25 protein-coding genes (2 of these 25 only partly in view) are annotated in these 57,671 nt (G+C 65.6%); 14 read left to right on the top strand and 11 right to left on the bottom strand.

Going from position 1 to position 57,671, the window contains the following annotated elements; genetic code table 11:
• The 3 genes from purL to AABA51_RS08280 form a co-directional block, all read right to left on the bottom strand.
• Positions 1–268, bottom strand: the 5' portion of a protein-coding gene (gene purL, locus AABA51_RS08290; protein WP_338276342.1) for a phosphoribosylformylglycinamidine synthase subunit PurL. Its footprint begins 1,892 nt before the window's first position; the window shows 268 of its 2,160 coding nt (coding positions 1–268); it begins with the start codon at positions 266–268; its stop codon lies beyond the left edge, outside the window.
• Positions 269–347: 79 nt separating this feature from the next.
• Entirely contained in the window at positions 348–824 is a 477-nt protein-coding gene (locus tag AABA51_RS08285; RefSeq protein WP_338276340.1) for a GNAT family N-acetyltransferase, read from the bottom strand.
• Positions 825–1,054: 230 nt separating this feature from the next.
• On the bottom strand, positions 1,055–1,969 hold the full coding sequence (locus AABA51_RS08280) for a LysR family transcriptional regulator (protein ID WP_338276338.1): 915 nt from the start codon (positions 1,967–1,969) through the stop codon (positions 1,055–1,057).
• A 189-nt stretch (positions 1,970–2,158) separates the two neighbouring features.
• On the opposite strand from AABA51_RS08280, the gene AABA51_RS08275 reads away from it, so the two are divergent.
• The 3 genes from AABA51_RS08275 (at position 2,159) to AABA51_RS08265 (ending at position 6,905) form a co-directional block, all read left to right on the top strand.
• Positions 2,159–5,557, top strand: coding sequence for an indolepyruvate ferredoxin oxidoreductase family protein (locus AABA51_RS08275; protein ID WP_338276337.1), 3,399 nt, complete (start codon positions 2,159–2,161; stop codon positions 5,555–5,557).
• A gap of 194 nt (positions 5,558–5,751) precedes the next feature.
• Positions 5,752–6,363: a holin-associated N-acetylmuramidase gene (locus AABA51_RS08270; protein WP_338276335.1), complete on the top strand. Its 612-nt coding sequence runs from the start codon at positions 5,752–5,754 to the stop codon at positions 6,361–6,363.
• Positions 6,354–6,905 carry a holin family protein gene (locus AABA51_RS08265; RefSeq protein WP_338276334.1) on the top strand — a complete coding sequence of 184 codons (552 nt, stop codon included), beginning with the start codon at positions 6,354–6,356 and terminating at the stop codon, positions 6,903–6,905. The genes AABA51_RS08270 and AABA51_RS08265 overlap by 10 nt, the downstream gene beginning before the upstream one ends.
• Here AABA51_RS08265 and AABA51_RS08260 read toward each other — a convergent pair.
• The 3 genes from AABA51_RS08260 to AABA51_RS08250 all read right to left on the bottom strand — a co-directional run bounded on the left by AABA51_RS08260 (position 6,857) and on the right by AABA51_RS08250 (position 10,151).
• Positions 6,857–8,242: a M20/M25/M40 family metallo-hydrolase gene (locus tag AABA51_RS08260; protein ID WP_338276332.1), complete on the bottom strand. Its 1,386-nt coding sequence runs from the start codon at positions 8,240–8,242 to the stop codon at positions 6,857–6,859. The two genes, AABA51_RS08265 and AABA51_RS08260, sit on opposite strands and share 49 nt — an antisense overlap.
• Positions 8,243–8,338: 96 nt before the next feature.
• Complete coding sequence (locus tag AABA51_RS08255) at positions 8,339–9,397, bottom strand: AbrB family transcriptional regulator (RefSeq protein WP_338276330.1); 1,059 nt, start codon at positions 9,395–9,397, stop codon at positions 8,339–8,341.
• A gap of 13 nt (positions 9,398–9,410) precedes the next feature.
• Positions 9,411–10,151 carry an SDR family NAD(P)-dependent oxidoreductase gene (locus tag AABA51_RS08250; protein ID WP_338276328.1) on the bottom strand — a complete coding sequence of 247 codons (741 nt, stop codon included), beginning with the start codon at positions 10,149–10,151 and terminating at the stop codon, positions 9,411–9,413.
• A gap of 170 nt (positions 10,152–10,321) precedes the next feature.
• Here AABA51_RS08250 and AABA51_RS08245 point away from each other — a divergent pair, with 170 nt between their 5' ends.
• The 5 genes from AABA51_RS08245 to AABA51_RS08225 all read left to right on the top strand — a co-directional run bounded on the left by AABA51_RS08245 (position 10,322) and on the right by AABA51_RS08225 (position 15,196).
• Positions 10,322–11,098 (top strand): GntR family transcriptional regulator, encoded by a 777-nt coding sequence (locus AABA51_RS08245; RefSeq protein WP_338276326.1) that lies wholly within the window; start codon positions 10,322–10,324, stop codon positions 11,096–11,098.
• Complete coding sequence (locus AABA51_RS08240) at positions 11,095–12,075, top strand: Bug family tripartite tricarboxylate transporter substrate binding protein (RefSeq protein ID WP_338276324.1); 981 nt, start codon at positions 11,095–11,097, stop codon at positions 12,073–12,075. The genes AABA51_RS08245 and AABA51_RS08240 overlap by 4 nt, the downstream gene beginning before the upstream one ends.
• Before the next feature lie 71 nt (positions 12,076–12,146).
• Positions 12,147–12,620 carry a tripartite tricarboxylate transporter TctB family protein gene (locus AABA51_RS08235; RefSeq protein ID WP_338276492.1) on the top strand — a complete coding sequence of 158 codons (474 nt, stop codon included), beginning with the start codon at positions 12,147–12,149 and terminating at the stop codon, positions 12,618–12,620.
• 28 nt (positions 12,621–12,648) lie between these two features.
• Positions 12,649–14,172: a tripartite tricarboxylate transporter permease gene (locus tag AABA51_RS08230; RefSeq protein ID WP_338276322.1), complete on the top strand. Its 1,524-nt coding sequence runs from the start codon at positions 12,649–12,651 to the stop codon at positions 14,170–14,172.
• A gap of 4 nt (positions 14,173–14,176) precedes the next feature.
• Entirely contained in the window at positions 14,177–15,196 is a 1,020-nt protein-coding gene (locus tag AABA51_RS08225) for an Ldh family oxidoreductase (RefSeq protein ID WP_338276320.1), read from the top strand.
• A gap of 36 nt (positions 15,197–15,232) precedes the next feature.
• Here the strand turns inward: AABA51_RS08225 and AABA51_RS08220 are convergent, their stop codons facing one another.
• The 4 genes from AABA51_RS08220 to AABA51_RS08205 are packed head-to-tail and all read right to left on the bottom strand — an operon-like array spanning position 15,233 to position 19,012.
• Positions 15,233–16,495, bottom strand: a complete 1,263-nt coding sequence (locus AABA51_RS08220; protein ID WP_338276318.1) for an aminotransferase class V-fold PLP-dependent enzyme — start codon at positions 16,493–16,495, stop codon at positions 15,233–15,235.
• A gap of 20 nt (positions 16,496–16,515) precedes the next feature.
• Entirely contained in the window at positions 16,516–16,971 is a 456-nt protein-coding gene (locus AABA51_RS08215) for a PaaI family thioesterase (protein WP_338276317.1), read from the bottom strand.
• A 1-nt stretch (position 16,972) separates the two neighbouring features.
• The gene (locus tag AABA51_RS08210) at positions 16,973–17,758 is read right to left on the bottom strand and encodes an enoyl-CoA hydratase (protein ID WP_338276315.1); all 786 of its coding nucleotides are present in this window, start codon (positions 17,756–17,758) and stop codon (positions 16,973–16,975) included.
• Between the two features lie 24 nt (positions 17,759–17,782).
• Positions 17,783–19,012 carry a CaiB/BaiF CoA transferase family protein gene (locus tag AABA51_RS08205; RefSeq protein WP_338276313.1) on the bottom strand — a complete coding sequence of 410 codons (1,230 nt, stop codon included), beginning with the start codon at positions 19,010–19,012 and terminating at the stop codon, positions 17,783–17,785.
• Between the two features lie 111 nt (positions 19,013–19,123).
• Here AABA51_RS08205 and AABA51_RS08200 point away from each other — a divergent pair, with 111 nt between their 5' ends.
• Both AABA51_RS08200 and AABA51_RS08195 read left to right on the top strand, forming a co-directional pair.
• Positions 19,124–19,822, top strand: coding sequence for a GntR family transcriptional regulator (locus tag AABA51_RS08200; protein WP_338276311.1), 699 nt, complete (start codon positions 19,124–19,126; stop codon positions 19,820–19,822).
• 35 nt (positions 19,823–19,857) lie between these two features.
• Positions 19,858–21,381, top strand: a complete 1,524-nt coding sequence (locus AABA51_RS08195) for a malonate--CoA ligase (protein WP_338276309.1) — start codon at positions 19,858–19,860, stop codon at positions 21,379–21,381.
• 516 nt (positions 21,382–21,897) lie between these two features.
• On the opposite strand, the gene AABA51_RS08190 is transcribed toward AABA51_RS08195, so the two are convergent.
• Positions 21,898–22,320 (bottom strand): hypothetical protein, encoded by a 423-nt coding sequence (locus AABA51_RS08190; RefSeq protein ID WP_338276307.1) that lies wholly within the window; start codon positions 22,318–22,320, stop codon positions 21,898–21,900.
• A 264-nt stretch (positions 22,321–22,584) separates the two neighbouring features.
• On the opposite strand from AABA51_RS08190, the gene AABA51_RS08185 reads away from it, so the two are divergent.
• The 4 genes in view from AABA51_RS08185 to AABA51_RS08170 are tightly spaced (each overlapping or abutting the next) and all read left to right on the top strand, a layout consistent with a single transcriptional unit that may run on beyond the window.
• Positions 22,585–26,865 (top strand): beta strand repeat-containing protein, encoded by a 4,281-nt coding sequence (locus AABA51_RS08185; protein WP_338276305.1) that lies wholly within the window; start codon positions 22,585–22,587, stop codon positions 26,863–26,865.
• Positions 26,847–36,872 carry an immunoglobulin-like domain-containing protein gene (locus AABA51_RS08180; protein WP_338276303.1) on the top strand — a complete coding sequence of 3,342 codons (10,026 nt, stop codon included), beginning with the start codon at positions 26,847–26,849 and terminating at the stop codon, positions 36,870–36,872. The genes AABA51_RS08185 and AABA51_RS08180 overlap by 19 nt, the downstream gene beginning before the upstream one ends.
• On the top strand, positions 36,869–48,409 hold the full coding sequence (locus AABA51_RS08175; protein ID WP_338276301.1) for an immunoglobulin-like domain-containing protein: 11,541 nt from the start codon (positions 36,869–36,871) through the stop codon (positions 48,407–48,409). Before AABA51_RS08180 ends, AABA51_RS08175 begins: the two co-directional genes overlap by 4 nt.
• Positions 48,391–57,671: the 5' portion of an immunoglobulin-like domain-containing protein gene (locus tag AABA51_RS08170; RefSeq protein ID WP_338276299.1), read on the top strand. Its footprint extends 1,186 nt past the window's final position; only the first 9,281 of its 10,467 coding nucleotides appear in the window; the start codon lies at positions 48,391–48,393; its stop codon lies off the right edge, out of view. The genes AABA51_RS08175 and AABA51_RS08170 overlap by 19 nt, the downstream gene beginning before the upstream one ends.

Below are 57,671 nucleotides of genomic sequence, written 5' to 3'. Positions count from 1 at the left end.
TCTTGAAGACGACCGCTTGTCCGTCGCCGATATCGACGACGCCCGCGTTCTCGCCCGGGCCGCAGATCACCTGCGGGCCCTTGGTCGGCAGGGTGCGCAACCATTTCTTGGAGGATTTGTAGGAACAATGCTCGTTCCACATGGCCGAGAAGATGCCGAGTTCCGTGAAGGTCGGCTCGCGCCCGATGATTTCCAGAATGCGGTCGTATTCGTCCGGCTTGAGCCCGTGGGCGGCGATCAGATCGGGCGTGATGGCTGGCTCGGTCATGGCAATATTCCCCCGTTTGGCCGCTCTTTACGGCAGGTGGGGGGCAGGGGGAAGGGGCCGCGCCGCCCGGAGCCCCGCGTCAGAGCGCGCGGCGGAAGGTGAGGGAGGTCGGGCGGTCGTAGCCGGGATGGGCGGTGCGGGCGATCAAGTCAAAGCCCATGGCGGTGAAAGCGGCGTGGTTTTCCACCAGTTCCACCCGGCTTTGCAAGACGAGAGCGGGCAGGGCGAGGGTGCGTGCCTGGCGGGCCGCGGCCTCGACCAGGGCTGTGGCATGGCCGCGGCGACGCTGCGCTGCAGCGACGGCGAGCTTGCCGATATAGTAGTGGTCGGGATGGGCCGCGCCGAAGAGGCAGGCGATGGGGGCGTCGTCGTCGCGGATGAGGAACAGATCCTCTTGCGCCATCTTGCCCAGCAAATCCTCGGGCGTGAGCCGCGTCATGGAGGAAGGCGGATCGATCCGGGCCGCCATATAGGCGAATTCCGTGGATAATAAGCTGTGAATCGCCGCGATATCGGCGAAATCGGCTGGATTCGTTTCGACATTGGAAACAGTCATGCCGGGTTTCCCTGTGGTTTTGCCAAAAAAAAGGCCGAGACGAATCTCGGCCGAAGTCCAACAGGGAGGTAATGGAACAGCGATCACTCGCCTGCGTTCCATGGCTGCCGAAATATGCGGCAGTTTGGAGTCGTTCAAGGCAAAACCTGCCGCAATGCCGCAAAGCGGCTATGCCTGTGGCGCATAACACACAGACAGGGGCAGGTCGTTTGCGGCCTTTTTCGGAGGGGTCAGGTCAGCGGGATGGCATCGCTTTCCTTTTGGCGGCGGCGGTAGGCGATGACTTCCTCGGCGACGAAATCGCGGAAGACCTCCACCCGCTTGGATTGGCGCAATTCCTCGGGATAGGCGAGGAAAACGGGCACTTCGGCGGATTGCACATCGGGCAGGACGCGCACGAGATCGGGAAAATCCTGCGTCAGGTAATCGGGCAGGACGCCGATGCCCAGATCGTGGATCACGGCCTGAAGCACGCCGAAGTAATTGTTCACGGTGAGCCGCGAGCCGATCGTATGGGCCATGAGTTCGCGCACGAGGATCGCGCCCGCGCTGACCTGGGCGGAGGTGGCGTTCTGGCTGATCAGGCGGTGGGTGGCGAAATCCTCCAGCGTTTGGGGGGTGCCGTGCGTTTCGAGATAGCGCGGTGTCGCGTAGAGCCGCATGTTGATCGTCATCAAGCGGCGGCGGATCAGGTCGGCCTGGCTGGGTTCCTTCATGCGGATGGCGACATCGGCCTCGCGCATGGGCAGGTCGAGGAGGCGTTCCTCGAGCATCAGGTCGATCTTGAGATCGGGGTATTTTTCATAGAGCGCGGGCAGGCGCGGCGCGAGCCAGAGCGAGCCGAAGCCGATGGTCGTGGTCACGCGCAATTCGCCGAAGACTTCTTCCTCGCTGTCGCGGATGCGGGCGGCGGCGGCTTCGAGCCGCTTGGACATGTGGCGGGTGGCGTCGAACAGCAATTCGCCCTGTTCGGTCAGGATCAGCCCGCGCGCATGGCGATGGAAGAGGGTGGTGTTCAACCCTTCTTCGAGCGCGCGAATCTGGCGGCTGACAGCGGATTGCGACAGGTGCAGCGTATCGCCCGCATGGGTCAGGCTGCCCGCATCGGCCACCGCGTGAAAGATCCGCAGCTTGTCCCAATCCATCTAAAGTCTCCTGCTTCGGTCCAGAGGATATGCAATCCCCAAAGCGCTTGCAAAGAGGGAAAGCAATATTTTCCAAAGGTTTCATGAAAGCGGCGGGTTCGGCGCCGGAAAAAGCGTCGACAGGTCAACATTAATGACCTATACTTCGTCGCAGATACAACGACCACGGCCAGCACGGGAGGGCACGCCATGGGGGTGCAGCAGGTATCGCTGGAGGACCGTTTCGACCTGACGAAATCGCCGGTTTTGCTCAACGGCACGCAGGCGCTGGTGCGGCTGATGCTGATGCAAAAGGCGCGCGATTGGGCGGCGGGGTTGAACACGGCCGGTCTGGTCACGGGCTATCGCGGATCGCCGCTGGGGGCGGTCGACATGCAGATGGCGCGGGCGAAAAAGCATCTCGATGCGGCCGATATCGTGTTCCAGCCGGGGTTGAACGAGGATCTGGCGGCAACGGCGCTCTGGGGCAGCCAGCAGGCGGAATTGCGCGGCGAGGGGCGGTTCGAGGGCGTATTCGGCCTGTGGTATGGCAAGGGGCCGGGTGTGGACCGCTCGGGCGACGTGATGCGCCATGTGAACATGGCGGGCACATCGCGCCATGGCGGCGTGCTGATGGCGATGGGCGATGACCACACGGGCGAAAGCTCGACCGTCTGTCACCAATCGGATTGGGCGCTGGTTGATGCCCATATGCCGGTGATCAGCCCGGCGGGTGTGCAGGAAATCCTTGATTACGGGCTTTATGGCTATGCGCTGAGCCGCTTTGCCGGGGTCTGGGTGGGTCTGAAGACGATGAAGGACACGGTCGAGGCGACGGCGGTTGTCGATGGCCGGGCCGACCGGATGCAATTCGTCTTGCCCGAATTCGCGATGCCCGAGGGCGGGCTGAACATCCGGCTTGGCGATCACTGGATCGTGCAGGAGGAACGGCTGGTCGAGCACAAGCGCTATGCCGCCGAAGCCTTTGCCCATGCCAACGGGATCGACCGCCGCGTCCATGGCAAGGCGGGGGCAAAGATCGGCTTTGTTGCCGCCGGCAAGAACTGGCTCGACCTGATGTCGGCCATGGCGACCCTGGGGATCGACGGGGCCGAGGCCGAACGGCTGGGGGTGACGACCTACAAGGTGGGCCAGGTCTGGCCGCTGGACATGACGGGCTTTGCCGCCTGGGCCGAGGGGCTCGACCTGATCGTGGTGGTCGAGGAAAAGCGCAAGCTGATCGAGGTGCAGGTCAAGGAAGCGATCTTCGATGACCGGCGGGGGCGGCGCGTCTATGGCCATCGCAAGGGGGGCGAGACGCTGTTCCCCGCGCATTTCGCGTTGGACCCGGCCGATATCGCGCTGAAGCTGGGTCGTATCCTGATCGAGGAGGGGCGCGAGACCGACCGTATCCGGGCGGGCGTGGCAAGGGTGGAGGAGGCCGCGCGCGCGGGCAATGCGCCCGATCTGGCCGTGCGCACGCCGTGGTTCTGTTCGGGCTGTCCGCACAACACCAGCACCAAGGTGCCCGAGGGCGCGCGGGCAGGCGCAGGCATCGGCTGCCATTTCATGGTGAAATGGATGGACCGCAACACCGAGGCCTTTACCCATATGGGCGGCGAGGGCGCGAACTGGATCGGGGAAGCGCCGTTTTCGACGCGCAAGCACGTGTTCCAGAATATCGGCGAGGGGACCTATAACCATTCGGGGATATTGGCGATCCGGGCCGCCGTCGCAGCCAAGGCCAACATCACCTACAAGATCCTGTTCAACGATGCCGTGGCCATGACGGGCGGGCAGCACAACGAGGGGGATCTGGACCCGGCGCGGATCGCGCGCGAGGTTCAGGCGATGGGGGTCAACCATATCGCGCTGATCTACGACCCCAAGGAAGAGATCGATTGGTCCACCTATCCCGCCGGGCTCGAACAGCATCCGCGCGACGATCTGATGGCGGTGCAGGAGCGCTTTCAGGAGATCGAGGGGGTTTCGGCGATCATCTATGTCCAGACCTGCGCCGCCGAAAAGCGGCGTCGCCGCAAGCGCGGCAAGTTCCCCGACCCGGACCGGCGCGTCTTCATCAACACCGATGTCTGCGAGGGCTGCGGGGATTGCGGGGTGCAGTCCAATTGCGTGTCCATCGTGCCGGTGGAGACGGAGCTGGGCCGCAAGCGGGCCATCGACCAATCCTCGTGCAACAAGGATTTCAGCTGTCTCAAGGGGTTCTGCCCCAGTTTCGTGACGCTGGAGGGGGCGAAGATCCGCAAGCAGGCGACGGCCGAGGTCGATCTGTCGGGCCTGCCCGCGCCGGTCCTGCCAAGGATCGAGGGCACGCATAACGTACTGGTGACGGGTGTGGGCGGCACGGGTGTGGTGACGATTGGCGCGGTGATGGCGCAGGCGGCCCAGATCGACGGCAAGGGCGTGGGCATGATCGAGATGGCGGGGCTTGCCCAGAAGGGTGGCGCGGTCTGGATCCATCTGCGTCTGGCGGAGCGGCCTGAGGAAATCTCGGCGATCCGGGTCGGATTGGGGGAGGCCCATGCCGTCATCGGGGGCGATCTGGTGGTCACCGGCGGGGCCAAGACGCTGGGGCTGATGCGGACGGGCCAGACGGGGGCCGCGGTCAACAGCCACGAGATCATCACCGGCGAGTTCACCCGCGACACCGAATTCCGCATTCCGGGCAAGGATTTGCAGGTCGCCATCCAGGCGCGGGTGCAGGACAGGCTGGCGCTGTTCGACGCGACCGAATTGTCCCGCATCCTGTTGGGGGATTCGATCTATTCCAACATGATGGTCTTTGGCGCGGCCTGGCAGATGGGGGTGATCCCCTTGAGCCATGCGGCGATTTCGCAGGCCATCGTGCTGAATGGTGCGGCGGTCGAGCGCAACGCGCAGGCTTTCGAGATGGGCCGTTGGGCGGCGCTGAACCCGGAGGCGGCAGACCGCATGCTGCGGGCGGAGGTCGTGGAAAAGCCCAGGTCGCTCGAGGAAAAGATCGCCTTCCGCGAGAGCCATCTTGTCGCCTACCAGGGCAAGCGGCTGGCGCGGCGCTACCGGCGGATGGTCGATGGCATCGCCGATCCAAAGCTGAAGGAGGCGGTGGCCAAGGGCTATCACAAGGCGCTGGCCTACAAGGATGAATTCGAGGTGGCGCGCCTGCATCTGGCGACCGAGGCCAAGGCGCGCGAGAGTTTCGAGGGGGATTTCAAGATGAAATTCCACCTCGCCCCGCCGCTGTTGCCGGGCAGGGATGGCGCGGGGCGGCCGAAGAAGCGGGAGTTCGGCGGCTGGATGATGCGGGTCTACCCGCTGCTCGCGCGGATGAAGGTGTTGCGCGGGACGGTGTTGAACCCGTTCGGCCATACGGCGGAACGGCGGATGGAACGAGCGCTGATCGCGCAATATGAGGCCGACATGGCAAAATGGCTGCCCAAGGCGGGCGCGGTCGATCCCGATGCGCTGGTGGCGCTGGCGGAACTGCCGCTATCGGTGCGGGGCTTTGGCCCGGTGAAGGAGGCCAATGCCGCCAAGGCGGCGCTGCGGCGCGACGAGATCCTGGCGCGGTTGCGGGCGGGGCCGGGATTGGCGGCGGCGGCGGAATAGGGGGGATTTGGGGGAATTGAGGGGGCCCTGGCCCCGTCGCCAGAGGCGACGATTCCAAAGTAAGGGGGCTCTGCCCCCGTCGCCTTTGGCGACCCCCCCGGGATATTTTTGAAACAGAGAAGGCTCTTAACGGGTTGTTAGGGCTCAGGCCCTAGTGTTGCCGCATCGAAACCGGAGCAGGGAGGGGCGAACCCATGCTGTCGGTTCGATCCATCGCGGAAGAGATCGTGGCGCGCGAGGGCGGCTATGTGGATGATCCCGACGATCCCGGGGGACCCACGAAATTCGGCGTGACGATTCATACCGCGCGGCGGTTGGGCCTCGATCTGGACGCAGATGGCGATGTTGATGCCGCCGATGTGCGGCAGCTGACGCGCCAGCAGGCGGTCGAGATTTTCGTGCGGGACTATTTCGAGCGGCCCCGGATCGCGATGCTGCCCGAAGCCTTGCAGCCCTCTGTCTTTGACATGCAGGTCAATGCCGGCGCGCAGGCGGTCCGCATCTTGCAGCGGCTGTTGCGCGACATGGGGCTGGAGATCGCGGTCGATGGCGTGATCGGGCCCGAGACGGCGCGCGCGGCGCAAGTGGCGCTGGAGATGGCGCCCGATCACCTGGTCGATGCCTATGGGATCGCGCGGCGGAATTTCTATTACGCGCTCGCCGACCGGCGGCCTGCGAGCCGGAAATACGCAAGGCGGCGCGATGGCGGCAAGGGCGGCTGGATCACGCGGGCCGAAAGCTTCATCGCGCCGCGCTATCGCCTGAGCGAGGCGGAGCATCGGGCAAGGGTGGCGGCATGGGATTGATCGGGCGGGCCATGGGCATGGGGCAGGCGGCAGGGGCGATCGGCGAGGCGGCGCAGGGATTGTCGGAGGTTTTCGTCGCCAATGCGACGCGGGCGATGGAGCTTGATGCCGAGATCCATCGCGCGACGATGGAGACGGCGGGGGCGGAATTCCAATATGCCGGGTCCGGCCTGTTCGACCGGGCGATCAACGGGTTGAACCGTCTGCCGCGCCCGATGCTGGCCTTGGGCACCTTGGGATTGTTCGTCTATGCGATGGTCGATCCGGCGGGATTTGCCCGGCGGATGGTGGGGCTCGAGGCGGTGCCGGAGCCGCTGTGGTGGCTGCTCGGGGCCATCGTCAGTTTCTATTTCGGCGCGCGGGAATTGCATTACACGCGGGCAGCCCCCCGTGTGGGCGGGCTGCTCCGGCGGGGCGGTCTGCGGCAGGCCCCGGCCGATGATCCCGTGGCGGTGAACCCCGCGCTGTCTGCCTGGCGGAACGGGGCGGCGGATCAGGTCCCGAGCAATTCGACGCGCGAGACTTCGCCGAGGTCCCAGTAAAGGCCCGCCATCAGCCCGACCGCTTCGGGAAAGAGCGCGCGGGGCAGATGCTCGTTCGGGGCATGTTGCGAGCAGCCGGGATAGGAATGGGGCACCCAGACGGTGGGCAGGGCAAGGATTTCGGTGAAGATGTCATTGGGCAGCGAGCCGCCCAGCGAGGGCAGGACCACGGGGGCCGCCCCATGGGTGCGCGCGAGCGAGGCGGCGGCGAAACGGGCAGCCGGGTGGTCGACCGGCGTGGCGGAGGCGCGGAATTGCGACCCTTCGCGGGTGATGGTGACATCGGGATGGCCCTGCGCGTCGAGATGGGCGCGCAGCGCCTGTTCCAGCCGCGTGTCGTCGATGCCGGGGACATAGCGCAATTGCACCACCGCCTCGGCCTGATCGGGGATTGCATTGACGGGCTGGGCGATGTTTCCGGCGGTGAAGGCGAGGATTTCGGCCGAATTCCAGGCGTGGATGCGTTCGGCGGGGGTGAGACCCTCGGCCCCCCAATCGGCATCGACCTCGCCCCCGGCGGGGGTAAGACCGGCAAGGGCCGCGCGCGCCGCATCGGGCACGCCTGCGGGCACCCAGCCCGGCACCTGGAGCGCGCCGTTCCGCGTGGCGATGGTGGCAAGCGCATGGGCAAGTTCGAGCGCGGGATTGCGCAGCGCGCCGCCGAAATTGCCCGAATGCCGCCCGCCCTCGCGCCGGTTGAGGCGCAGGCGGAAGGTCGCGCCGCCGCGCGCGCCGAGGAAGATGGTCGGCTGATCGGCGGCAAGGCGCGGGCCGTCGGAGGCGATCAGCAGATCGGCCTTGAGCTGGTCCTTGAGCCGTTCGCAGACCCGTCCAAGGCCGGGGGAGCCGATTTCCTCGCCCATCTCGATGATCACATGGGTGTTGAAGCCCAAGGACCCCCGCGCGGCCAGGACCGCCTGCAGCGCGGTCATGTTGACCAGCATTTGTCCCTTGTTGTCGGCGATGCCGCGTCCGTACCAGCGGCCGGTTTCCGCATCCTCGGTCAGGGTCCAGGGATCGCGGTCGGCGGCCCATTGGCCTGTCATGGCGGGCACGGTGTCGCCATGGGCATAGCCGAGGATCGTGGGGCGGTCGGGCGCTTCGATGCGGCTGGCCAGCAGGAAGGGGCGGCCCTCGACGGACAGCCCCTGCGTGGTGAAGCCCATGGCGGTGAAGCCCTGCGCGACATGGGCAAGATAGGCGTGCAGCGGCGCATCGGGCGATTTTGAATCGGTGGGAAAGGCGATCAGGTCGGACAGGGCGCTGCGAAAGGCGTCATCCTCGGCAAGGGTGCGGGCGAGGGTGATGGCGGTGTCGCGGGCGGTGGCGTCGAGCATGATGGTCCTTTCTGGCAGGCCCGATCTTGATAGGGCCGGGGCGCGGTGCTGGCAACATCGGGGGTGGGGGATTGTTTGTTGCCACGCGCCGCCCGGTCAGCGCCTGCGCGCCTTGCGGATGCCGAGGAGCCGGGCCGCGACGGGCGCGCCCAGGATGATCAGGAAGACGCGGGCGACATGGTGCAACACGACATAGCCCAGATCCGCGCCGACCACGATGGCGAGGATCGCCATTTCCGCCTGTCCCGCGGGCACGAAGGCGAGAAAGCCGTCAAGCGGCGGGGCAAGGCCCAGAAGGATGATCGCCTCGGTGAAAAGCGCGGCCATGGCGGCCACGATCACGACGAAGAGAAGCCCCGCCACGACGTCGCGCCGCACCTCGGCCATGGTGATGCCGACATAGCCCGCGCCAAGGCCCAGGCCGATGAAGAATTGCGCGGCCAGAATGGCTTCGGCCGGGGGGCGGACATGGATGATGTCGGCCAGCGACAGGGCGGCGGTCAGGACCATGGGGCCGATGATCGGCGCGCCGAAAAGCCCGATCCGCTCGGCCGCCTTCCAGCCCAGAAGCGCGGCAAAGACCATGATGACCAGCTCATGCGGGGGCAGCGTGCTGGCCGGCGCGCCGATCGGATTGTCGAGCGCGGCATCGAAGAGATGGACGAGCAGGAAGGGCGTGGCCATGACGATGACGATCACGCGGGTGGCATGGACCAGCGTCAGGCTGCGGACATTGGCGCCTGCCTCCTGCCCGAAGAGGGTCATGTCGGCGAGGCCGCCGGGCATGGCGGCATACCAGGCGGTGGGCAGGTCATAGCCGTAGAGCTTGCGGAAAAAGGGCACGCCGATGGCAGCTATGGTCACGACGTAAAGCGGCACCATGGCGAGCGTCACGGCCATTTGCGGCAGGCGCGCGACGAGATCGGGGGTGATCGAGGCCCCGATGGCAACGCCGAGGATCGTCCGCATGACCTTGCCCGCGACACCCGCATCGCGGACCGGCACACCGATCAGCGCCGCGACAAGGCAGGCAAAGAGCGGCCCGAGCAGGAAGGGCAGGGGCAGGGCAAGCGCGTGGAAGAGGCCGGTGCCGACACAGCCGATGGCGATGGTCAGGACAAGGCGCGGGGCCTTGGGGCCAAGCGACAGGCGCATGATGCGCTTTCCCTCAGGTCTGTTCCCCGCCGTTCACGGCGATCATCTGCCCGGTGACGAAGCGCGCCTCGGGCGTGGCGAGGAAGGCCGCGACGGAGGCGATGTCGTCAGGCCTGCCCATGAAGCCTGCGGGGATCGTGGCTGTGCGCTTGGGGTCGTCGGCGGTGGCGGTCTCATCCCGGATCTGGCCGGGAGAGATCACGTTGGCGGTGATGCCATGGGGGGCAAATTCGGTCGAGAGCGCCTTGGTCAGGCCCCAGACGCCATGCTTGGCCGCCGAGATCGGCGCGCCCTCGAAATAGCCGCGCATCGCTTTCATGCCTGCGAAATTGATGATGCGGCCCCATTTGCGGTCGACCATACCGGGCAGGAAGGCCCGCGCGGTGCGATAGGCCCCGGTCAGCGCCACGTCGACCACGCCGTGCCAGTCTTCCTCGGTCATCTCGAGGAAAGGTTTGTGGGGGCGACGGGCGGCGTTGTTGACAAGGATGTCGATCGCGCCGAACCGGTCGAGGGCTGCGGCGGTGATGCGGGCCACATCCTCGGGCCGGGCCATGTCGCCCATGGCGACGAGTGCCTCTGCCCCCGTGGCGCGGATGCGGGCGGCGGTTTCCTCGCAGGCCTCGGCATTGCTCGATCCATTGACCACGACGGTGCAGCCAAGCTCGGCCAGGCGCAGCGCGATGGCGCGCCCGATATTCTGCCCCGAGCCCGAAACAAAGGCGGTCTTGCCTGTCAGAACCTTGTCGGTCATCGCGTCATATCCCCCGTGGATTGCAATGAATTCAATGTTTTGGCGGTGTCTTTGTCCCTGTGTGCAGGGCATTTCGACCCAAGGCCGCGCGCTCTTTCGGTACTCTCGTGCGGCGGGGTATTCAACAGAATATTGTTGACAATCGACAATTTGTGGCCTGATCTGTGGCCATGGATCTGAAGCAGGACATCCGGGAATCCCTTGCGCGGCGGCGGCAGCGACCGCTTGTGCTGGAGGTGCGCGACGCGCTGGAAGAAATGATCCTGATCGGCGAGATCGCGGCGGGCGAGCGGCTGAACGAGGCGGCGCTGGCCGAGCAATTGGGCGTGAGCCGTGGACCCGTGCGGGAGGCCGCCCGGTCGCTGGAGCGCGAGGGGCTGGTCGAGGCGGTCGCCAATGAAGGCGTCTACGTGCGCCGCCTGTCGCCGCGTGACGGTCTGGAGCTCTACGATCTGCGGGCGATGATCGCGGGGTATCTGTGCGCCGCCGTCGCCGAAGCGGGCGACCCGGAGATCGCGCTCGAATTGCAGGATTTCCATGCCGCCATGGGCCGCGCGATGGAGGCGGGGGCGGAGGCGGAGTATTTCGACCTCAACCTCGCCTTTCACGACCGGATCGCGGAGGCGGCGGGATTGCCGCGTGCCCGCGCGCTCTATGTCTCGCTCGGCAAGGAAGTGCGGTTGATGCGGCTCAAGGTGCTGACCGGCCCCGAGGCGCTGCGTCAATCCTACAGGGAACATGCCCGGATCGTGGAGGCGATCGCGGTGGGCGATGGGGAGGGTGCGCGCACGGCAGGTGCCGCGCATCACGCGAGCGGCAAGAAACGGCTGCTCGACAGGCTCCGGCAGGAGGGGGGCGCGTGCCACGCTCCGGCCGGTCATGCGGTTCCGGCCCCGGGAGAGGGGCGGGCCGTGGAACCGAAAACCGATCTAGGGAGGATCACATGACCAACTTCGACACGACGCTGCGCCTTGGCGCGATGACGCTGGCGCTGGCCGCACCGCTTGCGGTGGCCACGCCGGCCATCGCGCAGGAATACCCCGACCCGGCCCAGACGCTGGATTGGACCATCGCCTTTGGCCCCGGCGGCGGCAACGACATCATGGCGCGGACCATCGTCGACATCCTGAACACCTATGACCTCTATCCCGGCGACATCTCGATCGAGAACCGCGCCGGCGGCTCGGGTGCCGTGGGCTGGGGCTATCTGTTTGGCCAGGCAGGGTCGGGCTATGGCATCTCGACCACCTCGGGCAGCTTCGTGACCACGCCGCTGCAGGCCGATACGCCCTGGCAGCCGGCCGATTTCACGCCCGTGGCGCTTCTGGCGACCGATGACCTTGTCCTGGTCGTGAACGGCTCGTCCGAGATCCAGGACATCAACGAATTCATCGCCTATGCGCAGGCCAACCCGATCACCATCGCGGGCACGGGCACGGTCAACGTCGACTTCATCGTGCCGACGCTCTTCGCGCAGGAAGCGGGCTTCGAATTCGAATATGTCTCGTTCAACTCGATGGCGGACCAGACCACGGCGCTGTTGTCGGATTCGGTCGATGCCATGGTGGGCAACCCCGGCGAGATCCTCGGCCTGATCGACAGTGGCGATCTGCGCGCGCTGGTCTATTCGGGTGCCTCCAGCCCCGCCGCTCTCGAAGGCGTGCCGACGATGGGCGATGTGGGCCATGACATCGGCGTGTCGATGCCGCGCGGCCTGATCCTGCCGCCCGATGCCCCGGCGGAAGCCCAGCAATTCTGGATCGAAACCATGCAGCGCGTGGTCCAGACCCCGGAATGGGCCGCCTATATCGAGAACAACACGCTGACGCCCACCGTTCTTTACGGTGACGAGTTCCGCACCTTCCTGACCAACACGCAGAACGGTTTCGAGGAAGTGCTGCGCTCGGTCGGCGCGATCCAGTAAGCGCGCGATACGCGACAGGGCCGGGCGCAGTTTCGCGCCCGGTCCCCTTCTTCTGACGCATCGGGGTGGATATGCGCATCGTCTTTCTGGTCGCGCTTCTGGGCGCGGCGATCTTCTACAGCTACATCGCCTTTGCCGATCTGAACTTCATGACGCGGACGGGCCGGTTGGGACCGGGCTTTTTCCCGCGCATCGTGGGGCTGGCGATGGTGGGCATGACGCTTTTGGCCATTCTGGATGCGCTGCGCGACCGCGCGCGGGTGGCAGCCGGAGGCGCACCCGGTGCCGATGACGCCCCAGACGGCCGGTGGCGGGATTTCGTGCTGTTGATGGCGATGGCGCTGACTTATGCCGTGCTGATCCGGCTTTTTGGCGGGTTCATCTCGACCGTCATCTACCTTGGCGTGGCGCTGGCGCTGCTGAACCCCGGAAAACTCCTGCAAAATACGCTCGTGGCGGTGATCTTTCCGACCTGTGTCTACCTGCTGTTCGACCGGGTGCTGAACGCCAACATGCCGCCCGCGCTCATCGATCTGCCGTTCTGACGGGTTCGTCCGTCCAAGGGAGCCAGAAATGGACATCTTTTCCGATCTCGTGATGGGCCTGTCGGTCGCGATCACGCCGATGAACATGCTCTACCTGCTGATCGGGGCCATGGTGGGGATGATCGTGGGGGTGATCCCCGGTTTCGGCCCTTCGGCCGGGCTTGCGATCCTTTTGCCTGTCACCTTCGGGATGGACCCGGTGGGCGCGATCATGATGCTCGCCGCGATCTATTACGGGTCGATGTATGGCGGCACGATCACGTCGATCCTGCTCAACACGCCCGGTGAAAGCGCCACCGTCGCCTCGACCTTTGACGGCTATCCGCTGGCCAAGAACGGGCGCGCGGGCCCTGCGCTGGTGATGCAGGCGGTCGCCTCCTTCGTGGGGGGGACGGTGGGCGTGATCCTGATCACGATCCTTGCGCCGATGTTCTCGCAGGTCTCGCGCAGCTTCGGGCCGCCGGAATATTTCCTGCTGGCCATGATGGGGATGCTGACGCTCCTGGTCATGATCGGATCCAACTGGAAGCTCGGCGTGATCTCGGCGCTGATCGGTTTCGCGCTTGGCACTGTCGGCGTCGATCTGGAGACGGGGCAGGGGCGCTATACCTTTGGCTCGGCCGAGTTGATCGGGGGCATCTATTTCATTCCCATCGCCATCGGTCTGTTTGGCCTGGGCGAGCTGTTCTACGCCTTTTATTCGGGCATGCACCGGCACGGGTCGGGCGGGCTTGTGCAATACGGCAAGGAACAGAGGTTCTGGCCGACGGCGGAGGATTACATCTCGACGCGTTGGACGATGCTGCGCGGCTCGGTTCTGGGCTTTGTCGTGGGCGTTATCCCCGGTGCGGGGGCGACCATCGCCTCGCTCATGGCCTATTCCACCGAACGCTCGCTATCCAAGCATCCCGAACGCTTCGGCAAGGGTGAGATGGCGGGTCTGGTGGCCCCCGAGACGGCGAATAACGCGGCCTCTTCGGGCGCGATGATCCCGCTTCTGACGCTGGGCATTCCGGGTTCGGCCTCCACCGCCGTTTTGCTTGCGGCCTTCCTGTTGTGGGGGCTGCGGCCCGGTCCGCTGTTCATGGAGCAGAACCCGGAAATGGCCTGGGGCCTGATCGCGTCGATGTATCTGGGCAACATGGTGCTTCTGGCGATCTCGATCTTTGCCATCCCGCTCTTCGTGCAGATCATCAAGGTGCCCTACCGCATCCTTGGCCCTTGCATCGTGGTGATCTGTGCGCTGGGGACCTTTACCGTCCACGCCAGTTTCATCGAGCTGTACCTGATGTTTGCGGCAGGGATCGTGGGCTTTTTCATGCGGCTTTACGGCTTCTCGCCCGCAGCCCTTGTTCTTGCGCTGGTTCTTGGGCCGCTGGCCGAGGAGGCGCTGCGCCAGACGATGACGATCTCGCGGGGGTCTTTCGGCATCTTCCTCGACCGGCCGGCGTCGGTCTGGATCATCTGCTTGACGGTGGCGCTTCTGGTTCTGCTGCCGCTTCTGGGCCGGATCGGGTCGAGCGCGGGCAAGGCCGAGAAGGCGGGCGGCTGAGGCCATGCCGGTCCTGACCGAACAGGAGGCGCGGGCGGTGACGGCCCGCGCCTTTTTGCGTGCGGGCGTGGCCCCGGATCTGGCCGAGGCTGCGGCGCTGCATCTGACGCTGACCGAGATGATGGGGATCACGACCCACGGGTTGTCGCGGGTGTCGAGCTATATCGGGCGCATAAGGGCAGGGGGGATCGAGGCGGGCGCGCGGCCCGCGTTCGAGGCGGTGGCGCCTGCGCTCATCCGGGGCGATGCCGCCCAGGGGCTGGGTGCGGGGGTGGCGCAACTGGCGCTGGCGCGCACGATGGAGGCCGCGCGCGAGACCGGGATCGCGGCCTGTTTCCTGCGCAACGCCACCCATTTCGGGGCCATCGCCCCCTTGAGCCTTGTCGCGGCAGAGGTGGGGTTCGCGAGCCTTGTCACCGCCAACAGCGCGCCGATGCTGGCCCCGCCCGGGGGGCGCGGCGTGGCGGTGGGCAATGCGCCGACGGGGATCGGCTTGCCGCATATGGGTGGGCGGCATGTGATCCTCGACATGGCGCTGTCGGTCGCCGCGCGATCCAAGCTGCGTGGCGCGGCAGAGCGGGGGGAGACGGTGCCCGACAGCTGGGCGCTCGATGCCGAGGGGCGGCCCACGACCGATCCCAAGGCCGCGCTCAAGGGCGTGTTGCAGGCCATCGGTGGGCGAAAGGGGGCGGCGCTGGCCGTCACGCTCGACCTGATGGCGGCGGGTTTGGCGGGGGCGGCGATGCTGTCGGATGTGGGTGACAACCATGCCGACCCGTCGCGGCGTCCCGATGTGGGGCAGATGTTTCTGGTGATCGATGCCGCGCGCCTGATGCCGCCCGATGTGCTGGCCCAAAGGCTCGACCATGCGGCGGGGATCGTTGGGGCGGTGCCGCCCGTGCCGGGGGGCGCGCCCCCGCGCTTGCCCGGTGCACGGGCCATGGCGGCCTTGAGACAGGCGCGCGCGGTGGGGATCGACCTGTCGGCGGGATTGCTGAACGAATTGCAGGAGCTGGCGGGCTGAAGGGCCCGCCAGATCGGTCCATTCAGTTCGGCCTCGTCAGGCGGAGGCAGCCTCGGTGATCTCGCGCATCGCCTGAAGGAATTGGGCCACTTCGCCTTCGGTATTGTAATGGCACATGGAGACGCGCACGGCGCTGCCAAGCCCCAGCGGCGTCAGGATATTGCCCGAATAATGATCGGCCTTGCGGGTATGGGTGCGGATGCCGCGCGCGCGGAGCGCCGTCACCACGTCGGGCGCCTCCATCCCTGCGACGGTGAGCGACACCAGCCCCTCGCGGCGCGGATTGTCGAGGCCACCGATGATCGTGACACCGGGCATTTCGGCCAGACCCTTGAGGTTGCCGGTTCCATGCAGCATTGCATGGACCAGATGCGCCTCATGGGCGTGGATCGCCTCACCTGCGGCGACGATGCGCGCGCGGCGGTCGGTGGCCTCCGACACCTCGCCGCCCAGCCAGTCGAAGTAATCGACCACGTCGGAAAAGGTCACATAGGCCCCGGTATCGCGCGTGCCGAATTCCCACGGGTTGCCCGGGGCGTCGATCAGGTGTTCGTGCCGGATGGCATGCAGCCTGTCGCTGACCCAGGCCACGCCATAGCCATGGCGCGAAAAGACCTTGTAGGGCGAGACGACATAGCCGTCGATGTCATAGCTTGCGATGTCGAGCCGCCCATGGGCCGCATGCTGGATGCCGTCGACGATGATGATGCAATCCGGCGCGATCTTGCGGATGGCGCGGGCGATGCTGGCGACATCGACGCCCATGCCGGTGACGGGCGAGGTGTGCAGGATCGTGGCAACGCGGGTATCTGGCGTGATTTCAGGCAGATAGGCATCAGAGTTCACGTGGCCCGTGGCATTGTCATGGGCGACCAGCACATGCGGCTTGCCTGCGACCTCGGCCCAGTGATGGGCGGCGCTGCGGGTGGCGGGATGCTCAAGCGTCGATCCCAGAACGCGGCCCGGCGCGGTGCCCACGATGGCCGTGCGGATCAGCCGGAACAAGAGCTCCGTCCCGCTTTCGCCCACGAAAAACTGCCCCTCGGGCGCGTTGAAAAAGACGCGCATGTCTTCCTTGGCCTTGTCGATCAGCGCGACAAGGGCATGGGCTGCGGGGTTGTCGCGGCCCTGGTTGTCGGGAATGGCCGCGAACTTGGCCGATGTGTCCACGACCGATTTCAGCGTCAGCGCGCCGCCCGCATTCTCGAAAAACACCCGCGGCCCTTCGAAGGGGCAGGTGTCGACATGGGCGAAACGCTCGCGCACGGCCTCGATCAGGCCGGGTTTTTCGGTCAGCATTTCGGGGTCTCCTTCAAGTCTCAGCCGGGCATTTTCCATGTCGCGGTGGCGTGCGCGGCCAGTTTGCCATCCTCGGAGAACAGCTTGCTTTCCATGAAGGACAGGCTGCGCCCGCGCCGGGTGAAGCTGCCCTCCACGGTCACGGTTCCGCCCATCACGGGGCGCAGGAATTGCACCTTCATCTCGATCGTGGCGCCGGGGCCTGCGACCTTGGCCACCAGGTGGCCCATGGAAATGTCCATGGCGCTGGCCATGATCCCGCCATGCAGCGCGCCTTGCGGATTGCGCAACATGTCGGTGACCGGGAAGGTCAGGCGGCACACCTCCTTGGCCTCATCGGAGGCCGCGTCGGGCAGATAGGCAAAGGACAAGTCCAGAAAGCGCGCGAGAAAGAACCGCTCGAACACCTGTTCATGGGTGTCGAGCGCATCCTTCAGCCGCGCGCTGGCGCTGTCATGGTCGATCTTGCCCGCCATCTCAGGCGCCGATGAAATTCGGCTTGCGCTTTTCCATGAAGGCGCGACGGCCCTCGATGTAATCCTGGCTGTCGAAGCAGGCTTTCACGCGGGCATCGCATTCGGCCAGGTCGCGCTGGCTTTCGGGGGTGACGGTCTGACCCACGATGTATTTGACCGAGGCCACCGTCATCGGCGCGTTTTCGGCGATCATCTGCGCGGTTTCCAGCGCGGTTTCGCCGACCTTGTCATCGGGCACGACGCGGTTCACGAGGCCCATCACGCGCGCTTCCTCGGCGGTGAAGCGGCGGGCGGTGAAGAAGATCTCCTTGGCGAAGGAGGGGCCGACCACGTCCACCAACCGCTTGATGCCGGGGAACCCGTAGCCAAGGCCAAGCTTGGCTGCCGGGACCGCGAATTGCGAGCCCTCGCCACAGATGCGCAGGTCGCAGCACAGCGCCAGCGCCACGCCGCCGCCCACGCAGAACCCGTCGATCTGGGCGATGGTGGGCTTGGGGAAAGCCTCGACCATGTCATAGACGCGCTTGGTCGTGGCATTGTAGCGCGCCACGCCCTCTTCGCTGGCGCGTTCGCTTTCGAACTTGGAGATGTCGGCCCCCGAGACGAAAGCCTTTCCGCCCGCGCCCGACAGGATCAGGATGCGCACCGAAGGGTCGGCCTGAAAGCGGATCATCGCGGCCTCGACCGCTTCCCACATCTCGAGCGAGACGGCGTTGCGCTTTTCGGGCTGGTTGAAGATGATCCGGGCGATGTCGCCGTTTTGCTCGGTCAGGATCTTGTCGGTCATGGTCTTGTCTGTCCCTTGGGTCTGTCAGATGGCCCCTGCGGCCCTCATTTCGGCGATCTCGGCCTCGGAATAGCCCATCTCGGCGAGGATCTCGGCGGTGTGCTGGCCTGCAAGCGGCGGTGGCTTGGCGATGTGGCTGGGTGTGCGGCTCATGATGATGGGCTGGCCCACCAGTTCGGTTTCGCCGCGTTCCTGGCTGACGACGGGTTGGGCGAGGCCCAGGTGGCGCACCTGCGGATTGGCGAATACCTGGGAGATGTCGTTGATCTCGCCCGCGGGCACGCCTGCAGCGTTGAAGGCGTCGATCCAGTCGGCGGTCGACCGCGTCAGGGTGATCGCCTCGATCTCGGCGTTCAGCGCATGGCGGTTTTCGGACCGCGCGGCGGCGGTGGCGTAGCGCGCATCCTCCTTCCAGTCAGGGCGGCCCATCACGTCGCAGAACTTGCCCCAGATCACGTTGCCGGTGACCGCGATGTTCATGTGCCCATCGCTGGATTTGAAGACACCGGTCGGGATGGTCGTCGGGTGGTTGTTGCCCGCCTGTTTCGGCACGACCCCATCCATCAGCCAGCGCGCGGCCTGGAAATCGAGCATGAAGACCTGTGCCTGCAGGAGCGAGGTCTGGACCCATTGCCCCCGGCCGGAGTGCTGGCGTTCGAAAAGCGCGATCAAGATGCCCTGGGCCGCGAAAAGCCCCGCGCAGAGATCCGCAATCGGGATGCCCACGCGCATCGGCCCGGTGCCGGGCTCGCCCGTGATCGACATCAGCCCCCCCATGCCCTGCGCGATCTGGTCGAAACCGGGGCGGTCCGCCAAGGGCCCATCCTGACCGAAGCCGGAAATGGAGGCATAGATCAGGCCGGGATTGGTCTGGCTCAGGCTGTCGTAATCGATGCCGAGACGCTTTTTCACGCCGGGGCGGAAGTTTTCTACGATGATGTCGGCGGTATCGGCCAACCGCTTGAAGGCAGCCAGACCGGCGGGGGATTTGAGATCCAGCGTCAGCGAGCGCTTGTTGCGGTGCAGGTTCTGGAAATCGGGGCCATGGCGGGGGCCGCCGAATTCGGCCTCGTCCACCGGCGCTTCGATCTTGATGACATCGGCGCCCCAATCGGCCAGCTGCCGCACACAGGTCGGGCCCGAGCGCACCCGCGTCAGATCCAGCACGCGCAACCCTTTGAGCGCGGTGCTGGCAACAGCGGTTTCTGCCTCGTCTGCCTCGCGTGTTGCGGTCTGTCCGGGCGGCGGTGTCATGCGGTCTCCCCCTTGGTGTCCTCACTATTGGTGGTGTATGTCATCTGCTGATACATGACAATAAAAATGTTAATTGTTGACAAAATATGGAACGGAGGGTCAGGTGCGCACATGATGAGCGGAGTGAAAAACATCGGGCCGAGGCGGGCGACGCTGGCGGTCGAGGTGCGGGGCGAGATCGAGCGGATGATCGTCGACGGTGAATTGGCCGCCGGTGAGAAGCTGAACGAACTGGCGCTGTCCAATGCCATGGGCGTCAGCCGTGGCACCGTGCGCGAGGCGATCCGGTCGCTGGCCGACAGCGGCTTGATCGACCTGATCGCCAACCGGGGCGCTTTCGTACATGAGACCACGCTCGACGAGGTGCGAAACCTCTATGAATTGCGCGGCGCGATCTTCGGCATGGCCTGTGCGGCGGCCGCGCGGCGGGTGGGATTGGGGCAGGAACCCAAGCTCGTGACGGCGCTTGACCGCAATCTCGACCAGATGCGCGCGGTCCACGCCAAGGTCGACACCGCGCGCTATTACGCGCTCAACATCGAGTTTCACGACCTGCTGCTGCAAGGCGCGGGCAACCCCAAGGCCAAGGTGATGTACGACAACCTGGTCAAGGAGATGCATCTGTTCCGGCGCAAGGGCCTGTCGATCGCGACCAATATCGCGCGCTCCATCGATGAGCATGACAAGATCGTCCGCGCCGTCGCCGCCGCCGATGCAGAGGCAGCCCGGTTGGCCGCGCTTGACCATATCACCGGCGGCTTTGCCCGCTACACGACGATGATCGACCAAGACCCCGCCGCCGCCCATTGAGCGCGCGGCCAGGACGGCAACAAAGGACCAAGGACATGACAAATCCGCTGCATGACGCGCTGTTCGCCCCGCATGAGGGCTCGGACAAGGTGTTCTTGCATCTGCCCGATGGCGCAAGCCTGAGCTATGCGGAATTCCTGGGTCTTGCGGACCGGACGGCCAATGCGCTCGTGGCGCTCGGGGTTGCGCCGGGGGATCGTGTCGCCGTCCATGTCGAGAAATCGCCGCAGGCGCTGGCGCTTTATGTGGCCTGCATCAAGGCGGGCGTGGTGTTCTTGCCGCTCAACACCGCCTATACCGCGCGCGAGCTGGAGTATTTCGTGGGCGACAGTGGCGCTGCGCTTTTCGTCTGCGACCCGTCCGAGGCCGAGGCGATGGGCCCCATCGCGGCCTCCGTCGGCGCAAGGCTCAAGACGCTGGGGCCGGATGGCGCGGGGAGCCTGAGCGATATGGTCGCCGGTCAATCCGACCATTTCGCGCCCGTGTCGCGGGATCTGAACGATCTGGCCGCCCTTCTTTATACCTCCGGCACCACGGGGCGGTCCAAGGGCGCGATGCTGACGCAAGGCAATCTCTTGTCGAATGCGCAGGCGCTGGTCGAATGCTGGCGCTTCACCGCCGATGACGTGTTGCTGCACGCCCTGCCGATCTTTCACGCCCATGGTCTGTTCGTGGCGACCAATGTGACGCTTTTGGCAGGGGGCACGCTGATCTTCTTGCCGAAATTCGAGCTCGAAGCGGTTCTGCGGCTCTTGCCGCAGGCCACGACGATGATGGGCGTTCCGACCTTCTACACCCGTCTTTTGGACGATCCCCGCTTTGATCGCGACCTGACGGCGCATATGCGGCTCTTCGTGTCGGGCTCTGCGCCGCTTCTGGCCGAAACCCACAAGGCCTTCGAGGCGCGCACGGGGCACCGTATCCTGGAACGCTACGGGATGACGGAAACCTCGATGAACACCTCGAACCCCTACGAGGGCGACCGGCGCGCGGGCACCGTGGGCCTGCCGCTTCCCGGGGTGGAGGTGCGCGTCTGCGACCCCGAAACCCGCACCGAACTGCCCCGTGGCGAGATCGGCATGCTGCATGTGCGCGGCCCCAACGTGTTCAAGGGCTATTGGCAGATGCCCGAGAAAACCCGCGAGGAATTGCAGGAAGACGGCTGGTTCATCACCGGCGATCTGGCCCGGATCGACACCGACGGCTATGTGACCATCGTCGGACGCGGCAAGGACCTGATCATCTCGGGCGGCTACAACATCTACCCCAAGGAGATCGAGATGTTCCTCGACGACCAACCGGGCGTCAAGGAAAGCGCGGTCATCGGCGCACCGCATCCCGATTTCGGCGAAAGCGTCGTGGCCGTTCTGGTGCCCGAGGCGGGCGAGACAATCGACCTTGCCGCGATCGAGGCGGCGGTGCGCGCCAATCTGGCGGGGTTCAAGCGCCCCCGCCATGTCGTGGTCATGGACGCGTTGCCGCGCAACACGATGGGCAAGGTGCAAAAGGTCGACCTGCGCCAGCGGTTCGCGGGCGTGTTCCAGCACAAGGCCGGGTAGCCCCGAAGACGGATCCCTCGGGGGCAGAAGGGGGTTTGTCCCTCCGCGGTCGGGGGCGGGCGCGCGGGGGACCGGGTGATCAAGGGCTGTGCCGGTGGCGGTCGCGTGGTGACCGGCAGGTTTTCGTCCCGCCTGTTCCCGGCGTGGCGTCGGGATCAGCGACGGGCACGCCAATCTTGCGTTCAGGTCCGGATCGGGATTGCGATTATCCCGTGCGTCCGATTTTGCGAATTGCCCTGATTGAGAAAGCCGCGAATTGATATCGGGGCGGTCAATTACAAACTTTAGTTTGATATAATAATCCTTAGTTGATATCGGATCGCTTGAGAGTGAGGCCGCGTTATCTTTCGGAATTAACATCGCCATGCTAAATAGATTGAATGACCATCATATAAGGTCCGGAAAATCTTTATGGCCGACGACGATAACAAAGATACAGAAGCTGGTGGCGAAAATCAGTCCGAAGGTCAGATTTTTGATCAACTTACCTCATTGCAGGATGTAGGCGAGACCGATTTACCCGATGCCCCCGTCCAAGTCGGATCGGGCGGCGAGGAAACCGTCGTCGCCCCGGCCCAGGATACGCCCAGCCTCGCGGATTTCCGGCGCGGCGGGGAGACGGATGTCAATACGCGCGTGATCGCCGATGACGGCCTCGAGGAGGAAACGGAAGCCGAAGCCGATGAATATGGCCAGACCGACCAGGATGGGGACGGTGGTCTGTCCCTGCAGGGGGGCGATCTGTCCCTGCCTATGCCTGGTGGTATCGTCGTGGAGGGCCAGGCCCAAAGTGGCGGCGGCCTTCCGGGCGTGCCCGACGGTTCCGGCGGGGCGCGGGATGGGGATGCAGGCGAACGGTCCGGCAGGGGGTCGCAGGGCCGCGCCGGGGGCGGCGCCGGAGATGACGCGCCCGAGGCTCAGGGCGAGGCTGCTGTCCAAGCCCAGGGAGACGGACAGGGTCAGGAGCCGGGGCAGGGGCAACCTGCTGCAGCACCGACGCCATCCGCTCAGCCTGCCGCACCGGCGCCGGGCGCGGGTTTCGCGGCCGATGTGCAGCGCTTTACGGACGACGTGACGCCAAGGGCGCCGCGCGCAAGGGCGCCACAACCTGACCCCCAGCCCAACCCCACGCCCGCACCCGTGGCGGAGGTTGAGGTCGAGGTGGAAACACCCCCTCCCGCACCACCCCGCCCGACGGGTGCCGTGACGCTCTCCGCTTCCCCGGTTGCGGAAGGGTCGGACATCACGATCACGGCGAGCGTGACGAACGCGCCGGAGACGGACCTGGTCCTGACCTTGTCCAATGGCGCGGAGATCACGATCGGGGCGGGGCAGACGACGGGGTCTGTCAGCTTTACGAACCCGAATGCCGACGATGTCTATGCCGATGGCGGGACGCAGAGCTACTCGGTCAGCGCGACCTCGGGCGGCAATTACGAGGCGCTGGATATCGCCGGTGCGAGCGTTGACGTCACTGTCCCGGACACGGTCGATACGACGACGGTCAGCGTGACGACGAGCGACATCAGCGAGGATGCGACCTCGGTGACCTTCGACTTCGCGCTGAGCAACGCGCCCGAGGCGGGTGTCCCGGCGAGCCTGACGGTGGATGTTGGCGGCACGGAATACACGGTCGCGCTGGACGCCTCGGGGGCCGGCAGCCTGACAGTGACGGGCCTCGACAATGCCGATGTCTACGTGGACGAAGGCTCCATCACGGCGACTGTGACGGCGATCACGGGCGGGAACTTCGAGGCGACGAGCCTTGAGGGGGCGAGTGCTACGGCCGAGATCACGGATACGGTCGACACGACGACGGTGACGCTCTCGGCGGCACCTGTCGCGGAAGGCAGCGACATCACGATCACGGCGAGCGTGACGCATGCGCCCGAGACGGACCTGGTTCTGACCTTGTCCAATGGCGCGGAGATCACGATCGGGGCGGGTGAGACGACGGGGTCTGTCTCCTTCGCCAATCCCAACACCGACGATGTCTATGCCGATGGCGGAACGCAGAGCTACTCGGTCTCCTCGACCTCGGGCGGCAATTACGAGGCGCTGGATATTGCCGGTGCGAGCGTGGATGTGTCGGTCACGGATACGGTGGACACAACCAGCGTGACGCTCTCTGCGGCTCCGGTTGCGGAAGGGTCGGACATCACGATCACGGCGAGCGTGACGCATGCGCCCGAGACGGACCTGGTCCTGACCTTGTCCAATGGTGCGGAGATCACGATCGGGGCGGGTGAGACGACGGGGTCTGTCTCCTTCGCCAATCCCAACACCGACGATGTCTATGCCGATGGCGGGACGCAGAGCTACTCGGTCTCCTCGACCTCCGGCGGCAATTACGAGGCGCTGGATATCGCCGGTGCGAGCGTGGATGTCTCGGTCACGGACACGGTCGATACGACGACGGTGAGCGTGACGACGAGCGACATCAGCGAGGATGCGACCTCGGTGACCTTCGACTTCGCGCTGAGCAACGCGCCCGAGGCGGGTGCCCCGGCGAGCCTGACGGTGGATGTTGGCGGCACGGAATACACGGTCGCGCTGGACGCCTCGGGCACCGGCAGCCTGACAGTGACGGGCCTCGACAATGCCGATGTCTACGTGGACGAAGGCTCCATCACGGCGACGGTGACGGCGATCACGGGGGGCAACTTCGAGGCGACGAGCCTTGCGGGGGCGAGCGCCACGGCCGAGATCACGGATACGGTCGACACGGTGACGGTGTCGATCACCTCCGATGGCGATGTGACGGAGGCGCAGGCCGCATCCTTCACGGTCAGCGTAAGCCAGGCGCTGGAGGATGACCTCGTGGTCACGCTCTCGACCGGCGAGACGGTGACGATCGAGGCGGGCCAGACGAGCACGAGCTACAGCGTGGCCGCGCAGGGCGAGGATGTCTTTGCCGATGCCTCCGCGGTGACGGTCTCGGTGAGCGGGGCGAGTGTCGCGGGCGAGAGCTTCGAGGACCTGGTGATCTCCCCGGCTTCGGCCACGGTCGCGGTGAGCGACACGGTGGATACCACGACGGTGACGCTCTCGGCTGCTCCGGTTGCGGAAGGATCGGACATCACGATCACGGCGAGCGTGACGAACGCGCCCGAGACGGACCTGGTCCTGACCTTGTCCAATGGCGCGGAGATCACGATCGGGGCGGGCGAGACGACGGGGTCTGTCAGCTTTACGAACCCGAATGCCGACGATGTCTATGCCGATGGCGGGACGCAGAGCTACTCGGTCAGCGCGACCTCGGGCGGCAATTACGAGGCGCTGGATATCGCCGGTGCGAGCGTGGATGTCACCGTCACCGACACCATCGACACGGTGACGGTGAGCATCGCCTCCGATGGCGATGTGACGGAGGCGCAGGCCGCCTCCTTCACGGTCAGCGTGAGCCAGGCGCTGGAGGATGACCTCGTGGTCACGCTCTCGACCGGCGAGACGGTGACGATCGAGGCGGGTCAGACGAGCACGACCTACAGCGTGGCCGCGCAGGGCGAGGATGTCTTTGCCGATGCCTCCGCGGTGACGGTCTCGGTGAACGGGGCGAGTGTCGCGGGCGAGAGCTTCGAGGACCTGGTGATCTCCCCGGCTTCGGCCACGGTCGCGGTGAGCGACACCATCGACACGACCAGCGTGACGCTCTCGGCTGCTCCGGTTGCGGAAGGATCGGACATCACGATCACGGCGAGCGTGACGCATGCGCCCGAGACGGACCTGGTTCTGACCTTGTCCAATGGCGCGGAGATCACGATCGGGGCGGGTCAGACGACGGGGTCTGTCAGCTTTACGAACCCGAATGCCGACGATGTCTATGCCGATGGCGGGACGCAGAGCTACTCGGTCAGCGCGACCTCGGGCGGCAATTACGAGGCGCTGGATATCGCCGGTGCGAGCGTGGATGTCACCGTCACCGACACCATCGACACGGTGACGGTGAGCATCGCCTCCGATGGCGATGTGACGGAGGCGCAGGCCGCCTCCTTCACGGTCAGCGTGAGCCAGGCGCTGGAGGATGACCTCGTGGTCACGCTCTCGACCGGCGAGACGGTGACGATCGAGGCGGGCGAGACGAGCACGAGCTATACGGTTGCGGCGCAGGGCGAGGATGTCTTTGCCGATGCCTCCGCGGTGACGGTCTCGGTGAACGGGGCGAGTGTCGCGGGCGAGAGCTTCGAGGACCTGGTGATCTCCCCGGCTTCGGCCACGGTCGCGGTGAGCGACACCATCGACACGACCAGCGTGACGCTCTCGGCTGCTCCGGTTGCGGAAGGATCGGACATCACGATCACGGCGAGCGTGACGCATGCGCCCGAGACGGACCTGGTTCTGACCTTGTCCAATGGCGCGGAGATCACGATCGGGGCGGGTCAGACGACGGGGTCTGTCAGCTTTACGAACCCGAATGCCGACGATGTCTATGCCGATGGCGGGACGCAGAGCTACTCGGTCAGCGCGACCTCGGGCGGCAATTACGAGGCGCTGGATATCGCCGGTGCGAGCGTGGATGTCACTGTCACGGACACGGTCGATACGACGACGGTCAGCGTGACGACGAGCGACATCAGCGAGGATGCGACCTCGGTGACCTTCGACTTCGCGCTGAGCAACGCGCCCGAGGCGGGTGCCCCGGCGAGCCTGACGGTGGATGTTGGCGGCACGGAATACACGGTCGCGCTCGATGCGACGGGGGCCGCCAGCCTGACGGTGACGGGCCTCGACAATGCCGATGTCTACGTGGACGAAGGCTCCATCACGGCGACTGTGACGGCGATCACGGGCGGGAACTTCGAGGCGACGAGCCTTGAGGGGGCGAGTGCTACGGCCGAGATCACGGATACGGTCGACACGACGACGGTGACGCTCTCGGCGGCTCCGGTTGCGGAAGGGTCGGACATCACGATCACGGCGAGCGTGACGCATGCGCCTGCGACGGACCTGGTCCTGACCTTGTCCAATGGCGCGGAGATCACGATCGGGGCGGGCGAGACGACGGGGTCTGTCTCCTTCGCCAATCCCAACACGGACGATGTCTATGCCGATGGCGGGACGCAGAGCTACTCGGTCAGCTCGACCTCGGGCGGCAATTACGAGGCGCTGGATATTGCCGGCGCGAGCGTTGACGTCACTGTCACGGACACGGTCGATACGACGACGGTGAGCGTGACGACGAGCGACATCAGCGAGGATGCGACCTCGGTGACCTTCGACTTCGCGCTGAGCAACGCGCCCGAGGCGGGTGTCCCGGCGAGCCTGACGGTGGATGTTGGCGGCACGGAATACACGGTCGCGCTGGACGCCTCGGGGGCCGGCAGCCTGACGGTAACGGGCCTCGACAATGCCGATGTCTACGTGGACGAAGGCTCCATCACGGCGACGGTGACGGCGATCACGGGGGCAACTTCGAGGCGACGAGCCTTGAGGGGGCGAGCGCCACGGCCGAGATCACGGATACGGTGGACACGACGACGGTGACGCTTGCGGCTGCGCCGGTTGCCGAAGGATCGGACATCACGATCACGGCGAGCGTGACGAACGCGCCCGAGACGGACCTGGTCCTGACCTTGTCCAATGGCGCGGAGATCACGATCGAGGCGGGCGAGACGACGGGGTCTGTCTCCTTCGCCAATCCCAACACGGACGATGTCTATGCCGATGGCGGGACGCAGAGCTACTCGGTCTCCTCGACCTCGGGCGGCAATTACGAGGCGCTGGATATTGTCGGCGCGAGCGTTGACGTCACTGTCACGGATACTGTCGACACGACGACGGTGACGCTTGCGGCGGCTCCGGTTGCGGAAGGGTCGGACATCACGATCACGGCGAGCGTGACGCATGCGCCCGAGACGGACCTGGTCCTGACCTTGTCCAATGGTGCGGAGATCACGATCGGGGCGGGTGAGACGACGGGGTCTGTCTCCTTCGCCAATCCCAACACCGACGATGTCTATGCCGATGGCGGGACGCAGAGCTACTCGGTCTCCTCGACCTCCGGCGGCAATTACGAGGCGCTGGATATCGCCGGTGCGAGCGTGGATGTCTCGGTCACGGACACGGTCGATACGACGACGGTGAGCGTGACGACGAGCGACATCAGCGAGGATGCGACCTCGGTGACCTTCGACTTCGCGCTGAGCAACGCGCCCGAGGCGGGTGCCCCGGCGAGCCTGACGGTGGATGTTGGCGGCACGGAATACACGGTCGCGCTGGACGCCTCGGGCACCGGCAGCCTGACAGTGACGGGCCTCGACAATGCCGATGTCTACGTGGACGAAGGCTCCATCACGGCGACGGTGACGGCGATCACGGGGGGCAACTTCGAGGCGACGAGCCTTGCGGGGGCGAGCGCCACGGCCGAGATCACGGATACGGTCGACACGGTGACGGTGTCGATCACCTCCGATGGCGATGTGACGGAGGCGCAGGCCGCCTCCTTCACGGTCAGCGTGAGCCAGGCTCTTGAGGATGACCTCGTGGTCACGCTCTCGACCGGCGAGACGGTGACGATCGAGGCGGGCCAGACGAGCACGACCTACAGCGTGGCCGCGCAGGGCGAGGATGTCTTTGCCGATGCCTCCGCGGTGACGGTCTCGGTGAGCGGGGCGAGCGTCGCGGGCGAGAGCTTCGAGGATCTGGTGATCTCCCCGGCTTCGGCCACGGTCGCGGTGAGCGACACCATCGACACGACCAGCGTGACGCTCTCGGCTGCGCCGGTTGCGGAAGGATCGGACATCACGATCACGGCGAGCGTGACGAACGCGCCCGAGACGGACCTGGTCCTGACCTTGTCCAATGGCGAGACGATCACGATCGGGGCGGGTCAGACGACGGGCTCTGTCTCCTTCGCCAATCCCAACACCGATGACGTCTATGCCGATGGCGGGACGCAGAGCTACTCGGTCTCCTCGACCTCGGGCGGCAATTACGAGGCGCTGGATATTGCCGGTGCGAGCGTGGATGTCACGGTTACCGACACCATCGACACGGTGACGGTAAGCATCACCTCCGATGGCGATGTGACGGAGGCGCAGGCCGCCTCCTTCACGGTCAGCGTGAGCCAGGCTCTTGAGGATGACCTCGTGGTCACGCTCTCGACCGGCGAGACGGTGACGATCGAGGCGGGCCAGACGAGCACGACCTACAGCGTGGCCGCACAGGGCGAGGATGTCTTTGCCGATGCCTCCGCGGTGACGGTCTCGGTGAGCGGGGCGAGCGTCGCGGGCGAGAGCTTCGAGGATCTGGTGATCGCGCCTGCTTCGGCCACGGTCGCGGTGAGCGACACGGTCGATACGACCACGGTGACGCTCTCGGCTGCGCCGGTCGCGGAAGGCAGCGACATCACGATCACGGCGAGCGTGACGAACGCGCCCGAGACGGACCTGGTCCTGACCTTGTCCAATGGCGAGACGATCACGATCGGGGCGGGCGAGACGACGGGGTCTGTCTCCTTCGCCAATCCCAACACCGATGACGTCTATGCCGACGGCGGGACGCAGAGCTACTCGGTCAGCGCGACCTCGGGCGGCAATTACGAGGCGTTGGATATTGCCGGTGCGAGCGTGGATGTGTCGGTCACGGATACCATCGACACGACCAGCGTGACGCTCTCGGCTGCACCTGTTGCGGAAGGCAGCGACATCACGATCACGGCGAGCGTGACGAATGCGCCTGAGACGGACCTGGTCCTGACCTTGTCGAATGGCGAGACGATCACGATCGGGGCGGGCGAGACGACGGGCTCTGTCTCCTTCGCGAACCCGAACACCGATGACGTCTACGCCGATGGCGGGACGCAGAGCTACTCGGTCTCCTCGACCTCGGGCGGCAATTACGAGGCGCTGGATATTGCCGGCGCGAGCGTGGATGTCGCTGTCACGGATACCATCGACACGACCAGCGTGACGCTCTCGGCTGCTCCGGTTGCGGAAGGATCGGACATCACGATCACGGCGAGCGTGACGAATGCGCCCGAGACGGACCTGGTCCTGACGCTGTCCAATGGCGCGGAGATCACGATCGGGGCGGGTCAGACGACGGGGTCTGTCTCCTTCGCCAATCCCAACACCGACGATGTCTATGCCGATGGCGGGACGCAGAGCTACTCGGTCTCCTCGACCTCGGGCGGCAATTACGAGGCGCTGGATCTCACTGGCGCGAGCGTCGATGTCACGGTTACGGATACCATCGACACCACGACGGTGACGCTTGCGGCTGCTCCGGTTGCGGAAGGGTCGGACATCACGATCACGGCGAGCGTGACGAACGCGCCTGAGACGGACCTGGTCCTGACCTTGTCCAATGGTGAGACGATCACGATCGGGGCGGGCGAGACGACGGGATCTGTCTCCTTCGCCAACCCCAACACGGACGATGTCTATGCCGATGGCGGGACGCAGAGCTACTCGGTCTCCTCGACCTCGGGCGGCAATTACGAGGCGCTCGATATCGCCGGCGCGAGCGTTGACGTCACTGTTACGGACACGGTGGATACGACCAGCGTGACGCTCTCGGCTGCACCTGTTGCGGAAGGATCGGACATCACGATCACGGCGAGCGTGACGAACGCGCCTGAGACGGACCTGGTCCTGACCTTGTCCAATGGCGAGACGATCAGGATCGGGGCGGGGCAGACGACGGGGTCTGTCTCCTTCGCGAACCCCAACACCGATGACGTCTATGCCGATGGCGGGACGCAGAGCTACTCGGTCTCCTCGACCTCGGGCGGCAATTACGAGGCGCTGGATATTGCCGGTGCGAGCGTGGATGTGTCGGTCACGGATACCATCGACACGACCAGCGTGACGCTCTCGGCTGCTCCGGTTGCGGAAGGGTCGGACATCACGATCACGGCGAGCGTGACGAACGCGCCTGAGACGGACCTGGTCCTGACCTTGTCCAATGGCGAGACGATCAGGATCGGGGCGGGTCAGACGACGGGGTCTGTCTCCTTCGCGAACCCCAACACCGATGACGTCTATGCCGACGGCGGGACGCAGAGCTACTCGGTGAGCTCGACCTCGGGCGGCAATTACGAGGCGCTGGATATTGCCGGCGCGAGCGTTGACGTCACTGTCACGGATACGGTGGACACGACCAGCGTGACGCTCTCGGCGGCTCCGGTTGCGGAAGGGTCGGACATCACGATCACGGCGAGCGTGACGGATGCGCCCGAGACGGACCTGGTTCTGACCTTGTCCAATGGCGCGGAGATCACGATCGGGGCGGGGCAGACGACGGGGTCTGTCTCCTTCGCCAATCCCAACACCGATGATGTCTATGCCGATGGCGGGACGCAGAGCTACTCGGTCTCCTCGACCTCGGGCGGCAATTACGAGGCGCTGGATATCGCCGGTGCGAGCGTGGATGTCACCGTCACCGACACCATCGACACGGTGACGGTGAGCATCGCCTCCGATGGCGATGTGACGGAGGCGCAGGCCGCCTCCTTCACGGTCAGCGTGAGCCAGGCGCTGGAGGATGACCTCGTGGTCACGCTCTCGACCGGCGAGACGGTGACGATCGAGGCGGGTCAGACGAGCACGACCTACAGCGTGGCCGCGCAGGGCGAGGATGTCTTTGCCGATGCCTCCGCGGTGACGGTCTCGGTGAGCGGGGCGAGCGTCGCGGGCGAGAGCTTCGAGGATCTGGTGATCTCCCCGGCTTCGGCCACGGTCGCGGTGAGCGACACCATCGACACGACCAGCGTGACGCTCTCGGCGGCTCCGGTTGCGGAAGGATCGGACATCACGATCACGGCGAGCGTGACGCATGCGCCCGAGACGGACCTGGTTCTGACGCTGTCCAATGGCGAGACGATCACGATCGGGGCGGGCGAGACGACGGGGTCTGTCTCCTTCGCCAATCCCAACACCGATGATGTCTATGCCGATGGCGGGACGCAGAGCTACTCGGTCTCCTCGACCTCGGGCGGCAATTACGAGGCGCTGGATATCGCCGGTGCGAGCGTGGATGTCACCGTCACCGACACCATCGACACGGTGACGGTGAGCATCGCCTCCGATGGCGATGTGACGGAGGCGCAGGCCGCCTCCTTCACGGTCAGCGTGAGCCAGGCGCTGGAGGATGACCTCGTGGTCACGCTCTCGACCGGCGAGACGGTGACGATCGAGGCGGGTCAGACGAGCACGACCTACAGCGTGGCCGCGCAGGGCGAGGATGTCTTTGCCGATGCCTCCGCGGTGACGGTCTCGGTGAACGGGGCGAGTGTCGCGGGCGAGAGCTTCGAGGACCTGGTGATCTCCCCGGCTTCGGCCACGGTCGCGGTGAGCGACACCATCGACACGACCAGCGTGACGCTCTCGGCTGCTCCGGTTGCGGAAGGATCGGACATCACGATCACGGCGAGCGTGACGGATGCGCCCGAGACGGACCTGGTTCTGACCTTGTCCAATGGCGCGGAGATCACGATCGGGGCGGGGCAGACGACGGGGTCTGTCTCCTTCGCCAATCCCAACACCGATGATGTCTATGCCGATGGCGGGACGCAGAGCTACTCGGTCTCCTCGACCTCGGGCGGCAATTACGAGGCGCTGGATATCGCCGGTGCGAGCGTGGATGTCACCGTCACCGACACCATCGACACGGTGACGGTGAGCATCGCCTCCGATGGCGATGTGACGGAGGCGCAGGCCGCCTCCTTCACGGTCAGCGTGAGCCAGGCGCTGGAGGATGACCTCGTGGTCACGCTCTCGACCGGCGAGACGGTGACGATCGAGGCGGGTCAGACGAGCACGACCTACAGCGTGGCCGCGCAGGGCGAGGATGTCTTTGCCGATGCCTCCGCGGTGACGGTCTCGGTGAGCGGGGCGAGCGTCGCGGGCGAGAGCTTCGAGGATCTGGTGATCTCCCCGGCTTCGGCCACGGTCGCGGTGAGCGACACCATCGACACGACCAGCGTGACGCTCTCGGCTGCTCCGGTTGCGGAAGGATCGGACATCACGATCACGGCGAGCGTGACGCATGCGCCCGAGACGGACCTGGTTCTGACCTTGTCCAATGGCGCGGAGATCACGATCGGGGCGGGTCAGACGACGGGGTCTGTCAGCTTTACGAACCCGAATGCCGACGATGTCTATGCCGATGGCGGGACGCAGAGCTACTCGGTCAGCGCGACCTCGGGCGGCAATTACGAGGCGCTGGATATCGCCGGTGCGAGCGTGGATGTCACCGTCACCGACACCATCGACACGGTGACGGTGAGCATCGCCTCCGATGGCGATGTGACGGAGGCGCAGGCCGCCTCCTTCACGGTCAGCGTGAGCCAGGCGCTGGAGGATGACCTCGTGGTCACGCTCTCGACCGGCGAGACGGTGACGATCGAGGCGGGCGAGACGAGCACGAGCTATACGGTTGCGGCGCAGGGCGAGGATGTCTTTGCCGATGCCTCCGCGGTGACGGTCTCGGTGAACGGGGCGAGTGTCGCGGGCGAGAGCTTCGAGGACCTGGTGATCTCCCCGGCTTCGGCCACGGTCGCGGTGAGCGACACCATCGACACGACCAGCGTGACGCTCTCGGCTGCTCCGGTTGCGGAAGGATCGGACATCACGATCACGGCGAGCGTGACGCATGCGCCCGAGACGGACCTGGTTCTGACCTTGTCCAATGGCGCGGAGATCACGATCGGGGCGGGTCAGACGACGGGGTCTGTCAGCTTTACGAACCCGAATGCCGACGATGTCTATGCCGATGGCGGGACGCAGAGCTACTCGGTCAGCGCGACCTCGGGCGGCAATTACGAGGCGCTGGATATCGCCGGTGCGAGCGTGGATGTCACCGTCACCGACACCATCGACACGGTGACGGTGAGCATCACCTCCGATGGCGATGTGACGGAGGCGCAGGCCGCATCCTTCACGGTCAGCGTAAGCCAGGCGCTGGAGGATGACCTCGTGGTCACGCTCTCGACCGGCGAGACGGTGACGATCGAGGCGGGCCAGACGAGCACGAGCTACAGCGTGGCCGCGCAGGGCGAGGATGTCTTTGCCGATGCCTCCGCGGTGACGGTCTCGGTGAGCGGGGCGAGTGTCGCGGGCGAGAGCTTCGAGGACCTGGTGATCTCCCCGGCTTCGGCCACGGTCGCGGTGAGCGACACGGTGGATACCACGACGGTGACGCTCTCGGCTGCTCCGGTTGCGGAAGGATCGGACATCACGATCACGGCGAGCGTGACGAACGCGCCCGAGACGGACCTGGTCCTGACCTTGTCCAATGGCGCGGAGATCACGATCGGGGCGGGCGAGACGACGGGGTCTGTCAGCTTTACGAACCCGAATGCCGACGATGTCTATGCCGATGGCGGGACGCAGAGCTACTCGGTCAGCGCGACCTCGGGCGGCAATTACGAGGCGCTGGATATCGCCGGTGCGAGCGTGGATGTCACCGTCACCGACACCATCGACACGGTGACGGTGAGCATCGCCTCCGATGGCGATGTGACGGAGGCGCAGGCCGCCTCCTTCACGGTCAGCGTGAGCCAGGCGCTGGAGGATGACCTCGTGGTCACGCTCTCGACCGGCGAGACGGTGACGATCGAGGCGGGTCAGACGAGCACGACCTACAGCGTGGCCGCGCAGGGCGAGGATGTCTTTGCCGATGCCTCCGCGGTGACGGTCTCGGTGAACGGGGCGAGTGTCGCGGGCGAGAGCTTCGAGGACCTGGTGATCTCCCCGGCTTCGGCCACGGTCGCGGTGAGCGACACCATCGACACGACCAGCGTGACGCTCTCGGCTGCTCCGGTTGCGGAAGGATCGGACATCACGATCACGGCGAGCGTGACGCATGCGCCCGAGACGGACCTGGTTCTGACCTTGTCCAATGGCGCGGAGATCACGATCGGGGCGGGTCAGACGACGGGGTCTGTCAGCTTTACGAACCCGAATGCCGACGATGTCTATGCCGATGGCGGGACGCAGAGCTACTCGGTCAGCGCGACCTCGGGCGGCAATTACGAGGCGCTGGATATCGCCGGTGCGAGCGTGGATGTCACCGTCACCGACACCATCGACACGGTGACGGTGAGCATCGCCTCCGATGGCGATGTGACGGAGGCGCAGGCCGCCTCCTTCACGGTCAGCGTGAGCCAGGCGCTGGAGGATGACCTCGTGGTCACGCTCTCGACCGGCGAGACGGTGACGATCGAGGCGGGCGAGACGAGCACGAGCTATACGGTTGCGGCGCAGGGCGAGGATGTCTTTGCCGATGCCTCCGCGGTGACGGTCTCGGTGAACGGGGCGAGTGTCGCGGGCGAGAGCTTCGAGGACCTGGTGATCTCCCCGGCTTCGGCCACGGTCGCGGTGAGCGACACCATCGACACGACCAGCGTGACGCTCTCGGCTGCTCCGGTTGCGGAAGGATCGGACATCACGATCACGGCGAGCGTGACGCATGCGCCCGAGACGGACCTGGTTCTGACCTTGTCCAATGGCGCGGAGATCACGATCGGGGCGGGTCAGACGACGGGGTCTGTCAGCTTTACGAACCCGAATGCCGACGATGTCTATGCCGATGGCGGGACGCAGAGCTACTCGGTCAGCGCGACCTCGGGCGGCAATTACGAGGCGCTGGATATCGCCGGTGCGAGCGTGGATGTCACTGTCACGGACACGGTCGATACGACGACGGTCAGCGTGACGACGAGCGACATCAGCGAGGATGCGACCTCGGTGACCTTCGACTTCGCGCTGAGCAACGCGCCCGAGGCGGGTGCCCCGGCGAGCCTGACGGTGGATGTTGGCGGCACGGAATACACGGTCGCGCTCGATGCGACGGGGGCCGCCAGCCTGACGGTGACGGGCCTCGACAATGCCGATGTCTACGTGGACGAAGGCTCCATCACGGCGACTGTGACGGCGATCACGGGCGGGAACTTCGAGGCGACGAGCCTTGAGGGGGCGAGTGCTACGGCCGAGATCACGGATACGGTCGACACGACGACGGTGACGCTCTCGGCGGCTCCGGTTGCGGAAGGGTCGGACATCACGATCACGGCGAGCGTGACGCATGCGCCTGCGACGGACCTGGTCCTGACCTTGTCCAATGGCGCGGAGATCACGATCGGGGCGGGCGAGACGACGGGGTCTGTCTCCTTCGCCAATCCCAACACGGACGATGTCTATGCCGATGGCGGGACGCAGAGCTACTCGGTCAGCTCGACCTCGGGCGGCAATTACGAGGCGCTGGATATTGCCGGCGCGAGCGTTGACGTCACTGTCACGGACACGGTCGATACGACGACGGTGAGCGTGACGACGAGCGACATCAGCGAGGATGCGACCTCGGTGACCTTCGACTTCGCGCTGAGCAACGCGCCCGAGGCGGGTGTCCCGGCGAGCCTGACGGTGGATGTTGGCGGCACGGAATACACGGTCGCGCTGGACGCCTCGGGGGCCGGCAGCCTGACGGTAACGGGCCTCGACAATGCCGATGTCTACGTGGACGAAGGCTCCATCACGGCGACGGTGACGGCGATCACGGGGGGCAACTTCGAGGCGACGAGCCTTGAGGGGGCGAGCGCCACGGCCGAGATCACGGATACGGTGGACACGACGACGGTGACGCTTGCGGCTGCGCCGGTTGCCGAAGGATCGGACATCACGATCACGGCGAGCGTGACGAACGCGCCCGAGACGGACCTGGTCCTGACCTTGTCCAATGGCGCGGAGATCACGATCGAGGCGGGCGAGACGACGGGGTCTGTCTCCTTCGCCAATCCCAACACGGACGATGTCTATGCCGATGGCGGGACGCAGAGCTACTCGGTCTCCTCGACCTCGGGCGGCAATTACGAGGCGCTGGATATTGTCGGCGCGAGCGTTGACGTCACTGTCACGGATACTGTCGACACGACGACGGTGACGCTTGCGGCGGCTCCGGTTGCGGAAGGGTCGGACATCACGATCACGGCGAGCGTGACGCATGCGCCCGAGACGGACCTGGTCCTGACCTTGTCCAATGGTGCGGAGATCACGATCGGGGCGGGTGAGACGACGGGGTCTGTCTCCTTCGCCAATCCCAACACCGACGATGTCTATGCCGATGGCGGGACGCAGAGCTACTCGGTCTCCTCGACCTCCGGCGGCAATTACGAGGCGCTGGATATCGCCGGTGCGAGCGTGGATGTCTCGGTCACGGACACGGTCGATACGACGACGGTGAGCGTGACGACGAGCGACATCAGCGAGGATGCGACCTCGGTGACCTTCGACTTCGCGCTGAGCAACGCGCCCGAGGCGGGTGCCCCGGCGAGCCTGACGGTGGATGTTGGCGGCACGGAATACACGGTCGCGCTGGACGCCTCGGGCACCGGCAGCCTGACAGTGACGGGCCTCGACAATGCCGATGTCTACGTGGACGAAGGCTCCATCACGGCGACGGTGACGGCGATCACGGGGGCAACTTCGAGGCGACGAGCCTTGCGGGGGCGAGCGCCACGGCCGAGATCACGGATACGGTCGACACGGTGACGGTGTCGATCACCTCCGATGGCGATGTGACGGAGGCGCAGGCCGCCTCCTTCACGGTCAGCGTGAGCCAGGCTCTTGAGGATGACCTCGTGGTCACGCTCTCGACCGGCGAGACGGTGACGATCGAGGCGGGCCAGACGAGCACGACCTACAGCGTGGCCGCGCAGGGCGAGGATGTCTTTGCCGATGCCTCCGCGGTGACGGTCTCGGTGAGCGGGGCGAGCGTCGCGGGCGAGAGCTTCGAGGATCTGGTGATCTCCCCGGCTTCGGCCACGGTCGCGGTGAGCGACACCATCGACACGACCAGCGTGACGCTCTCGGCTGCGCCGGTTGCGGAAGGATCGGACATCACGATCACGGCGAGCGTGACGAACGCGCCCGAGACGGACCTGGTCCTGACCTTGTCCAATGGCGAGACGATCACGATCGGGGCGGGTCAGACGACGGGCTCTGTCTCCTTCGCCAATCCCAACACCGATGACGTCTATGCCGATGGCGGGACGCAGAGCTACTCGGTCTCCTCGACCTCGGGCGGCAATTACGAGGCGCTGGATATTGCCGGTGCGAGCGTGGATGTCACGGTTACCGACACCATCGACACGGTGACGGTAAGCATCACCTCCGATGGCGATGTGACGGAGGCGCAGGCCGCCTCCTTCACGGTCAGCGTGAGCCAGGCTCTTGAGGATGACCTCGTGGTCACGCTCTCGACCGGCGAGACGGTGACGATCGAGGCGGGCCAGACGAGCACGACCTACAGCGTGGCCGCACAGGGCGAGGATGTCTTTGCCGATGCCTCCGCGGTGACGGTCTCGGTGAGCGGGGCGAGCGTCGCGGGCGAGAGCTTCGAGGATCTGGTGATCGCGCCTGCTTCGGCCACGGTCGCGGTGAGCGACACGGTCGATACGACCACGGTGACGCTCTCGGCTGCGCCGGTCGCGGAAGGCAGCGACATCACGATCACGGCGAGCGTGACGAACGCGCCCGAGACGGACCTGGTCCTGACCTTGTCCAATGGCGAGACGATCACGATCGGGGCGGGCGAGACGACGGGGTCTGTCTCCTTCGCCAATCCCAACACCGATGACGTCTATGCCGACGGCGGGACGCAGAGCTACTCGGTCAGCGCGACCTCGGGCGGCAATTACGAGGCGTTGGATATTGCCGGTGCGAGCGTGGATGTGTCGGTCACGGATACCATCGACACGACCAGCGTGACGCTCTCGGCTGCACCTGTTGCGGAAGGCAGCGACATCACGATCACGGCGAGCGTGACGAATGCGCCTGAGACGGACCTGGTCCTGACCTTGTCGAATGGCGAGACGATCACGATCGGGGCGGGCGAGACGACGGGCTCTGTCTCCTTCGCGAACCCGAACACCGATGACGTCTACGCCGATGGCGGGACGCAGAGCTACTCGGTCTCCTCGACCTCGGGCGGCAATTACGAGGCGCTGGATATTGCCGGCGCGAGCGTGGATGTCGCTGTCACGGATACCATCGACACGACCAGCGTGACGCTCTCGGCTGCTCCGGTTGCGGAAGGATCGGACATCACGATCACGGCGAGCGTGACGAATGCGCCCGAGACGGACCTGGTCCTGACGCTGTCCAATGGCGCGGAGATCACGATCGGGGCGGGTCAGACGACGGGGTCTGTCTCCTTCGCCAATCCCAACACCGACGATGTCTATGCCGATGGCGGGACGCAGAGCTACTCGGTCTCCTCGACCTCGGGCGGCAATTACGAGGCGCTGGATCTCACTGGCGCGAGCGTCGATGTCACGGTTACGGATACCATCGACACCACGACGGTGACGCTTGCGGCTGCTCCGGTTGCGGAAGGGTCGGACATCACGATCACGGCGAGCGTGACGAACGCGCCCGAGACGGACCTGGTCCTGACCTTGTCCAATGGCGAGACGATCACGATCGGGGCGGGCGAGACGACGGGGTCTGTCTCCTTCGCCAACCCCAACACCGACGATGTCTATGCCGATGGCGGGACGCAGAGCTACTCGGTCTCCTCGACCTCGGGCGGCAATTACGAGGCGCTGGATCTCACTGGCGCGAGCGTCGATGTCACGGTTACGGATACCATCGACACGACGACGGTGACGCTCTCGGCTTCCCCGGTTGCGGAAGGGTCGGACATCACGATCACGGCGAGCGTGACGAACGCGCCCGAGACGGACCTGGTTCTGACCTTGTCCAATGGCGAGACGATCACGATCGGGGCGGGTCAGACGACGGGCTCTGTCTCCTTCGCGAACCCCAACACCGACGATGTCTATGCCGATGGCGGGACGCAGAGCTACTCGGTGAGCTCGACCTCCGGCGGCAATTACGAGGCGCTGGATATCGCCGGTGCGAGCGTTGACGTCACTGTCACGGACACGGTCGATACGACGACGGTGAGCGTGACGACGAGCGACATCAGCGAGGATGCGACCTCGGTGACCTTCGACTTCGCGCTGAGCAACGCGCCCGAGGCGGGTGTCCCGGCGAGCCTGACGGTGGATGTTGGCGGCACGGAATACACGGTCGCGCTGGATGCCTCGGGCACCGGCAGCCTGACGGTGACGGGCCTCGACAATGCCGATGTCTACGTGGACGAAGGCTCCATCACGGCGACGGTGACGGCGATCACGGGGGGCAACTTCGAGGCGACGAGCCTTGCGGGGGCGAGCGCCACGGCCGAGATCACGGATACGGTCGACACGGTGACGGTGTCGATCACCTCCGATGGCGATGTGACGGAGGCGCAGGCCGCCTCCTTCACGGTCAGCGTGAGTGAGGCGCTGGAGGATGACCTCGTGGTCACGCTCTCGACCGGCGAGACGGTGACGATCGAGGCGGGTCAGACGAGCACGACCTACAGCGTGGCCGCGCAGGGCGAGGATGTCTTTGCCGATGCCTCCGCGGTGACGGTCTCGGTGAACGGGGCGAGTGTCGCGGGCGAGAGCTTCGAGGACCTGGTGATCTCCCCGGCTTCGGCCACGGTCGCGGTGAGCGACACCATCGACACGACCAGCGTGACGCTCTCTGCTGCTCCGGTTGCGGAAGGATCGGACATCACGATCACGGCGAGCGTGACGAACGCGCCTGAGACGGACCTGGTCCTGACCTTGTCCAATGGTGAGACGATCACGATCGGGGCGGGCGAGACGACGGGATCTGTCTCCTTCGCCAACCCCAACACGGACGATGTCTATGCCGATGGCGGGACGCAGAGCTACTCGGTCTCCTCGACCTCGGGCGGCAATTACGAGGCGCTCGATATCGCCGGCGCGAGCGTTGACGTCACTGTTACGGACACGGTGGATACGACCAGCGTGACGCTCTCGGCTGCACCTGTTGCGGAAGGATCGGACATCACGATCACGGCGAGCGTGACGAACGCGCCTGAGACGGACCTGGTCCTGACCTTGTCCAATGGCGAGACGATCAGGATCGGGGCGGGGCAGACGACGGGGTCTGTCTCCTTCGCGAACCCCAACACCGATGACGTCTATGCCGATGGCGGGACGCAGAGCTACTCGGTCTCCTCGACCTCGGGCGGCAATTACGAGGCGCTGGATATTGCCGGTGCGAGCGTGGATGTGTCGGTCACGGATACCATCGACACGACCAGCGTGACGCTCTCGGCTGCTCCGGTTGCGGAAGGGTCGGACATCACGATCACGGCGAGCGTGACGAACGCGCCTGAGACGGACCTGGTCCTGACCTTGTCCAATGGCGAGACGATCAGGATCGGGGCGGGTCAGACGACGGGGTCTGTCTCCTTCGCGAACCCCAACACCGATGACGTCTATGCCGACGGCGGGACGCAGAGCTACTCGGTGAGCTCGACCTCGGGCGGCAATTACGAGGCGCTGGATATTGCCGGCGCGAGCGTTGACGTCACTGTCACGGATACGGTGGACACGACCAGCGTGACGCTCTCGGCGGCTCCGGTTGCGGAAGGGTCGGACATCACGATCACGGCGAGCGTGACGGATGCGCCCGAGACGGACCTGGTTCTGACCTTGTCCAATGGCGAGACGATCACGATCGGGGCGGGCGAGACGACGGGGTCTGTCTCCTTCGCCAACCCCAACACCGACGATGTCTATGCCGATGGCGGGACGCAGAGCTACTCGGTCTCCTCGACCTCGGGCGGCAATTACGAGGCGCTGGATCTCACTGGCGCGAGCGTCGATGTCACGGTTACGGATACCATCGACACGACGACGGTGACGCTCTCGGCTTCCCCGGTTGCGGAAGGGTCGGACATCACGATCACGGCGAGCGTGACGAACGCGCCCGAGACGGACCTGGTCCTGACCTTGTCCAATGGCGAGACGATCACGATCGGGGCGGGCGAGACGACGGGGTCTGTCTCCTTCGCCAACCCCAACACCGACGATGTCTATGCCGATGGCGGGACGCAGAGCTACTCGGTCTCCTCGACCTCGGGCGGCAATTACGAGGCGCTGGATCTCACTGGCGCGAGCGTCGATGTCACGGTTACGGATACCATCGACACGACGACGGTGACGCTCTCGGCTTCCCCGGTTGCGGAAGGGTCGGACATCACGATCACGGCGAGCGTGACGAACGCGCCCGAGACGGACCTGGTCCTGACGCTGTCCAATGGCGAGACGATCACGATCGGGGCGGGGCAGACGACGGGCTCTGTCTCCTTCGCCAATCCCAACACCGATGATGTCTATGCCGATGGCGGGACGCAGAGCTACTCGGTCTCCTCGACCTCGGGCGGCAATTACGAGGCGCTGGATATCGCCGGTGCGAGCGTGGATGTCACCGTCACCGACACCATCGACACGGTGACGGTGAGCATCGCCTCCGATGGCGATGTGACGGAGGCGCAGGCCGCCTCCTTCACGGTCAGCGTGAGCCAGGCGCTGGAGGATGACCTCGTGGTCACGCTCTCGACCGGCGAGACGGTGACGATCGAGGCGGGTCAGACGAGCACGACCTACAGCGTGGCCGCGCAGGGCGAGGATGTCTTTGCCGATGCCTCCGCGGTGACGGTCTCGGTGAACGGGGCGAGTGTCGCGGGCGAGAGCTTCGAGGACCTGGTGATCTCCCCGGCTTCGGCCACGGTCGCGGTGAGCGACACCATCGACACGACCAGCGTGACGCTCTCGGCTGCTCCGGTTGCGGAAGGATCGGACATCACGATCACGGCGAGCGTGACGGATGCGCCCGAGACGGACCTGGTTCTGACCTTGTCCAATGGCGCGGAGATCACGATCGGGGCGGGGCAGACGACGGGGTCTGTCTCCTTCGCCAATCCCAACACCGATGATGTCTATGCCGATGGCGGGACGCAGAGCTACTCGGTCTCCTCGACCTCGGGCGGCAATTACGAGGCGCTGGATATCGCCGGTGCGAGCGTGGATGTCACCGTCACCGACACCATCGACACGGTGACGGTGAGCATCGCCTCCGATGGCGATGTGACGGAGGCGCAGGCCGCCTCCTTCACGGTCAGCGTGAGCCAGGCGCTGGAGGATGACCTCGTGGTCACGCTCTCGACCGGCGAGACGGTGACGATCGAGGCGGGTCAGACGAGCACGACCTACAGCGTGGCCGCGCAGGGCGAGGATGTCTTTGCCGATGCCTCCGCGGTGACGGTCTCGGTGAGCGGGGCGAGCGTCGCGGGCGAGAGCTTCGAGGATCTGGTGATCTCCCCGGCTTCGGCCACGGTCGCGGTGAGCGACACCATCGACACGACCAGCGTGACGCTCTCGGCGGCTCCGGTTGCGGAAGGATCGGACATCACGATCACGGCGAGCGTGACGCATGCGCCCGAGACGGACCTGGTTCTGACCTTGTCCAATGGCGCGGAGATCACGATCGGGGCGGGTCAGACGACGGGGTCTGTCAGCTTTACGAACCCGAATGCCGACGATGTCTATGCCGATGGCGGGACGCAGAGCTACTCGGTCAGCGCGACCTCGGGCGGCAATTACGAGGCGCTGGATATCGCCGGTGCGAGCGTGGATGTCACCGTCACCGACACCATCGACACGGTGACGGTGAGCATCGCCTCCGATGGCGATGTGACGGAGGCGCAGGCCGCCTCCTTCACGGTCAGCGTGAGCCAGGCGCTGGAGGATGACCTCGTGGTCACGCTCTCGACCGGCGAGACGGTGACGATCGAGGCGGGCGAGACGAGCACGAGCTATACGGTTGCGGCGCAGGGCGAGGATGTCTTTGCCGATGCCTCCGCGGTGACGGTCTCGGTGAACGGGGCGAGTGTCGCGGGCGAGAGCTTCGAGGACCTGGTGATCTCCCCGGCTTCGGCCACGGTCGCGGTGAGCGACACCATCGACACGACCAGCGTGACGCTCTCGGCTGCTCCGGTTGCGGAAGGATCGGACATCACGATCACGGCGAGCGTGACGCATGCGCCCGAGACGGACCTGGTTCTGACCTTGTCCAATGGCGCGGAGATCACGATCGGGGCGGGTCAGACGACGGGGTCTGTCAGCTTTACGAACCCGAATGCCGACGATGTCTATGCCGATGGCGGGACGCAGAGCTACTCGGTCAGCGCGACCTCGGGCGGCAATTACGAGGCGCTGGATATCGCCGGTGCGAGCGTGGATGTCACCGTCACCGACACCATCGACACGGTGACGGTGAGCATCACCTCCGATGGCGATGTGACGGAGGCGCAGGCCGCATCCTTCACGGTCAGCGTAAGCCAGGCGCTGGAGGATGACCTCGTGGTCACGCTCTCGACCGGCGAGACGGTGACGATCGAGGCGGGCCAGACGAGCACGAGCTACAGCGTGGCCGCGCAGGGCGAGGATGTCTTTGCCGATGCCTCCGCGGTGACGGTCTCGGTGAGCGGGGCGAGTGTCGCGGGCGAGAGCTTCGAGGACCTGGTGATCTCCCCGGCTTCGGCCACGGTCGCGGTGAGCGACACGGTGGATACCACGACGGTGACGCTCTCGGCTGCTCCGGTTGCGGAAGGATCGGACATCACGATCACGGCGAGCGTGACGGATGCGCCCGAGACGGACCTGGTTCTGACCTTGTCCAATGGCGCGGAGATCACGATCGGGGCGGGGCAGACGACGGGGTCTGTCTCCTTCGCCAATCCCAACACCGATGATGTCTATGCCGATGGCGGGACGCAGAGCTACTCGGTCTCCTCGACCTCGGGCGGCAATTACGAGGCGCTGGATATCGCCGGTGCGAGCGTGGATGTCACCGTCACCGACACCATCGACACGGTGACGGTGAGCATCGCCTCCGATGGCGATGTGACGGAGGCGCAGGCCGCCTCCTTCACGGTCAGCGTGAGCCAGGCGCTGGAGGATGACCTCGTGGTCACGCTCTCGACCGGCGAGACGGTGACGATCGAGGCGGGTCAGACGAGCACGACCTACAGCGTGGCCGCGCAGGGCGAGGATGTCTTTGCCGATGCCTCCGCGGTGACGGTCTCGGTGAGCGGGGCGAGCGTCGCGGGCGAGAGCTTCGAGGATCTGGTGATCTCCCCGGCTTCGGCCACGGTCGCGGTGAGCGACACCATCGACACGACCAGCGTGACGCTCTCGGCTGCTCCGGTTGCGGAAGGATCGGACATCACGATCACGGCGAGCGTGACGCATGCGCCCGAGACGGACCTGGTCCTGACCTTGTCCAATGGTGCGGAGATCACGATCGGGGCGGGTGAGACGACGGGGTCTGTCTCCTTCGCCAATCCCAACACCGACGATGTCTATGCCGATGGCGGGACGCAGAGCTACTCGGTCTCCTCGACCTCCGGCGGCAATTACGAGGCGCTGGATATCGCCGGTGCGAGCGTGGATGTCTCGGTCACGGACACGGTCGATACGACGACGGTGAGCGTGACGACGAGCGACATCAGCGAGGATGCGACCTCGGTGACCTTCGACTTCGCGCTGAGCAACGCGCCCGAGGCGGGTGCCCCGGCGAGCCTGACGGTGGATGTTGGCGGCACGGAATACACGGTCGCGCTGGACGCCTCGGGCACCGGCAGCCTGACAGTGACGGGCCTCGACAATGCCGATGTCTACGTGGACGAAGGCTCCATCACGGCGACGGTGACGGCGATCACGGGGGGCAACTTCGAGGCGACGAGCCTTGCGGGGGCGAGCGCCACGGCCGAGATCACGGATACGGTCGACACGGTGACGGTGTCGATCACCTCCGATGGCGATGTGACGGAGGCGCAGGCCGCCTCCTTCACGGTCAGCGTGAGTGAGGCGCTGGAGGATGACCTCGTGGTCACGCTCTCGACCGGCGAGACGGTGACGATCGAGGCGGGCGAGACGAGCACGAGCTATACGGTTGCGGCGCAGGGCGAGGATGTCTTTGCCGATGCCTCCGCGGTGACGGTCTCGGTGAACGGGGCGAGTGTCGCGGGCGAGAGCTTCGAGGACCTGGTGATCTCCCCGGCTTCGGCCACGGTCGCGGTGAGCGACACCATCGACACGACCAGCGTGACGCTCTCGGCTGCTCCGGTTGCGGAAGGATCGGACATCACGATCACGGCGAGCGTGACGCATGCGCCCGAGACGGACCTGGTTCTGACCTTGTCCAATGGCGCGGAGATCACGATCGGGGCGGGTCAGACGACGGGGTCTGTCAGCTTTACGAACCCGAATGCCGACGATGTCTATGCCGATGGCGGGACGCAGAGCTACTCGGTCAGCGCGACCTCGGGCGGCAATTACGAGGCGCTGGATATCGCCGGTGCGAGCGTGGATGTCACCGTCACCGACACCATCGACACGGTGACGGTGAGCATCACCTCCGATGGCGATGTGACGGAGGCGCAGGCCGCATCCTTCACGGTCAGCGTAAGCCAGGCGCTGGAGGATGACCTCGTGGTCACGCTCTCGACCGGCGAGACGGTGACGATCGAGGCGGGCCAGACGAGCACGAGCTACAGCGTGGCCGCGCAGGGCGAGGATGTCTTTGCCGATGCCTCCGCGGTGACGGTCTCGGTGAGCGGGGCGAGTGTCGCGGGCGAGAGCTTCGAGGACCTGGTGATCTCCCCGGCTTCGGCCACGGTCGCGGTGAGCGACACGGTGGATACCACGACGGTGACGCTCTCGGCTGCTCCGGTTGCGGAAGGATCGGACATCACGATCACGGCGAGCGTGACGAACGCGCCCGAGACGGACCTGGTCCTGACCTTGTCCAATGGCGCGGAGATCACGATCGGGGCGGGCGAGACGACGGGGTCTGTCAGCTTTACGAACCCGAATGCCGACGATGTCTATGCCGATGGCGGGACGCAGAGCTACTCGGTCAGCGCGACCTCGGGCGGCAATTACGAGGCGCTGGATATCGCCGGTGCGAGCGTGGATGTCACCGTCACCGACACCATCGACACGGTGACGGTGAGCATCGCCTCCGATGGCGATGTGACGGAGGCGCAGGCCGCCTCCTTCACGGTCAGCGTGAGCCAGGCGCTGGAGGATGACCTCGTGGTCACGCTCTCGACCGGCGAGACGGTGACGATCGAGGCGGGTCAGACGAGCACGACCTACAGCGTGGCCGCGCAGGGCGAGGATGTCTTTGCCGATGCCTCCGCGGTGACGGTCTCGGTGAACGGGGCGAGTGTCGCGGGCGAGAGCTTCGAGGACCTGGTGATCTCCCCGGCTTCGGCCACGGTCGCGGTGAGCGACACCATCGACACGACCAGCGTGACGCTCTCGGCTGCTCCGGTTGCGGAAGGATCGGACATCACGATCACGGCGAGCGTGACGCATGCGCCCGAGACGGACCTGGTTCTGACCTTGTCCAATGGCGCGGAGATCACGATCGGGGCGGGTCAGACGACGGGGTCTGTCAGCTTTACGAACCCGAATGCCGACGATGTCTATGCCGATGGCGGGACGCAGAGCTACTCGGTCAGCGCGACCTCGGGCGGCAATTACGAGGCGCTGGATATCGCCGGTGCGAGCGTGGATGTCACCGTCACCGACACCATCGACACGGTGACGGTGAGCATCGCCTCCGATGGCGATGTGACGGAGGCGCAGGCCGCCTCCTTCACGGTCAGCGTGAGCCAGGCGCTGGAGGATGACCTCGTGGTCACGCTCTCGACCGGCGAGACGGTGACGATCGAGGCGGGCGAGACGAGCACGAGCTATACGGTTGCGGCGCAGGGCGAGGATGTCTTTGCCGATGCCTCCGCGGTGACGGTCTCGGTGAACGGGGCGAGTGTCGCGGGCGAGAGCTTCGAGGACCTGGTGATCTCCCCGGCTTCGGCCACGGTCGCGGTGAGCGACACCATCGACACGACCAGCGTGACGCTCTCGGCTGCTCCGGTTGCGGAAGGATCGGACATCACGATCACGGCGAGCGTGACGCATGCGCCCGAGACGGACCTGGTTCTGACCTTGTCCAATGGCGCGGAGATCACGATCGGGGCGGGTCAGACGACGGGGTCTGTCAGCTTTACGAACCCGAATGCCGACGATGTCTATGCCGATGGCGGGACGCAGAGCTACTCGGTCAGCGCGACCTCGGGCGGCAATTACGAGGCGCTGGATATCGCCGGTGCGAGCGTGGATGTCACTGTCACGGACACGGTCGATACGACGACGGTCAGCGTGACGACGAGCGACATCAGCGAGGATGCGACCTCGGTGACCTTCGACTTCGCGCTGAGCAACGCGCCCGAGGCGGGTGCCCCGGCGAGCCTGACGGTGGATGTTGGCGGCACGGAATACACGGTCGCGCTCGATGCGACGGGGGCCGCCAGCCTGACGGTGACGGGCCTCGACAATGCCGATGTCTACGTGGACGAAGGCTCCATCACGGCGACTGTGACGGCGATCACGGGCGGGAACTTCGAGGCGACGAGCCTTGAGGGGGCGAGTGCTACGGCCGAGATCACGGATACGGTCGACACGACGACGGTGACGCTCTCGGCGGCTCCGGTTGCGGAAGGGTCGGACATCACGATCACGGCGAGCGTGACGCATGCGCCTGCGACGGACCTGGTCCTGACCTTGTCCAATGGCGCGGAGATCACGATCGGGGCGGGCGAGACGACGGGGTCTGTCTCCTTCGCCAATCCCAACACGGACGATGTCTATGCCGATGGCGGGACGCAGAGCTACTCGGTCAGCTCGACCTCGGGCGGCAATTACGAGGCGCTGGATATTGCCGGCGCGAGCGTTGACGTCACTGTCACGGACACGGTCGATACGACGACGGTGAGCGTGACGACGAGCGACATCAGCGAGGATGCGACCTCGGTGACCTTCGACTTCGCGCTGAGCAACGCGCCCGAGGCGGGTGTCCCGGCGAGCCTGACGGTGGATGTTGGCGGCACGGAATACACGGTCGCGCTGGACGCCTCGGGGGCCGGCAGCCTGACGGTAACGGGCCTCGACAATGCCGATGTCTACGTGGACGAAGGCTCCATCACGGCGACGGTGACGGCGATCACGGGGGCAACTTCGAGGCGACGAGCCTTGAGGGGGCGAGCGCCACGGCCGAGATCACGGATACGGTGGACACGACGACGGTGACGCTTGCGGCTGCGCCGGTTGCCGAAGGATCGGACATCACGATCACGGCGAGCGTGACGAACGCGCCCGAGACGGACCTGGTCCTGACCTTGTCCAATGGCGCGGAGATCACGATCGAGGCGGGCGAGACGACGGGGTCTGTCTCCTTCGCCAATCCCAACACGGACGATGTCTATGCCGATGGCGGGACGCAGAGCTACTCGGTCTCCTCGACCTCGGGCGGCAATTACGAGGCGCTGGATATTGTCGGCGCGAGCGTTGACGTCACTGTCACGGATACTGTCGACACGACGACGGTGACGCTTGCGGCGGCTCCGGTTGCGGAAGGGTCGGACATCACGATCACGGCGAGCGTGACGCATGCGCCCGAGACGGACCTGGTCCTGACCTTGTCCAATGGTGCGGAGATCACGATCGGGGCGGGTGAGACGACGGGGTCTGTCTCCTTCGCCAATCCCAACACCGACGATGTCTATGCCGATGGCGGGACGCAGAGCTACTCGGTCTCCTCGACCTCCGGCGGCAATTACGAGGCGCTGGATATCGCCGGTGCGAGCGTGGATGTCTCGGTCACGGACACGGTCGATACGACGACGGTGAGCGTGACGACGAGCGACATCAGCGAGGATGCGACCTCGGTGACCTTCGACTTCGCGCTGAGCAACGCGCCCGAGGCGGGTGCCCCGGCGAGCCTGACGGTGGATGTTGGCGGCACGGAATACACGGTCGCGCTGGACGCCTCGGGCACCGGCAGCCTGACAGTGACGGGCCTCGACAATGCCGATGTCTACGTGGACGAAGGCTCCATCACGGCGACGGTGACGGCGATCACGGGGGGCAACTTCGAGGCGACGAGCCTTGCGGGGGCGAGCGCCACGGCCGAGATCACGGATACGGTCGACACGGTGACGGTGTCGATCACCTCCGATGGCGATGTGACGGAGGCGCAGGCCGCCTCCTTCACGGTCAGCGTGAGCCAGGCTCTTGAGGATGACCTCGTGGTCACGCTCTCGACCGGCGAGACGGTGACGATCGAGGCGGGCCAGACGAGCACGACCTACAGCGTGGCCGCGCAGGGCGAGGATGTCTTTGCCGATGCCTCCGCGGTGACGGTCTCGGTGAGCGGGGCGAGCGTCGCGGGCGAGAGCTTCGAGGATCTGGTGATCTCCCCGGCTTCGGCCACGGTCGCGGTGAGCGACACCATCGACACGACCAGCGTGACGCTCTCGGCTGCGCCGGTTGCGGAAGGATCGGACATCACGATCACGGCGAGCGTGACGAACGCGCCCGAGACGGACCTGGTCCTGACCTTGTCCAATGGCGAGACGATCACGATCGGGGCGGGTCAGACGACGGGCTCTGTCTCCTTCGCCAATCCCAACACCGATGACGTCTATGCCGATGGCGGGACGCAGAGCTACTCGGTCTCCTCGACCTCGGGCGGCAATTACGAGGCGCTGGATATTGCCGGTGCGAGCGTGGATGTCACGGTTACCGACACCATCGACACGGTGACGGTAAGCATCACCTCCGATGGCGATGTGACGGAGGCGCAGGCCGCCTCCTTCACGGTCAGCGTGAGCCAGGCTCTTGAGGATGACCTCGTGGTCACGCTCTCGACCGGCGAGACGGTGACGATCGAGGCGGGCCAGACGAGCACGACCTACAGCGTGGCCGCACAGGGCGAGGATGTCTTTGCCGATGCCTCCGCGGTGACGGTCTCGGTGAGCGGGGCGAGCGTCGCGGGCGAGAGCTTCGAGGATCTGGTGATCGCGCCTGCTTCGGCCACGGTCGCGGTGAGCGACACGGTCGATACGACCACGGTGACGCTCTCGGCTGCGCCGGTCGCGGAAGGCAGCGACATCACGATCACGGCGAGCGTGACGAACGCGCCCGAGACGGACCTGGTCCTGACCTTGTCCAATGGCGAGACGATCACGATCGGGGCGGGCGAGACGACGGGGTCTGTCTCCTTCGCCAATCCCAACACCGATGACGTCTATGCCGACGGCGGGACGCAGAGCTACTCGGTCAGCGCGACCTCGGGCGGCAATTACGAGGCGTTGGATATTGCCGGTGCGAGCGTGGATGTGTCGGTCACGGATACCATCGACACGACCAGCGTGACGCTCTCGGCTGCACCTGTTGCGGAAGGCAGCGACATCACGATCACGGCGAGCGTGACGAATGCGCCTGAGACGGACCTGGTCCTGACCTTGTCGAATGGCGAGACGATCACGATCGGGGCGGGCGAGACGACGGGCTCTGTCTCCTTCGCGAACCCGAACACCGATGACGTCTACGCCGATGGCGGGACGCAGAGCTACTCGGTCTCCTCGACCTCGGGCGGCAATTACGAGGCGCTGGATATTGCCGGCGCGAGCGTGGATGTCGCTGTCACGGATACCATCGACACGACCAGCGTGACGCTCTCGGCTGCTCCGGTTGCGGAAGGATCGGACATCACGATCACGGCGAGCGTGACGAATGCGCCCGAGACGGACCTGGTCCTGACGCTGTCCAATGGCGCGGAGATCACGATCGGGGCGGGTCAGACGACGGGGTCTGTCTCCTTCGCCAATCCCAACACCGACGATGTCTATGCCGATGGCGGGACGCAGAGCTACTCGGTCTCCTCGACCTCGGGCGGCAATTACGAGGCGCTGGATCTCACTGGCGCGAGCGTCGATGTCACGGTTACGGATACCATCGACACCACGACGGTGACGCTTGCGGCTGCTCCGGTTGCGGAAGGGTCGGACATCACGATCACGGCGAGCGTGACGAACGCGCCCGAGACGGACCTGGTCCTGACCTTGTCCAATGGCGAGACGATCACGATCGGGGCGGGCGAGACGACGGGGTCTGTCTCCTTCGCCAACCCCAACACCGACGATGTCTATGCCGATGGCGGGACGCAGAGCTACTCGGTCTCCTCGACCTCGGGCGGCAATTACGAGGCGCTGGATCTCACTGGCGCGAGCGTCGATGTCACGGTTACGGATACCATCGACACGACGACGGTGACGCTCTCGGCTTCCCCGGTTGCGGAAGGGTCGGACATCACGATCACGGCGAGCGTGACGAACGCGCCCGAGACGGACCTGGTCCTGACCTTGTCCAATGGCGAGACGATCACGATCGGGGCGGGCGAGACGACGGGGTCTGTCTCCTTCGCCAACCCCAACACCGACGATGTCTATGCCGATGGCGGGACGCAGAGCTACTCGGTCTCCTCGACCTCGGGCGGCAATTACGAGGCGCTGGATCTCACTGGCGCGAGCGTCGATGTCACGGTTACGGATACCATCGACACGACGACGGTGACGCTCTCGGCTTCCCCGGTTGCGGAAGGGTCGGACATCACGATCACGGCGAGCGTGACGAACGCGCCCGAGACGGACCTGGTCCTGACGCTGTCCAATGGCGAGACGATCACGATCGGGGCGGGGCAGACGACGGGCTCTGTCTCCTTCGCCAATCCCAACACGGACGATGTCTATGCCGATGGCGGGACGCAGAGCTACTCGGTCTCCTCGACCTCGGGCGGCAATTACGAGGCGCTGGATATTGTCGGCGCGAGCGTTGACGTCACTGTCACGGATACTGTCGACACGACGACGGTGACGCTTGCGGCGGCTCCGGTTGCGGAAGGGTCGGACATCACGATCACGGCGAGCGTGACGCATGCGCCCGAGACGGACCTGGTCCTGACCTTGTCCAATGGCGAGACGATCACGATCGGGGCGGGGCAGACGACGGGCTCTGTCTCCTTCGCCAATCCCAACACCGATGATGTCTATGCCGATGGCGGGACGCAGAGCTACTCGGTGAGCTCGACCTCGGGCGGCAATTACGAGGCGCTGGATATTGCCGGTGCGAGCGTGGATGTGTCGGTCACGGATACCATCGACACGACGACGGTGACGCTTGCGGCGGCGCCTGTCGCCGAAGGATCGGACATCACGATCACGGCGAGCGTGACGCATGCGCCCGAGACGGACCTGGTTCTGACGCTGTCCAATGGCGAGACGATCACGATCGGGGCGGGGCAGACGACGGGGTCTGTCTCCTTCGCCAATCCCAACACCGATGATGTCTATGCCGATGGCGGGACGCAGAGCTACTCGGTCTCCTCGACCTCGGGCGGCAATTACGAGGCGCTGGATATCGCCGGTGCGAGCGTGGATGTCACCGTCACCGACACCATCGACACGGTGACGGTGAGCATCGCCTCCGATGGCGATGTGACGGAGGCGCAGGCCGCCTCCTTCACGGTCAGCGTGAGCCAGGCGCTGGAGGATGACCTCGTGGTCACGCTCTCGACCGGCGAGACGGTGACGATCGAGGCGGGTCAGACGAGCACGACCTACAGCGTGGCCGCGCAGGGCGAGGATGTCTTTGCCGATGCCTCCGCGGTGACGGTCTCGGTGAGCGGGGCGAGCGTCGCGGGCGAGAGCTTCGAGGATCTGGTGATCTCCCCGGCTTCGGCCACGGTCGCGGTGAGCGACACCATCGACACGACCAGCGTGACGCTCTCGGCGGCTCCGGTTGCGGAAGGATCGGACATCACGATCACGGCGAGCGTGACGCATGCGCCCGAGACGGACCTGGTTCTGACGCTGTCCAATGGCGAGACGATCACGATCGGGGCGGGGCAGACGACGGGGTCTGTCTCCTTCGCCAATCCCAACACCGATGATGTCTATGCCGATGGCGGGACGCAGAGCTACTCGGTCTCCTCGACCTCGGGCGGCAATTACGAGGCGCTGGATATCGCCGGTGCGAGCGTGGATGTCACCGTCACCGACACCATCGACACGGTGACGGTGAGCATCGCCTCCGATGGCGATGTGACGGAGGCGCAGGCCGCCTCCTTCACGGTCAGCGTGAGCCAGGCGCTGGAGGATGACCTCGTGGTCACGCTCTCGACCGGCGAGACGGTGACGATCGAGGCGGGCGAGACGAGCACGAGCTATACGGTTGCGGCGCAGGGCGATGATGTCTTTGCCGATGCCGGCACGGTGACGGTCTCGGTGAGCGGGGCGAGCGTCGCGGGCGAGAGCTTCGAGGACCTGGTGATCTCCCCGGCTTCGGCCACGGTCGCGGTGAGCGACACGGTGGACACGACGACGGTGACGCTCTCCGCTTCCCCGGTTGCGGAAGGGTTGGACATCACGATCACGGCGAGCGTGACGAATGCGCCCGAGACGGACCTGGTCCTGACCTTGTCCAATGGCGAGACGATCACGATCGGGGCGGGGCAGACGACGGGGTCTGTCTCCTTCGCCAATCCCAACACCGACGACGTCTATGCCGATGGCGGCACGCAGAGCTACTCGGTCTCCTCGACCTCCGGCGGCAATTACGAGGCGCTGGATCTCACCGGCGCGAGCGTGGATGTATCCGTCACCGACACGGTCGATACGGTGACGGTGAGCATCACCTCCGATGGCGATGTGACGGAGGCGCAGGCCGCCTCCTTCACGGTCAGCGTGAGCCAGGCGCTGGAGGATGACCTCGTGGTCACGCTCTCGACGGGCGAGACGGTGACGATCGAGGCGGGCCAGACGAGCACGAGCTATACGGTTGCGGCGCAGGGCGATGATGTCTTTGCCGATGCTTCCGCGGTGACGGTCTCGGTGAGCGGGGCGAGCGTTGCGGGCGAGAGCTTCGAGGACCTGGTGATCGCGCCTGCCTCTGCCACGGTCGCGGTGAGCGACACGGTGGACACGACCAGCGTGACGCTCTCTGCTGCTCCGGTTGCGGAAGGATCGGACATCACGATCACGGCGAGCGTGACGAACGCGCCCGAGACGGACCTGGTCCTGACCTTGTCCAATGGCGAGACGATCACGATCGGGGCGGGGCAGACGACGGGCTCTGTCTCCTTCGCGAACCCCAACACCGACGATGTCTACGCCGATGGCGGGACGCAGAGCTACTCGGTGAGCTCGACCTCCGGCGGCAATTACGAGGCGCTGGATATCGCCGGTGCGAGCGTGGATGTGTCGGTCACGGATACCATCGACACCACGACGGTGACGCTTGCGGCTGCGCCCGTTGCGGAAGGATCGGACATCACGATCACGGCGAGCGTGACGAACGCGCCCGAGACGGACCTGGTCCTGACCTTGTCCAATGGTGAGACGATCACGATCGAGGCGGGCGAGACGACGGGCTCTGTCTCCTTCGCGAACCCCAACACCGACGATGTCTATGCCGATGGCGGGACGCAGAGCTACTCGGTCAGCGCGACCTCGGGCGGCAATTACGAGGCGCTGGATATTGCCGGTGCGAGCGTGGATGTGTCGGTCACGGATACGGTGGACACGACCAGCGTGACGCTCTCTGCTGCGCCCGTTGCGGAAGGATCGGACATCACGATCACGGCGAGCGTGACGAACGCGCCCGAGACGGACCTGGTTCTGACCTTGTCCAATGGTGAGACGATCACGATCGGGGCGGGGCAGACGACGGGCTCTGTCTCCTTCGCCAATCCCAACACCGACGATGTCTATGCCGATGGCGGGACGCAGAGCTACTCGGTGAGCTCGACCTCGGGCGGCAATTACGAGGCGCTGGATATCGCCGGTGCGAGCGTTGACGTCACTGTCACGGATACGGTGGACACGACCAGCGTGACGCTCTCGGCTGCTCCGGTTGCGGAAGGATCGGACATCACGATCACGGCGAGCGTGACGAACGCGCCCGAGACGGACCTGGTTCTGACCTTGTCCAATGGCGAGACGATCACGATCGGGGCGGGTCAGACGACGGGCTCTGTCTCCTTCGCCAATCCCAACACCGATGACGTCTATGCCGATGGCGGGACGCAGAGCTACTCGGTCTCCTCGACCTCGGGCGGCAATTACGAGGCGCTGGATCTCACCGGCGCGAGCGTTGACGTCACTGTCACGGACACCATCGATACGGTGACGGTGTCGATCACCTCCGATGGCGATGTGACGGAGGCGCAGGCCGCCTCCTTCACGGTCAGCGTGAGCCAGGCGCTGGAGGATGACCTCGTGGTCACGCTCTCGACCGGCGAGACGGTGACGATCGAGGCGGGCCAGACGAGCACGAGCTACAGCGTGGCCGCACAGGGCGAGGATGTCTTTGCCGATGCCTCCGCGGTGACGGTTTCGGTGAGCGGGGCGAGCGTCGCGGGCGAGAGCTTCGAGGATCTGGTGATCGCGCCTGCTTCGGCCACGGTCGCGGTGAGCGATACGGTGGATACCACGACGGTGACGCTTGCGGCTGCTCCGGTTGCGGAAGGGTCGGACATCACGATCACGGCGAGCGTGACCAACGCGCCCGAGACGGACCTGGTCCTGACCTTGTCCAATGGCGAGACGATCACGATCGGGGCGGGGCAGACGACGGGGTCTGTCTCCTTCGCGAACCCCAACACCGACGATGTCTATGCCGATGGCGGGACGCAGAGCTACTCGGTGAGCTCGAGCTCGGGCGGCAATTACGAGGCGCTGGATATTGCCGGTGCGAGCGTGGATGTGTCGGTCACGGATACCATCGACACGACGACGGTGACGCTGTCGGCTGCACCTGTTGCCGAAGGATCGGACATCACGATCACGGCGAGCGTGACGAACGCGCCCGAGACGGACCTGGTCCTGACCTTGTCCAATGGCGAGACGATCACGATCGGAGCGGGTCAGACGACGGGGTCTGTCTCCTTCGCCAACCCCAACACTGACGATGTCTACGCCGATGGCGAAACGCAGAGCTACTCGGTGAGTGCGACTTCGGGCGGCAATTACGAGGCGCTGGATATCGCCGGTGCCAGCGTTGACGTCACCGTCACGGATACCATCGACACGACGACGGTCACGCTCTCGGCGCAGCCGGTCCTCGAAGGTGGACAGATCACCATCATGGCGCGAGTCGATACCGCACCTGAAACCGACCTGGTTCTGACCCTGTCGAATGGCGAGACCCTGACCATTTCCACAGGCCAGACAAGCGGCACGGTCTCCTTCGCCAATCCCAACACCGAGGATGCGATCATCGATGCGGGCACGCTGACCTATAGCGTGACCTCTGTCTCTGGCGGCAATTACGAGGCGCTCGATATCTCCGGTGCGAGCGTCGATGTCGTGGTGAGCGACACGGACACAACGACCAAGGTCATGCTGGAAGATGTTGTCGTTACCGAAGGCGAGGCGTTCCAGTACAGCGCTTCCGTCGACAACGCGCCTGCAAGCGACCTGATCCTGACGCTCAGCAACGGCGTCACGATCACGATCGCCGCAGGCGAGACGACCGGGATATCGGAAAGCCAGACCGCACCTGACACGACCTCCGAATTCGCCACGACGATCAGCATTCAATCGGCGACCGGCGGCGGCTACGAGCGGTTGGACACGGGGGATACGGCCACGCTGCGCGTGCTCGACATCGATCATCCTGCGACCATTTCCGGTCTTGGTGCGGCGGGGGGCGACCTCGTGCTGGACGAGGGCGATTTCGCGACGGGCACGAACGAGGTGAAGGACAGCCTGACCCAATCGGGCGTCTTTACCATCAGTGCCGAAGATGGTGTCGGCACCCTGTCCATTGCCGGTGTGACGGTGATTTCCAACGGTGTCTTCACCCCGACCGAGATCACCACCGCCCTTGGAAACACCTTGTCGATCACCTCCTATTCGTCGGAGACAGGCGAGGTTGGCTATTCCTACACGTTGCTGGCCGCCGAGGACCACCTTGATGGGCAGACCCCGAATGAAAGCTTGAGTGAAAGCTTCACGGTGTCGCTCACCGATCGGGACGGCGATCATGACACCGCCACGCTGAGCGTGCGCATCGAGGATGATGCGCCGGTCGCCACGGTCGCCCAGAACATCGTCATCGCGGCCTCTGCCCAGGACCAGCCGATCACGGCGGATATGGGCGTCACGGTCGGTGCCGATCTTGACGGGGCAACCGTGGTGATCGCGGGCGACGGGACGCCGGTTACCAATGCGCAGGGCGTGGCCCTGACATCGGACGGGCAGGCGATCGTCTATGTCAGCGACGGCAATGGCGGCCTGAACGCGGTGATCAATGCCGGAACCGGTGCCCAGGAGACGATCTTTACCGTCAGCCCCTCGATCGCGGCAGATGGGACCGTCTCCTATTCGGTCGAGCTGGTCGGCACCATCGACCCGGTCGTGGGCTCCTCGTTCGACCTGTCTTCGGCCGAGGAGGTGGAATCGGGCAAGGACGATATCGTCTTCATCGAGAATGACGACGGCACGACGCT

It is taken from the genome of Roseicyclus marinus, from assembly GCF_036322625.1.
GTDB lineage: Bacteria > Pseudomonadota > Alphaproteobacteria > Rhodobacterales > Rhodobacteraceae > Roseicyclus > Roseicyclus marinus_A.
Note: the sequence above shows the minus strand (reverse complement) of the source record. Positions and strands in the feature narration are given on the sequence as shown.

What these genes read in the sequence shown, in the direction of transcription:
- AABA51_RS08285 (WP_338276340.1), bottom strand. Translation starts at nt 824, where the DNA reads ATGACTGTTTCCAATGTCGAAACGAATCCAGCCGATTTCGCCGATATC.
- AABA51_RS08280 (WP_338276338.1), bottom strand. Translation starts at nt 1,969, where the DNA reads ATGGATTGGGACAAGCTGCGGATCTTTCACGCGGTGGCCGATGCGGGC.
- AABA51_RS08275 (WP_338276337.1), top strand. Translation starts at nt 2,159, where the DNA reads ATGGGGGTGCAGCAGGTATCGCTGGAGGACCGTTTCGACCTGACGAAA.
- AABA51_RS08270 (WP_338276335.1), top strand. Translation starts at nt 5,752, where the DNA reads ATGCTGTCGGTTCGATCCATCGCGGAAGAGATCGTGGCGCGCGAGGGC.
- AABA51_RS08265 (WP_338276334.1), top strand. Translation starts at nt 6,354, where the DNA reads ATGGGATTGATCGGGCGGGCCATGGGCATGGGGCAGGCGGCAGGGGCG.
- AABA51_RS08260 (WP_338276332.1), bottom strand. Translation starts at nt 8,242, where the DNA reads ATGCTCGACGCCACCGCCCGCGACACCGCCATCACCCTCGCCCGCACC.
- AABA51_RS08255 (WP_338276330.1), bottom strand. Translation starts at nt 9,397, where the DNA reads ATGCGCCTGTCGCTTGGCCCCAAGGCCCCGCGCCTTGTCCTGACCATC.
- AABA51_RS08250 (WP_338276328.1), bottom strand. Translation starts at nt 10,151, where the DNA reads ATGACCGACAAGGTTCTGACAGGCAAGACCGCCTTTGTTTCGGGCTCG.
- AABA51_RS08245 (WP_338276326.1), top strand. Translation starts at nt 10,322, where the DNA reads ATGGATCTGAAGCAGGACATCCGGGAATCCCTTGCGCGGCGGCGGCAG.
- AABA51_RS08240 (WP_338276324.1), top strand. Translation starts at nt 11,095, where the DNA reads ATGACCAACTTCGACACGACGCTGCGCCTTGGCGCGATGACGCTGGCG.
- AABA51_RS08235 (WP_338276492.1), top strand. Translation starts at nt 12,147, where the DNA reads ATGCGCATCGTCTTTCTGGTCGCGCTTCTGGGCGCGGCGATCTTCTAC.
- AABA51_RS08230 (WP_338276322.1), top strand. Translation starts at nt 12,649, where the DNA reads ATGGACATCTTTTCCGATCTCGTGATGGGCCTGTCGGTCGCGATCACG.
- AABA51_RS08225 (WP_338276320.1), top strand. Translation starts at nt 14,177, where the DNA reads ATGCCGGTCCTGACCGAACAGGAGGCGCGGGCGGTGACGGCCCGCGCC.
- AABA51_RS08220 (WP_338276318.1), bottom strand. Translation starts at nt 16,495, where the DNA reads ATGCTGACCGAAAAACCCGGCCTGATCGAGGCCGTGCGCGAGCGTTTC.
- AABA51_RS08215 (WP_338276317.1), bottom strand. Translation starts at nt 16,971, where the DNA reads ATGGCGGGCAAGATCGACCATGACAGCGCCAGCGCGCGGCTGAAGGAT.
- AABA51_RS08210 (WP_338276315.1), bottom strand. Translation starts at nt 17,758, where the DNA reads ATGACCGACAAGATCCTGACCGAGCAAAACGGCGACATCGCCCGGATC.
- AABA51_RS08205 (WP_338276313.1), bottom strand. Translation starts at nt 19,012, where the DNA reads ATGACACCGCCGCCCGGACAGACCGCAACACGCGAGGCAGACGAGGCA.
- AABA51_RS08200 (WP_338276311.1), top strand. Translation starts at nt 19,124, where the DNA reads ATGATGAGCGGAGTGAAAAACATCGGGCCGAGGCGGGCGACGCTGGCG.
- AABA51_RS08195 (WP_338276309.1), top strand. Translation starts at nt 19,858, where the DNA reads ATGACAAATCCGCTGCATGACGCGCTGTTCGCCCCGCATGAGGGCTCG.